Origin of the sequence: Marmoricola sp. URHB0036, assembly GCF_000426045.1 — a bacterium.
Classification (GTDB): domain Bacteria; phylum Actinomycetota; class Actinomycetes; order Propionibacteriales; family Nocardioidaceae; genus Marmoricola.
In genome coordinates, this window is sequence record NZ_AUEP01000012.1 from 132,976 (window position 1) to 189,676 (window position 56,701).

The following is a 56,701-nucleotide window of genomic DNA, read 5'->3' on the forward strand; positions in this document are numbered from 1 at the left end:
GTGAGCTCGTCCGCGTTGATGACTTCCTGCGCAACCTCGTTGATGAGCTGGAGCTGGTCGACGAACCACGGGTCGATGCCGGTGGCCTCGTGGATCTCCTCGGCCGTCGCCTCGGCGCGCAGCGCGTCCATCACCTCGCGCAGCCGGCCGTCGTGCGGCGTGCGGATCGTCTCGAGCAACGCGTCCTTGTCGAGCTCGACCACCTGGTGGCTCCAGTCGAAGACGGCCTTCTTGTCCTCGAGGGAACGCAGTGCCTTCTGCAGGGCCTCGGTGAAGTTGCGGCCGATCGCCATCGCCTCGCCGACCGACTTCATGTGCGTGGTCAGCGTCGGGTCGGCGGCCGGGAACTTCTCGAAGGCGAACCGCGGCACCTTCACCACGACGTAGTCGAGCGTCGGCTCGAAGCTGGCCGGCGTCTCCTTGGTGATGTCGTTGGGGATCTCGTCGAGGGTGTAGCCGATCGCCACCTTGGCCGCGATCTTCGCGATCGGGAAGCCGGTCGCCTTGGAGGCCAGCGCGCTGGACCGGGAGACCCGTGGGTTCATCTCGATCACGATCACCCGGCCGTCGTCGGGGTTCACCGCGAACTGGATGTTGCAGCCACCGGTGTCGACCCCGACCGAGCGGATGATGCCGATGGAGAGGTCGCGCAGGTGCTGGTACTCGCGGTCGGTCAGCGTCATCGCGGGCGCCACCGTGATCGAGTCGCCGGTGTGCACGCCCATCGGGTCGAGGTTCTCGATCGAGCACACGATCACCACGTTGTCGCGGGTGTCGCGCATGACCTCGAGCTCGTACTCCTTCCAGCCGATGATCGACTCCTCGAGGAGCACCTCGGTGGTCGGGCTGGCGGCGAGTCCGGCCCCGGCGATGCGACGCAGGTCCTCCTCGTCGTACGCCATCCCCGAGCCGGTGCCGCCCATCGTGAAGCTGGGGCGCACGACCATAGGCCAGCCGAGGTCCTTCGACGCCTCGAAGCAGTCCTCGAGGGTGTGGCAGATCGCCGACCGGGCCACCTCGCCGCCGAGCTCCTCGACGATCTTCTTGAACGACTCGCGGTTCTCGCCGCGGTTGATCGCCTCGATGCTGGCCCCGATCAGCTCCACGCCGTACTTCTCGAGCACACCGGCCGCGTCCAAAGCCATCGCCGTGTTCAGCGCGGTCTGGCCACCCAACGTCGCGAGCAACGCGTCGGGCCGCTCCTTCTCGATCACCTTCTCCACGAACTCGGCCGTGATCGGCTCGACGTACGTCGCGTCGGCGAACTCCGGGTCGGTCATGATCGTCGCCGGGTTGGAGTTGACCAGGATCACCCGCAGCCCCTCGGCCTTGAGCACCCGGCACGCCTGGGTGCCGGAGTAGTCGAACTCGCACGCCTGCCCGATGATGATCGGCCCCGAGCCGATGACCAGGACGCTCTCGATGTCAGTGCGCTTCGGCATCAGTTGGAACCTTCCGCGGAGTCGTCGGTGTCGGCGCCCGCACCCTGCGCGCGGCCGGAGGCGGAGGCGTCGTCCGGGCCGCCGGGGTGAGCGTGGATGGGACTGGCCCCCCGGAGCGAGGAACGAGCGGAGGGGTGGTTGCGATCCCCGGGGTGTCCGGACGACGCCGCAGGCGTAGGCCCCGAAGGGGCCGCGGGCGAGTCCCCCGTCATGAGGTCACAGAAGCGGTCGAACAGGTACGCCGCGTCGTGCGGGCCGGCCGCCGCCTCCGGGTGGTACTGCACCGAGAAGCTCAGCAGGTCCCCGGCCGGCGAGCGCAGCTCGAGCCCCTCCACGACATCGTCGTTGAGGCAGACATGGCTGACCGTGACCACGCCGTACGGCGTCTCGGTCGGTGCGTCGACAGGAGCATCGACCGCGAAGCCGTGGTTGTGGGCGGTGACCTCGACCTTGCCCGTCGTACGGTCCATCACCGGCTGGTTGATGCCGCGGTGGCCGTACTTGAGCTTGTAGGTGCCGAAGCCGAGGGCCCGGCCGAACAGCTGGTTGCCGAAGCAGATCCCGAAGTAGGGCAGCCCCTGCTGCAGCGCCGCCTGCAGCAGCGCGATCTGGGAGGTGGTGGCGGCCGGGTCACCGGGACCGTTGGAGAAGAACAGCCCGTCGGCGCCGGTCGCGAGCACGTCGTCGAGGGACGCGGTGGACGGCAGCACGTGCACCTCGATGCCTCGCTCGCTCATCATCCGCGGGGTGTTGGCCTTGATGCCGAGGTCGATGGCCGCGACCGTGAACCGCTTCTCCCCGGGTGGCATTCCCTGGGCCGGCACGACGTAGGCCTCGGCGGTGGAGACCTCGCCGGCGAGCTCGGCGCCGGTCATCTCCGCCGACTCCTTGACCCTGGCCAGCAGGGTGTCGGCGTCGGTGGCGTCGGAGGAGATCCCGACGCGCATGGCTCCGCGCTCGCGCAGGTGACGGGTGAGCGCGCGGGTGTCGATCCCGCTGATGCCGACGACGCCCTGGTCGCGCAGCTCGTCGTCCAGCGACCGGGCCGATCGCCAGTTGGACGGCACCCGGGAGGGGTCGCGGACGACGTACCCGCTCACCCAGATGCGCCGCGACTCGGGGTCCTCGTCGTTGATGCCGGTGTTGCCGACGTGCGGGCTGGTCATCACCACGACCTGCCGGTGGTACGACGGGTCGGTCAGCGTCTCCTGGTAACCGGTCATGCCGGTCGAGAACACCGCCTCGCCGAAGGTCTCGCCGAGGGCGCCGTAGGACTCCCCCCGGAACACCCGCCCGTCCTCGAGGACCAGGATCGCGTCGGTCATACCAGAGCTCCGTTCAGGACGGTCGGGGTGCCACGCAGCACGGTGGCCACCACGGCGCCGGTCAGCTTGCGTTCGTGCCAGGGGTTGTTGCGGGACAGTGAGGCCGACTCGGCCCGGTCGACCACGACGACGGCCGACGGGTCGACGAGGGTGAGGTTGGCCGGCTGGCCGACGGCCAGGGAACCGCCGTGGCCCTCGAGCCCGGCGATGCGCGCGGGCGCCTGCGACATCACCCGGGCGACGTCGGTCCACGTCATCGCGCCGGAGGTCACCATCACCTCGCTGACCACCGAGAGCGCCGTCTCCAGCCCGAGCATCCCGAAGGCAGCGTCGACGAAGGCGTGCTCCTTGTCGTGGCGGGCGTGCGGGGCGTGGTCAGTGGCCACCGCGTCGATGGCGCCGTCGGCGAGCGCGTCACGCAGGGCGGCGACGTCCTCGTCGGGGCGCAGCGGCGGGTTGACCTTGTAGACGGGGTCGTAGCCGCCGAGCAGGTCGGTGGTGAGCAGCAGGTGGTGCGGCGTCACCTCGGCCGTCACGTCGATCCCCTGCGCCTTGGCCCACCGGATCACCTCGACCGAGCCGGCGGTCGAGACGTGCGCGACGTGCACCCGGCTGTTGGTGTGCCGCGCCAGCATCACGTCACGGGCCACGATGGTCTCCTCGGCGATGCCGGGCCAGCCCGGGAGCCCGAGACGCCCGGACAGCTCCCCCTCGTGGCAGCAGGCCGTGGGCCCGGCCAGGTCGGGGTCCTGGGAGTGCTGGGAGATCACACCGCCGAAGGCCCGGACGTACTCCAGCGCCCGCCGCATCACCCGTGGGTCGTGCACGCACCTGCCGTCGTCGGAGAAGACCCGCACCTTCGCGTGCGACCGGGCCATCAGCCCGAGCTCGGCCAGCTCCTCGCCGGCCAGGCCGCGGGTCACCGCGCCGACTGGTTGCACGTCGACCAGGCCCGCCGCCCGGCCGAGGTCGAAGACCCGCTCGGCCGCCTCGGCCGTGTCGGTGACCGGCGAGGTGTTGGCCATCGCGAGGACAGCGGTGAAGCCACCCAGCGCGGCGGCGCGCGACCCGGTCAGGATCGTCTCGGCGTCCTCGCGGCCTGGCTCGCGCAGGTGGGTGTGCAGGTCGACCAGCCCGGGGAGCGCGACCAGTCCGTCGGCGTCGATCACCTCGGCCTTGGCCGGCTTCTCGTCGACGATCAGGCCGTCGGCGACGTACAGGTCCTGCGGCTTCTCGCCGAGCGGCGCGACTCCCTTGATGACGAGCTGGGTCACGGTGTCACTCACTGGGCGCTCCCTTCCCCGGCGAGCAGGTGGTAGAGGACCGACATCCGGATCGCGACCCCGGCGGAGACCTGGTCGAGCACGGCGGACTGCGCGGCGTCGGCCGCGTCGGCGGCGATCTCGAGGCCGCGGTTCATCGGGCCGGGGTGGCAGATCGGGGCGTCGGGCTTGAGCACGGCGAGGCGCTCGCGGGTCAGGCCGTAGCCCACGGTGTACTCCCGCGCGCTGGGGAAGTAGCCGCCCGTCATCCGCTCGCGCTGCACGCGCAGCATCATCACGGCGTCGGCCTCGGGCAGCACCTCGTCGAGGTCGTACGTCGTCGAGAAGCCAGCGTCCTTGGCCCAGGCAGTGACTCCCGCGGGCATCAGTGTCGGCGGCGCGACCACCGTGACGTGGGCGCCGAGCTTGGACAGCAGGAGCACGTTGCTGCGGAACACGCGGCTGTGCGTCAGGTCCCCGACGATCGCGACGTGCTTGTCCTCGAGTGACCCCATGCGGCGCTGGAGGGTGTAGGCGTCGAGCAGGGCCTGCGTCGGGTGCTCGTGGGTGCCGTCGCCGGCGTTGATGACGACCGCGTCGGTCCACTGGCTCACCTGGGCGGCGGCCCCGCTGGCCATGTGGCGGATGACGAGGCCGTCCACGCCCATCGCCGCGACGGTGAGCACGGTGTCGCGGAGGCTCTCGCCCTTGCTGACGCTGGAGCCCTTGGCGGAGACGTTGATGACGTCGGCCGAGAGCCACTTCCCGGCGATCTCGAAGGAGGAGCGGGTGCGGGTGGAGTCCTCGAAGAACAGGTTCACCACGGTGCGGCCGCGCAGCGCGGGAAGCTTCTTGACCGAGCGGTTCTGTACGTCGTGCATCTCAGCCGCCGTGTCGAACAGGGTCGTGACGTCGTCGACCCCGAGGTCGTCGATGGAGAGCAGGTGCTTCTTCATGCGGAAACTCCTGTCTCCGTGGTGACCGCGGTGGCGATCCGGACCTCGTCGTACCCGTCGTGCTCCTCGAGACGCACCATGACCCGTTCCCCGCGGGAGCTCGGGAGGTTCTTGCCGACGTGGTCGGCCCGGATGGGGAGCTCGCGGTGCCCGCGGTCCACGAGCACGGCGAGCCGGACCGTGTCGGGTCGGCCGAGGTCGTTCATCGCGTCCAGTGCGGCCCGGACCGTGCGGCCGGAGAACAGCACGTCGTCGACCAGGACCACGACCTTGCCGTCGACGCCGCCGGGCGGCATCACCGTGTGCTGGGGGCCCCGGGTCGGGTGCTGGCGCAGGTCGTCGCGGTACATCGTGATGTCCAGGGTCCCGAGCGGCACCTCGACGCCCTCGACCTTGGCGATCCGCTCGGCGACCCGCCGGGCGAGGTGCACGCCGCGGGTGGGGATGCCGAGGAGGACGAGCCCCTCGGGTCCCTTGTTGCGCTCGAGGATCTCGTGGGAGATGCGAGTGAGTGCCCGGGAGATGTCACGGGCGTCGAGGACGGTGCGGCCTTCTGGGCGGCCCTCGGGAAGGGGTGCTCGCTCGGGAGCAGGTGCGTCGGAGGCTGGGTGCGCAGGCACCATCAGATCCGGACCTCCTTCTCCGCCTCACAGGACGGCTCGTTAAAGGATGTCGATCGAGATGGACCCTAACAGCCACGACCCCGGCGCGTGCACCTCGGCTCACCCCTCGGCCCCCGGGATTCGAGCGAGTTCTGGTGCCATGGGTTTCCCCGGACGTCCGGGGAAACTGGGGGCTGGCAGCCAATACTTTGCCTGCCAGCCCGGAGGATCCCCGGACGTCCGGGGATTCCACGGCCCTAGGCTTGCGGCATGGCCACCGGGACCCACGACCACGCCGACGACCCCCGCAACGCGTCGATCCTGATCTGGGTCAACGGGGAGCTGCTCCCCCGCGACCGGGCGATGGTCTCGGTGTTCGACTCCGGCTTCGTCCTCGGTGACGGGGTCTGGGAGGGACTGCGGGTCTCCGGTGGTCACCCGGCCTTCCTGGAGATGCACCTCGACCGGCTCGAGGAGGGTGCGCGGGCGATCATGCTCGACCTCGGGATGAGCCGGGAGCAGCTGACCGAGGCGATCTACGCGACGCTGCGGGCCAACGAGATGGTCGACGGGGTGCACGTCCGGCTGATGGTGACCCGGGGCATCAAGTCGACGCCGTACCAGGACCCTCGCGTGACGATCGGCCCTGCGACGGTCGTGATCATCGCCGAGCACAAGGAGCCGATGCCGGCCACGGTGACCGACGGGATCACCCTGTTCACCACGCACGTACGCCGGGCCACGCCCGACACCCTCGACCCGAAGCTGAACGCGCACAGCAAGCTGAACGACATCCAGGCCTGCATCCAGGCCTACACGGCCGGCGCCGACGAGGCACTGATGCTCGACCCGCAGGGGTTCGTGGCCACCTGCAACAGCACCCACTTCTTCATCGTCACCAGGGACGGCGAGGTGTGGACCTCCGATGGCAGGTTCTGCCTGGCCGGGATCACCCGCGCCAACGTGCTCGAGGTGTGCCGCCGCGCCGGCATCCCGGCGCGCGAGACGACCTTCAGCCTGACCGACGTCTACAGCGCGGCCGAGGCGTTCGTGACCGGGACCTTCGCCGGGGTGGTGCCGGTGCGCACCGTCGACGGCCGCACGATCGGCTCCGGCGCGCGCGGCACGCTGACCCATCGGCTGCAGGAGCTCTACCAGCGCCACGTGGCCGAGGACGTGGGCGCGCGATGACGCTTCGACCGACCGTCCGAGTGGCGATGTGGTCCGGGCCGCGGAACATCTCGACGGCGATGATGCGGTCCTGGGAGAACCGACCCGACACCGACGTGGTCGACGAGCCGTTCTACGCGGCGTACCTCGCTTCGACCGGGCTCGACCACCCGGCCCGCGAGGAGGTGATCGCCTCGCAGCCGACCGACCCCGACGAGGTGGTCCGACGGCTTCGCGACGAGGGGTCCGCGCCGGTCCAGTACGCCAAGCACATGACCCACCACATCCTGCGCGACTGGCCGCTGGACTGGGTCACCGACTTCCGCAACATCCTGCTCATCCGCGACCCCGAGGAGGTGGTGGCGTCGTACGTCCGCTCCCGGGAGGCGTGCGAGCCCGAGGACATCGGGCTGCTCCAGCAGGTCCGCCTGCTCGACGCACTGCCCGAGGACCCCCCGATCATCGACGCCGGTGACTTCCTGCGCGACCCCGAGGGTCACCTGCGCTGGATGTGCGACTGGCTCGGCGTCGACTTCACCGACCGGATGCTGTCCTGGCCGGCCGGGCCGCGGCAGTCCGACGGCGTGTGGGCGCCCTACTGGTACGGCGCGGTCGTGCGTTCCACCGGCTTCGAACCGTGGCGGGCGCGGCAGGTCGAGCTGAACGAGCACGACGCCGCCGTCGCGCTCGCCTGTCGGCGGGCCTACGACACCCTCTGGTCGCGCCGGGTCGTGCTCTGATCCAGGCCTCGGCAGCCATGGGCTGCCGGCTGGTCTTCACCTGTACGCGCATCAGAAGCAGCTCACCCACGATCTGGCCTACAGTGCGTACTCACCACGCGTCTCGGTACCAGGAGGTCCGAGATGGGTGTGCTCGAGCTGCGTCGTGATCGTGGAGGATCGCGGGCACGGCGTACGGCCGTTGTCCTGAGCCTGGTGTGGGTGTGCCTGGCGTGCCCCGCCGGGTTGCCCAGCGCGTCGGCCGACGGTCCGACGACCTTCTCCCAGTCCGCGGCCTTGGCCATCCCAGCGACCGGGTCGGCGAACCAGACGGGACCGGCCGATCCCTATCCGTCCACTATCGCGGTGTCCGGCATGACGGGTGTCGTCTCTGGCGTGACCGTGACGTTCAACAACCTCACGCACAGTGCGGTCAACGACATCGACGCACTGCTGGTCGCGCCGTCCGGCGACAACCTTGTCGTGCTGTCCGACGTCGGTGACCCGAACACGCTGGCGTTCTCCAGCAACGCCACGCTCACCTTCGCCGACTCCGCCGCAGGCTCGGTGCCTGCCGGCAGCATCCCGAGCGGCAGCTACAAGCCGACGAACAACGGGAGCGGTGACGCGTTCCCGAGCCCTGCACCGGCTCCGTCGTCGGACACGACCTTGGTCAACGCCTTCACGGGGATCACCCCCAACGGAACCTGGCGGCTGTACGTCGTGGACGACAACACCGGGGACGTCGGGTCCATGGCCGGAGGTTGGAGCCTCGCGCTCACGACCGAAGCCATCGCGGCGCCGACCACCACGGCCGTGACCACCTCCGGCACTCCCTCGACCACCGGCAGCCCGGTGACGTTCACGGCCACCGTGAGAGCCGGCGCCGACCCCGTCACGAGCGGGACGGTCCAGTTCAGCGACGGCGTGGCCGATCTCGGCGCGCCTGTCGCCCTCAACGCCTCCGGACAGGCCTCGCTCACCACGTCGGTCCTCGCCCAGGACGCGCACCTGATCCGCGCTGTCTACAGCGGTTCCACCGGTTTCCTGACCAGCAACGGCAATCTCACGCAACAGGTCGACAACCCCACCGTGGTCGACGGCACGACCTTCTGCAACACCGGCTCGCTGTTGGTCCCCACCCTGGGGACCGCGACGCCATACCCCTCCCACATCACCGTGTCGGGGTTGGCCGGCAACGTCACCAAGGTCACCGCGACGCTGAAGGGGCTGTCGCACCAGGTGCCGGTCGACCTGGACGTGATGGTGGCTGCGCCCCAAGCGACCGCCAACGTGGCGCTGATGAGCGATGTCGGTGGTCAGTCGGCAGCCAGCGGGTTGGACGTCACCTTCGACGACGACGCGGCGAGCGGCGTCCCGGACCCGATCGTGAGCGGGACATTCAAGCCGACCGACGACGACTCCGATGGTGCCGACGCTTTTCCCGCACCGGCACCGAGCCCGAGCCCTGCCAGCGCCCTGTCGACCTTCGACGGGACCAGCCCGAACGGAACCTGGAGCCTGTGGGTGGTCGATGACGCATCCGGTGACTCCGGATCCATTGCTTCGGGCTGGTGCCTCACCGTCACCACGACAAGCCCGACCAGTACGGGGTTGTCCGCCAACCTGAACCCGTCGCTGGTAGGCGACAGCGTGACCTTCACCGCGACGGTCACGTCCGAAGGAAGCCCGGTGTCGTCCGGCTCGGTGCAGTTCAGCGACGGTGGTTCCCCACTTGGTGCGCCGGTTCCCGTCGCAGCGGACGGCACCGCCACGCTCGCCACTGCGTCACTGACCACCGGCTCCCACTCGATCCTGGCGGCGTACTCGGGCGGTGGTTTCGCAGACAGCTCGGCCGGGCTGGAGCAGGTCGTGAATCCCGTGACCGCGGCGACGCACCTGACGCTGGTGAAGAAGCTCGTCAACGACAGCGGCGGCCGGGCGCGTCCGACCGACTGGACGCTGTCGGCCAGGGGACCCTTGCGGATCTCCGGCGTCACCGGTTCGACCGCGGTCACGAATGCGGTCGTCGACCCCGGGTGGTACGCCCTGGCGGAGTCCGGGGGTCCCGACGGGTACGTCGCGTCCGCCTGGCGATGTGTCGGAGCAACGTACTACCAGGGCCTTCTCAGGCTGACGGCCGGTGCGTCCGCGGTCTGCACGATCATCAACAACGATAAGCCACGCGGACACCTGACGCTGGTGAAGAAGGTCGTCAACGACAACGGTGGCCGGGCGCATGCGACCGACTGGACGCTGTCGGCCCGAGGACCCTCGCGGATCTTCGGCGTCACCGGTTCGACCGGAGTCACCAAGGCCCTGGTGGTCTCCGGCTGGTACACGCTGGGCGAGTCCGGTGGCCCCACCGGCTACGCCGCCTCGAGCTGGCGCTGCACAGGTGCCAGAGTCAACGACGGCAAGGCGTACGTCGGCGCCGGCGCCTGGGTCGTCTGCACCATCACGAACAACGACCGACCCCGACGCTAGGAATGTGACGAGCGCTACGCTGACCGCGATGAGCCGGATCTTCAACGCCAGCGTGGCCTCCGTCTAGCCCCACTACGTGGCGAAGGTGGAGCGGAAGGGCCGTTCCGAGGAGGAGCTGCTCGAGGTGATCGAGTGGCTGACCGGCTTCGACGAGGCAGCGTTGCGGGACCAGCTGGAGGCGGGCACGACCTTCGAGGAGTTCTTCGCCGAGGCGCGCCTCAACCCGGACGTCGGGCTGATCACGGGAGTCGTGTGCGGCGTACGCGTCGAGGAGGTCGAGGACCCGCTGATGCAGAAGATCCGCTACCTCGACAAGCTGGTCGACGAGCTGGCCAAGGGCAAGGCGATGGACAAGATCCTCCGGTCGGCGCCGCGGACGGCCGACCAGACCCGAGGCTGACGCGGCCGCTCAGCGACGTCAGGCTGCGACCAGGCGCCCGAGCGCCAACCGCGCGACCGGCGCATAGCCGATGACCACCGGCCAGGGCCCGCGTATGCGGAGCCAGGTGGCCGACCCGGCCGGGTGCGCGGTGACGCCGTGCTCGAGGTGCAGCGTGAGCGGTCCGAGGTGCGCCTCCCAGGACCACTCGCGCGCGGCCTCGTCGACCGCGAGCACGCGGAAGGGAATCCCGAGCGTGGGACGGCTCAGGAGTCCCGCCCGGACCGTCCCGGTCATGCCCGGAGTGAGCCGGCTGAGGTCGGTGTCCACGCGCTGGATCTGCGGCGCCCAGGTGGACCAGAGCGCCGGGTCGGCGTACCGCTCCCAGGCCAGCGGCTCCGGAGCGAAGCCGTGGGAACGCAACGTCAGCGTGGCCATGGCGTCACCTGGTGGGTCGCCTGCGTCAGGCGAGGTTCGTGAGCGCGGCGGGGATCGCCCGGTGCAGGGTCGGGTAGGCGTAGATCATCGACTTGAGGGTCTCCGTCGGGACCTCGGCGTGCACCGCCGTGGTGAGCATGGCGAGGATCTCGCCACCGGCCGGCCCGACGACATTGGCGCCGACCAGGACGCCGCGGTCGGCGTCCTCGACGAGCTTGACGATGCCCTCGGCCTTCGCGATCCAGCCGCGGGTCGACGCGGCGAGGTCGGTGGTGCCGACGCGGACGTTCAGGCCGGCGTCCCTGGCCTGCTTCTCGGTCATCCCGACTCCGCCCACCTCGGGGTCGGTGAAGGTGACGTGGGGTACGGCGCGATAGTCGGCGGTCGGGCCGTCCTGGCCGAGAATGCTCGCGACGGCGATCGCGGACTGGTACATCGACATGTGCGTGAAGGCGCCGTGGCCGACGACGTCACCGATCGCCCACAGCCCGTCGGCGGCGATCATCCGCTCGTCGGTCGCGATGGTGCGCGCGGTCGGGTCGAGGCCGACCGTGTCGAGGCCGAGGTCGTCGAGGTTCGGGATGCGCCCGGCCGCGACGAGCAGCTTCTCGGCGGTGACGTCCTGGTCCCCCACGGAGATGGTGAACTGGCCGTCGTCGTACGAGACGCGGGAGATGGTGATCCCGGTCAGGACCTGGATGCCCTCGCGTCCGAAGACATCGGCCACCACGGCGGCTGCCTCCGGCTCGACCGGCCCGAGGATGTGTGGTCCGAGCTCGAGCACGGTGACCTGGACGCCGAAGCGGGCGACGGCCTGGGCCAGCTCAGCCCCGATCGGGCCACCACCGATGACCGCCAGCGACGAGGGCAGGGTGTCGGTACGCAGGATCTCGCGGTTGGTCCAGAACGGCGTGTCCGCCAGCCCCTCGATGGGCGGGGTCGCCGGACGGGTGCCGGGGTTGAGCACGACTCCCTTCGAGGCCTCGTAGGTCTCGCCGTTCACCTCGACGGTCCGCGGGCCCGCGAGCCGGGCATGGCCGCGGACGAAGCGCGCACCGGCGTCCTCGAGCCGCTTCACAGCGACGGTGTCGTCCCAGTCGTCGGTGGCCTCGTCGCGGATGCGGGCGTGCACCGGCGTCCAGTCGGCATGGACCTCGGCGGTACCGGCCAGGTCGCCGATGCGCCTCCCCTCGGCCAGGGCGTCGGCCGCACGGATGATCATCTTGCTGGGGATGCAGCCGTAGTAGGGACACTCGCCACCGACCAGGCGCTCGTCGATGCCGACGACGTCGAGTCCTGCCCTTGCCAGGTCGCCCGCGACCGCCTCACCTCCCGGTCCGAGCCCGATCACCACCACGTCGCACTGGTTCGTCGCCATGGCAGCAGTCAAGCACTCGTTGCCTCGACCGTCGTCACGATCGTGGTGACCGAAGGGGTCCGCGGGGTCGAGCCGAAGCCGAACCCGGGCTCGGGTGACACCGGCGCCAGCGACCCGAGGTCGGCGCCCTGCCAGGACCCGGTGAGCGAGGTGATCCGATGCACGTCGGTCGCGCCGTAGAACTCGCGGCGTCCGTTGCCGGCCGTGCCCCGTGTGCGTACGCCGCTGAGCACGGCCCGCGCCACCGGGTCGGTCGCTCGGGTCCACGTGGGCGAGGTGGCCAGCCGTGCCGGCACCAGCCGCAGCAGCCGTCCCAGCGGCGTGCGCGGCCCGGTCCCGAGCCGGAGAGCAAGGCCTGGCGCGGTGACCGACCAGTCCGACGTCGCGACGACGGGACCGATCTCGACCCGGTCGAAGCGGTAGGTGGACGAGACGAAGTCCGCGACCTGCTCGTCCGGCGCCAGCAGCACCCGGGTGCCGTCAGGCTCCGCGAGCATGACGTCGGCGAACGTGCCGAAGGGCGAGTCCTCCCAGCGCCCGACCACGACACGGACGCCGCTGCTGGAGCCGACACCCGCGATCGCACCGGAGAAACGGCGTCGGCTCACCGGTCGAGGTGTCGAGCCCACGCGAAGCAGAACAGGCCGTAGCAGATGATCCCCGCCGCGACAGCGATCAGGAGGAACGGACCGAACGGCTGCTGCAGCACCTTCTGCAGGGCGTCGTCCAGCCCGCCGCTCTCGCCCGGGTCGTGCGAGATGCCGGCGTACACGAACAGGGCGCCGACGATGGCAAAGGCGATGCCCTTGGCGATGTGACCCACCTTGCCGAGGATCAGGTACGCCGCTCCGGAGTACCCCAGCTTGCCCTCGGTCTGGAGGCCCTCCGCGAACTTCTCCTTCCAGCCTCGCCAGGCGACGCCCACGGCGTACCCGATGATCGCCAGACCGACTGCCACCACGATCCACTGGCCCGCCGGCAGGTCCATCACCTTCGCCGTGATCGTCTTCGACTTCTGGTCGGAGCTGCCCGAGCTCCCGGAACCGGCCGCGATCTTGTAGGCGGTGAACGCCAGGGCCGCGTAGATCACCGCCTTGCCCGCGGAGGTCAGGCGCGCCCTGACCCGGGCGCCGCCCTCCTTCTCGCGGTGGCCGAATCCGGCCTCGACCACGCGCCAGACCACCAACAGCGTCAGCCCGATCGCGACGGCCCAGACCAGCGCCTCCCCGAACGGCTGTTGAGACAGCTCGGACAGAGCTCCCTGGGGACTGGCGTTCTCGCTGTGGTCCCCCAGCGCCAGCTGGATGGCCAGCCAACCGACGAGCAGGTACACCACGCCGTAGGACACCAACCCGACCCGCGCCGCGCGGTCGAGCCAGTCACTCTGATCGGCCTGTCGTCCGAGCACTTCAGCGTCATTCACGCAGTGGACTCTGCCACCAACAGGCCGATCAGTCGCGTACCTCGAGCTCCTTGAACCAGGACTCGATCACGTAGTCGGTCTTCCAGCCCATCGAGTGGTAGAGCCCGTCAGCTCCTGTGGGCGAGTCGGCGTCGACCTCGAGTCCGACCCGGTCGCGGCCACGCCGTGCGGCGTCCGCGATCACGGTGTACAGCAGGGACTTGGCGACCCCACGACCACGGGCGTGCCTGTGCACGCCGATGTAGTCGATGTAGCTGCCCTCGTGGCCCTGGGCGTTCTCGGGGAGCACGGTGCTGACCACCGCTCCTGCGGCCAGGGGCTGACCCTCGTCACCCTGCACGAACGCCAGCCACCAGTGGTCCCAACGGTGGCCGGGGTCCTCGCGCAGCCGTTGCAGGAACTCCGGGAAGCTCTCGCGGTAGGAGTTGAAGTGGTCCTCGAAGGAGGACTCCAGCATCTCGTGGACCAGGTGCAGGTCGCCGGCGACCGGCAGCCCGTTGCCGTGGGTCTCGACGCGGCGGATGGTGACGCCCTCGCGCGGACCGGGCAGCGAGGTGGCCTCCTCGGGCTCGACCGGTCGGGTCATCTGCGGCCAGGTGCGGCGCTTGGTGTAGCCGGCGTCGGCGAGCCACTGCTGCTGCACCTTGTCCTCGGCGAACGGGCTGGCGTCGAGCCGGGTCTCGCTGACCTCGCGCAGCAGGGAGATCTCGCGGGCCTGCTCCTCGACCCAGGCGTAGAGCTCGCGGGCGATCACAGCCGCTTCGTCGATGGTGCGGTCGACGTACAGCATCACCATGGTGCGGCGGGCCGCACGGTCGTGCACCATGATCCAGGCCCGCGGCCGACCGGCGGGATCGATGGCCAGCAGCTGGCGGCGGGTCCAGGACGCCGGACCCGCGACCTCGGACTCGATCTGCTCGCGGTCGACCGACGAGGAGCCGGTGAAGGGGAGGCGGTCCTCGCCACGGAGCCTGACCAGCGCGGGAAGGTCGTCGAGCACCGGCACCCGCACGGTCCACCCGGGAGGCAGCCCCGACGGGAGCGGGACCTGCGAGGGCTCGTCGGCTCGGGAACTCACCCGACCATTTTGCCCGATCGGTGCGGTCACCCGGCGAGCGTCTCGCGGTCGCGCACGATGTTGCCGAGCACGCCGTTGACGAAGGCCGGCGACTCGTCGGTGGACAGGTCACGGACCAGGTTGAGGGCCTCGGAGACGGCCACGGCGTCGGGCACGTCGTCGACGTACAACACCTCGTAGGTGGCCATCCGGAGCACGTTGCGGTCGACGGCCGGCATCCGGTCGAGCGTCCAGCCCTGGACGTAGGAGGAGATCACCTCGTCGAGCCGGGCGCGGTGCTCGGTGACACCGCGGACCAGCTCGGCGGTGTACTCGTTGACCTGGGAGCCCTCGGCGTGCTCCTCCAGCGCCTCGAGCGCGGAGCGGTTGCGCATCTCGGAGGCGTAGATCAGGTCGAGAGCCCGTTTGCGGGCCTTGGAGCGTGCGCTCATGGGTGGATCAGCTGCTGACGCGGCCGAGGTACGACGAGTCGCGGGTGTCGACCTTGATCTTCTCGCCGGTGACGATGAACAGCGGCACCGAGACGGTGGCGCCGGTCTCGACGGTGGCGGGCTTGGTCCCGCCGGTGGAGCGGTCGCCCTGCAGGCCTGGCTCGGTGTAGGTGACCTCGAGCTCGACGGAGGCCGGCAGCTCGATGTAGAGCACCCGACCATCGTTGGTGGCGACGATCGCCTCCTGGTTCTCCAGCATGAAGTTCTTCATGTCGCCGACGATCTCCGGCGCGACCTCGAGCTGCTCGTAGGTGCCGGTGTCCATGAAGACGTAGGAGGTGCCGTCGTTGTAGAGGTACTGCATCGTCCGCTTGTCGACGTTGGCCACCTCGACCTTCACGTCGGCGTTGAAGGTCTTGTCGACGGTCTTGCCCGACTCGATGTTCTTCAGCTTGGTCCGCATGACCGCCCCACCCTTGCCGGGCTTGTGGTGCTGGAACCAGATGACCTGCCAGAGCTGGCCGTCGAGGTTGAGCACCATGCCGTTCTTCAGGTCGTTCGTCGTAGCCATGCGTCTGCTCGCGCCTTCACGTGTCGGGGATCTCGGGTGCCCATGGGCACAGCCGCCGAGTCTAGCCGTGATCAGGTGCGCTGCTAATTCGCCGACCGGGCAGTTCTGGTTGGCCGGAGTACGCCGAGCGGGCAGTTCTGGTTGGCCGGAGTACGCCGAGCGGGCAGTTCTGGTTGGCCGGAGTACGCCGACCGGCCAACCAATACCCCCAGTCAGCGCCGTACGGCCAACCAAAATCTCCCGGTCAGCGCAGTACGGCCAACCGAAAGTGCCCGGTCGGGAACTACTTGCTGAGGATGAGGCCGGAGGTGGGGACGCCGGTGCCGGCGGTGACGAGGACGTGCTCGGCGTCGGGGACCTGGTTGACGGAGGTGCCGCGGACCTGGCGGGCCGCCTCGGCGATGCCGTTCATGCCGTGGATGTAGGCCTCGCCGAGCTGGCCGCCGTGGGTGTTCAGGGGCAGCCGGCCGCCGATCTCGATGGCGCCGTCGGCGATGAAGCCCGGAGCCTCGCCGCGGCCGCAGAAGCCGAGCTCCTCCAGCTGCATCAGGACGTACGGCGTGAAGTGGTCGTAGAGCACCGCCATCGCGATGTCGTCCTGGGTGAGCCCGGACTGGCGCCACAGCTCGCGTCCGACCACGCCCATCTCGGGGACGCCGATGTCGTCGCGGTAGTACGACGTCATCACGTACTGGTCCGGAGCACTCCCCTGCGCCGCGGCTGCGATGGAGACAGCCGGCTGCTTCAAGGAGGCCGCGCGCGAGGGTGAGGTCACGACCAGGGCGACGGCACCGTCACTCTCCTGGCAGCAGTCCAGGAGTCGCAGCGGGTCGGCGATCATCCGCGACGACTGGTGGTCCTCGATGGTGATGGGCTTGCCGTAGAAGAAGGCGTCCGGGTTGTTCGCGGCGTGACGCCGGTCGGCCACGGCCACGGCACCGAAGTCGGCCGAGGTGGCGCCGTACTCGTGCATGTAGCGCCGCGCCTGCATCGCCACCGTCGCCGCCGGCGTGGAGAGGCCGTGCGGGTAGGTCATCGCGTTGTCGAGGCCGTTGGTGTTGACCTGTGCGGCCGCCCAGCTGGAGACCTGGCCGAACCGCTGACCCGATCGTTCGTTGAAGCCGCGGTAGCAGACCACGACCTCAGCGACACCGGTCGCGACCGCCATCGCCGCCTGCTGCACCGTCGCGCAGGCCGCCCCGCCGCCGTAGTTGATCCGGCTGAAGAACCGCAGGTCGCCCATGCCGAGCTCGCGCGCCAGCGCGATCTCCGAGCTGTTGTCCATCGTGAAGGTGGTCAGCCCGTCGACGTCAGCCGGCGTCAGTCCAGCGTCGGCCAGCGCGGCGAGGGTGGCCTCGGCCGAGAGCTGGAGCTCGGAGCGACCGGACTCCTTGGAGAACTCGGTCGCACCGATGCCGACGATCGCCGCCCGGCCGCTGAGACTCATCGGGTGATCGCCACCTTCGCGGTCACGTGGTCCCCGAGCGGCACTCGTCCGATCACGTCGATGGTGAGCATGCCGTCGGAGTCGTCGACGACCTCGCCCGAGAAGCTCAACGTGTCGTAGGGATGGGCCGGCGCGCCGAGCCGCAGCGCACAGGAGCGTACGACGAAGTCCGGACCCACCGCGTCACGAGCCCAGTCCCCGACGTACTTCTGCACCAGCCCGGTCGTGCTGAGGATGTTCACGAAGATGTCCTTCGAGCCGTGCGACTGCGCGAGGTCGCGGTCGTGGTGCACGTCCTGGTAGTCGCGTGTCGCGATCGCGGTCGAGGTGACGACCGTCGGCGTGATCGGCAGCTCCCACTGCGGGAGGACGGTCCCCTTCACCGGGCCAGCTCCCAGACAGGGAGGGTGAGCTCGTCGTCGACCTTGTCCCAGGCGACGACGACCGGGTCGCCGATCGCGAGGTCCTCCGGGTTGCCGCGTACGGCGGCCACCACCCGCACCCCCTCCTCGAGCTCCACCAGCGCGATCGTCAGCGGGAGCTCACGCCCGGGCATCTGTGGGGCGTGGTGCACGAGGAAGCTGAACACGGTGCCGCGACCGCTCGCGACGACGTACCCCCGGTCCATCGCGTGGCACGACGGGCAGACGGGTCCGGGCGGGTGGCGCAGCTCGCCACAGGCGTTGCACGTCTGCAGCCGAAGCTCGCCCTGCCGGGTGCCCTCCCAGAAGTACGCCGTGTCCTGGTTGACCACCGGACGGATGATCTCGGAACGATCGGGGCCCTGTGGTCTCGACTGATCGCTCGCTTCGCTCGCTGCTCGACCACCTTGTCCGGGCTTGAACTTGAGCACCCGGAACTGCATCGAGGCGACCTCTTCGTCGCCGACGCGCCAGACGTTGCGGGTGGTGACGAAGTAGCCCTCACCGACGCCGGTCTGCTTCGGTCCGGCGACGTCCACGAGCCGGGTCGTCACCGAGACCTGCTCGCCGACCTTCAGGTAGCGCTCGTAGACCTGGTCGCAGTTGGTGCCGAGCACCGAGGTGAAGCCGGCGGCGTCGAGCATCTCCATCGCCTGGGACAGCGGGTCGTCGGCGCCACGCGTGCCGCGCAGGCCGGGCATCGTCCAGACCTGCGCCATCGCCGGTGGTGCCAGCCCTTCGGTGAACCGCGGGTCGGTCTCGTCGATGGCGTCCAGCCAGGCGTTGATGATCGGCTGGCTCACCGGGTCGCGCGCCAGACGTGGCGCGGTCTCCCCGAGTGCCTTGATCCGTTCGGTCTCGCTGAGGATCCGCGCATGGGTGTCCGTCATCGCGGCACCTTCGGCAGGCCGAGGCCGAACATCGAGATCAGCTCGCTCTGCACCTCGTTGACACCACCGCCGAAGGTGAGCACGAGGTTCCGCTTCGAGGTCGCGTCGAGGTAGTGCATCAGCAGCGCGGTCTCCGGGTCGGCCGGGTCGCCGTACGCCGTGACCACACGCTCGAGGGCCAGCCCGAGCACCTGCACCTCGTCGGAGGCGAACACCTTCGAGGCCGATGCGTCCGCCACTGCCTCGCGCCCCGTCGCCCCGGTGCCCGCGACCTGCCAGTTGAGCAGCTCGTTGACCCGGAACGCCGCGGTCGTCCGGGCCAGGGTGTCGCGCACCCAGCCGATCTCCAGCAACGGGGTCCCGTCGGGGTCGGTGCGACCCTCGGCCCACTCCGCGACCAGGTCGCGCAGCCCCTCGAGCCGGCCGGCCGGTCCGAGCATCACCCGCTCGTGGTTGAGCTGGGTGGTGATCAGCCGCCAGCCCTCGTTCTCCTCGCCGACGAGCATGTCGACGGGCACGCGGACGTCGTTGTAGTACGTCGCGTTGACGTGGTGCGAGCCGTCGGAGGTGATGATCGGCGTCCAGGAGTAGCCGGGGTCCTTGGTGTCCACGATCAGCACCGAGATGCCCTTGTGCTTGGGAGCGTCGGGATCGGTGCGTACTGCCAGCCAGATGTAGTCGGCGGCGTGCCCGCCCGTGGTCCACATCTTCTGGCCGTTGACGACGTAGTGGTCGCCGTCCCGCTTGGCCGTCGTGCGGAGCGAGGCCAGGTCGGTGCCGGCGTCGGCCTCGGAGTAGCCGATCGCGAAGTGCACGTCGCCGGCCAGGATGCGTTCGAGGAACAGGTCCTTCTGCTTCTCGGTCCCGAAGGCCTGCAGCGTCGGGCCGACGGTCTGCAGCGTCACGGCCGGAAGGTGTACGTCGCCCCGGGCCGCCTCGTTGGCGAAGATCTGCTGCTCGATGCCGCCGAGTCCCTTACCGCCGTACTCGACCGGCCAGCCGACGCCCATCCACTTGTCCTCGCCCATCTGCCGGATGATCCGGTGGTAGGCCTCGCCGTGGCGGTCGCTCATCATCTCCAGCCGGTCCTCGGGACCGACCAGGCCGGAGAAGTAGCTGCGCACCTCGTCCTTGAACGCCTGTTGCTCGGCGGTGAGCTCGAGGTTCTTGGCCTCCTCGGACTCGCGGGCCGGTACGGCGGCGAGGGTCGCCTCGACACCTCCCAGGAGCCGGGCGACGTCCTTGACCCGGGCGAAGTAGCGGTGCAAGGGGTACGTCTCGTCGACGCCCATCCCACCGTGCAGGTGCTGGCAGGTCTGCAGCGCGGTCGGTGCCCGGTCGCAGAACCAGTAGGAGCCGATGGCGAGGTCGTCGCCGGCGGGCTGCTGCTCCCCGACACGGCGGACCGCTTCCTCGGCGGCCAGGGTGACCATCCGTGAGGCGACGTACACCTCCGCCATCTGGATCGCCACGCCCTGGAACTCCGCGAGCCGGCGGCCGAACTGGGTGCGCTCCTTGATGTAGCCGGCCGTGAGGTCCCGGGCGCCGGCCACCAGTCCGTCGCCCTGCGCCAGCAGCCCGGCGATCGCGTGCTCACGCAGCACGTCGGCGGCTCCCTCGGCGAGGACGCCCAGGACGGGGGCGCCGTCGAACTGGTAGGTCGCCTCGACCTCCCTGCCGCGTGAGCTCGGCGTGGTCGTGCGCGAGACACCCTCGCTCTGCGGGTCGAGGAGTACGACGACCGGCGTGCCCCCTGCGTCGGTGGCCGAGACGATCAACAGGGACGGGACTCCGGACAGCTCGGCGAACGTCGGGACCGCGACCTTGCGACCGGTCAGGCGATCACCGTCGAGCCGGGTCGACGGCCGCTGCGGCAGGGCTCGGCCGGGCTCGTTGAGGGCCGGTGCGACGAGCAGCTTGCCGGCGGCGATCTGGGGCAGGAACGTCTCCTGCTGCTCCGGCGTACCGCTCCGGACCAGGGTCAGCAGCCCGCAGCACAGCGTCTCCCGGACGGGCAGGTCGCCGGCGCGGGCGCCGACCTCGCGCACCAGCACGCTGACCTCGGCGACACCGAGTCCCTCGCCACCGTGTGACTCCGGGACGGCCAGACCGAGCAGTCCCGCCTCGGCGCACGCCGCCCAGCTGGCCTCGATCTCCTCGGGGCCCTTGTCGAGGACGTCGGTGAGCACCGAGCGGATCTCGACCGACACGTCGTCGCTCATGCGGGGCCCCTTCACGGCAGAAACTGTAACCTGTTCTAGTCTAGGGATCCGCCAGACAACCGCAACCGGAGGCTCCTGTGATGAAGGTGATGTCGGTGCTGTCGAGGGTCGGGAGCTGTCTCGGGACCGCGGTGCGCAAGCAGCTGGACCCGTACGTCGCGCTCCCCGACGTCGAGATCCCCCAGGGTCGCTGGCTGCAGCTGCCCCGGCGCGGACGCACCTGGCTCACCGAGCTGCCCGGCCCGCCGGGTGCCCCGACGATCGTGCTCCTGCACGCCGTCGGCTGCACCGGGATGCTCACCTGGTTCCCGGTCGTGCACCGCCTCGCCGAGCGCTACCGCGTCGTGGTCTTCGACCAGCGCTGGCACGGCCGCGGCATCATCTCGGAGAGCTTCTCGCTGCACGACTGCGCCGACGACGTCGCGGCGGTGATCACCGAGCTGGGCCTCGAGGATCCGATCATTGCTGGCTACTCGATGGGGTCGGTGATCGCCCAACGGGTCTGGCGCCAGCACCCCGACCTCGTCGGCGGGCTGGTCCTCGCGGCCACCACCGACCACTTCCGCTCCAACCGCAGCGAGTCGGTCTTCCACTCAGGCATGGAGATCAGCATGGGCGCGCTGCGGACGCTCTCGAAGTCCCGGACCGTACGCCGCGCCACCCGGTCGACCGCCGAGGCCCTGAACGTGCCCGACCTCGACCTGGCTCAGTGGGCCCTCGAGGAGTGGCGCAGCACCAGCCCCTGGGCGGTGGCCCAGGCCGTCGCGGCGCTCGGCCGCCACCACTCGACCCCCTGGCTCGCCCGGATCGACGTACCGACCGCCGTGGTGATCCCGAGCAAGGACAAGGCGATCCCACCCGCCCGTCAACGCCGCCTGGCCGCGCGGATCCCCGGCGCGACGGTCCACGAGGCACCGTGCGGCCACGCCGGCTGCGTCGTACAGTCCGACCGCTTCACCCCGACGTTCCTCGAGGCCGTGAACGTCACCGCCGCCCGGATCCGCGATCGGCAACGGCTGAATGCGTAGAGCCGGATAGTCCAGATCGCCCGACCGGTCAGCCGAGCGTCCTGAGCGGCTTTTCGTTCTGGACTATCCGGTCTTCTTGGCCGACTTCCTCTTCGCGGCGGGCTTCCTCTTGCTCGTGGCGGCCCGGTGCAGGGCGTCGAGCTCGTCGGGGAACTTCTCGGTCAGCTTCCAGGGCTCGGGCACCAGCTCGCGACAGGCGATCGCGCCGACGTGCACCTTGCCGTCGCTCGACATCACCGTGATGTTCAGACCGGCTCCGTGGAAGACCGGGCCGAGGGGGTAGAGGCCCTCGATCTTCGCGCCGATGAAGTACAGCGGCACCGGCGGGCCCGGGACGTTGGAGATCACCAGGTTGTGGATCACCGGACCGGTGTCGGCCAGCCGCAGCGAGGACACCATCCGTACGGCGAGACCGAAGGTGCGCGGGGCCGCGAACTCGGCCCAGTCCTGGAGGGTGTCGGCCGGGATCGCCTTGTGGTGCTCCTTGGCGTTGGTGTTGCCCTCGGAGACCTGCGCCAGCCGCTCGAGCGGGTCCGCGACGTCGGTGCCGAGCCGGGAGAAGATAGTGGAGACCTTGTTGCTCCCGCTCTCCTTCTTCGACTTGCCGCGGACCGACACGGGGACCGAGGCGACCAATGAGCTCGACGGCAGCTCGTCGCGCTCGTCGAGATAGCGCCGCAGTGCCCCGCCGCACAGCGTGATCACGACGTCGTTGACGGTGGCACCCGGGACGGCGTTCTTGATCGCCTTGATCTTGTCCAGCGACAGGTCGGCCAGCGCGACGGTCCGGTGGCCGGTGATGGTGCCGTTGAACGACGTCCGCGGCGCGCGCAGTGGAGCCGCCATCGCCGTACCGCTGCGGGCGCGGCCGATCGTCTTGGTGAGGACACCCGCAGTCGGACCGACCAGCTTGGCCACCGCCACTGGCTTGCCCAGGTTGGTCATCAGTCCGCGGGCGAGCAGCTCGGTGTCGCTCGGCGTACGCGCCACTGCAGCGCCTCCGGGAGCCGACTCCAGCGGCGGGGCGTCGGGCTCGAGGCTGCAGAGGAACGAGATCGCGTTGGCGCCAGAGACCCCGTCGACCGTGCAGTGGTGCATCTTGGTGAAGATCGCGACCTTGCCCGACTCGAGGCCCTCGATGACCACGAACTCCCACAACGGACGCGACCGGTCGAGCGGGATCCCGGCCATGTGTCCGCACAGGTCGGCCAGCTCGCGCTCGCCGCCCGGCGAGGGCAGTGCCATCCGGTGCACATGCCGGTCGATGTCGAAGTCGTCGTCGTTCACCCAGACCGGGTGGTCGATGCCGAGCGGCACCTGCTTGAGCTTGCGGTGGAACATCGGCACGCCGTCGATCCGGCGTTCGAGCTCGTCCTTGAACCCACTGAAGTCGTAGCCGCCCGGGATCGTCGCGGGGTCGAGGACGATCACCCCACAGACGTGCAGCAGCTGCGCCGAGCTCTCCAGGTAGAGGAAGCTCGCGTCGAGTCCACTGAGGCGGTCCATGGGCGGATTCTAGACTGCACCTTGGAACACGTTCTAGTTTTCTGGAGGTCACCCTTCTCACACCGAAAGGGGCGTACGGAGCCGTAACCTTGCCGACCATGGGATACCTCCGTCGCCAGCTCGTGACCGCAGCCCTGACGGCCAACGCCGTCCGTCCGCTCGGCGGTCGGTATGCCTCGGTCCCCGCCTTCTTCGCCGGCTGGCTGGCCAGCGAGCTGGCCCCGCAGCTGCTGGCCGCGAGCGCTCTGGACACGGCCGCCGAGCTGACCGTACGACGCCGCAAGCCGGGTCATCCCGACCGCACCGGACTCCTGCTCGCCGGTGCCGCGACGGCCGGCCTGGGCTACCTGATCATCAACGCCACCCGCTCCGCGACCCACGTCGAGACGACCCTGCGTGACGGCCTGGGCGCCGACTACCTCGACGAGCTCGAGGAGCCGCCGGGACCCGAGGACCTGAAGACTCCCCTGCGCGAGATCGCGCGACCGTTCAAGCTGACCAAGCCCGACGTCGAGGTCATCCGCGACATCAACTACACCGCGGGCGGCAAGCGGGCGCGGCTGGACATCTACCGGCCCAAGGGTGTCGACCTCGAGAACGCGCCCGTGCTCGTGCAGGTCCACGGCGGCGGCTGGACCATCGGCACCAAGGAGCAACAGGGCCTGCTGCTGATGAACCGGATGGCCGAGCGCGGCTGGGTCTGCGTGGCGATGAACTACCGGCTCGCCCCCAAGCACCCCTTCCCAGCGCAGATCGTCGACGTGAAGAAGGCGATCGCCTGGACGCGCGCCAACATCGCGTCGTACGGCGGCGACCCGGCGTACCTCGTCATCACCGGAGGTTCTGCCGGGGGCCACCTCGCAGCGCTGGCCGCCCTCACCCCGGGCGAGGCGGAGTACCAGCCCGGCTTCGAGAGTGCGGACACCAGCGTCGCCGGGTGCGTGCCGTTCTACGGCGTCTACGACCTGGCCGGGATCACCGGCGACAAGGCGGCGACTGACCTGCGCGACTACTTCCTCGGCCCGCGGGTGTTCAAGAAGGACCCGCGCACCCACCTCGACGACTTCGTGAAGGCATCCCCGCTCGCCCACGTCTCGCCCGACGCGCCCGACTTCTTCGTGCTGCACGGCGCCAACGACTCGCTGGTCCACGTCGCCCAGGCGCGCGCGTTCGTCGACGCCCTCAAGCGCGAGTCGAAAGCGACCGTGACCTACGCCGAGTTCCCCGGCACCCAGCACGCGTTCGAGGTCTTCGGCTCGATCCGCAGCCACCACGTCATCAAGGCGGTCGAGCGCTGGCTGCTGCACCACCACACGCGCTGGGTCGGCGCCCAGCGCGAGCAGGACGCTTCCTGAGTGCTCAGTAGACCTTCCACGTGGAAGGTCTACCGAGTCATCCGCGAGGCAGTCCCAGGATCCGTTCGCCCGCGACGTTGCGCAGCACCTGCGTGGTGCCACCCGCGATCGACAGGCACCGCGTCATCAGCTGCTCGTGCAGCGCCTCGCGAGCCAGGTCGTCGTCGGTGAAGATGCGCGGCCCGAGCAGCTCGACGACGAGCTCGGCGGAGTCCTGCCGGCTGCGTACGCCGACCAGCTTGGCCACGCTCGACTCCGGGCCCGGACCCTGGCCGGCCAGCGACCGGAGGGTCGACCGGGTGGCCAGCAGGCGCACCACCGTCGCCCAGGCCACGGCCGTACCGACTGCGGCGCGCTGCTCGGCGACCTCGCCCGCCACCAGCAGGCGGACTGCCCGCTCGGGTGAGTCGCCAAGGTGTGACCCGGCCATGGCGACGCGCTCGTTGGACAGCGTGGTGCGGGCCAGCTTCCAGCCGCCGTCCACCTCGCCGACGACGCACTCGTCGGGCACGAAGACGCCGTCGAGGAAGACCTCGTTGAACATCGCCTCGCCGGTGAGCTCGCGGAGCGGACGGACCTCGAGGCCCTCGCTCTTCATGTCGACGAGGAAGTAGGTGATGCCGGCGTGCTGCTTGGCCTCGGGATTGGTGCGGGCCAGGCAGATGCCCCAGTCGGCGGCGTGGGCCAGCGAGGTCCACACCTTCTGTCCGGTGAGACGCCACCCACTCTGCCCATCCGGGTTGGCATCCCGCACCGCCTTGGTCCGGAGTGAAGCGAGGTCAGAGCCGGCGCCGGGTTCGCTGAACAGCTGGCACCACTCGATCTCGCCGCGCAGGGTCGGCCCGACGAAGCGGTCGCGCTGCTCGTCGTTGCCGTGGGCGATGATCGTGGGCGCGGCCCAGGCGCCGATCTTCAGGTCGGGTCGCTGTACGCCGGCGCGGTCGAGCTCCTCGTCGATGACGAGCTGGTGCACGGGGTCGGCCCCGAGTCCATGCGGCTGGGGCCAGTGCGGGGTCAGGAAGCCCGACTCGGCCAGGGCAGCACGTCGCTCCTCCTCCGGAAGGGCGCCGATCCGCTCGGCCTCGGCACGGACCTCGGCGCGCGCCTCATCCTCGGCCTCGTCGAGGTCGATGTGCACGTGTCGGCGTACGCCGTCGGCAGCGAGGCCGGCCAGCCGGGCGGCGTACGAGCTCGAGGAGCCGACCAGCGCGCGCAGGGCGATCGCACGGCGCAGGTAGAGCTGTGCGTCGTGCTCGAAGGTGAAGCCGATGCCGCCGAGCACCTGGATGCAGTCCTTGGCGGCCGAGACGGCGCCGTCGAAGCAGATCACCCCGGCCACGAGGGTGGCGAACTCCTGCTGGGCGGACTCCTCGGAGACGGCCGAGGCCGCGTCCCAGGCTGCTGCGGTGACCGACTCGGTGGTCTCGAGCATCTGCGCGCACAGGTGCTTGATCGCCTGGAAGGCACCGATCTTCTTGCCGAACTGCTCGCGGACACCGGCGTACTCCACTGCCGTGTCCAGGCACCACCGGGCGACTCCCGACGCCTCGGCGGCGGCCAGCGTGACGACCAGCGACCGGAGTCGCGCCGCCGAGAGGTCGGGTACGACGGTGCCGTCGCCCGCGGACAGCTCGCCGAGAGAGGTACGACGGGTCAGGTCGGGGCCAGCGCCGGGCGTGAGCTCGACCCCCTCGAGCGGCACGAGTCGCACCTCGTCGTCCGCCACGACCAGCGCATGGGTCGAGCCCGGCGCGTCATGGACGACGGAGCCGTCGAGGCACAGGGCAACCGGGCCGGGGAGCTCGGGGAGGACGGCGGAGGCGACAGCGGAACCGAGGAGCGGCCCCGGCAGCAGCGCCGTGGCGCACGCCTCGACGGCGACCGCGAGGTCGACCAGCGAACCGCCGTCGGCGGTGATGGCCAGCAGCCCCATCTCGTCGACCGCAGCGGTGATCTCGGAGAAGGTGGCGGCGGGGTCCTCCTCGGCGGCCCGCGCAGCCTCGATGCCGCCGAGTGAAGCCGCCCACTTCCCGAAGGCGCCAGCCAGCTCGACGTGGTCGTCGCTGATCCCGATCGGCACGGTGCATCCTCTCGCCCAAAACTAGAACGTGTTCCAATCATGCCATGGCTACGCTTCCGCGCGTGAGTGAGATCGACGACGCCCTGCTCGAGCACGCCCGTGCCGCGAAGGGGTTCATGCCCGAGGAGGAGGGCGCCTTCCTGCACGCGACCGCGACCGCCCATCTGGGCGACGGACCGGCCCTGGAGATCGGTACCTACTGCGGCAAGTCGGCCATCTGGCTCGGGGCCGCGGCACGCACGACGAGCAGCACCGTGTTCACCCTCGACCACCACCGCGGGTCCGAGGAGAACCAGGCCGGCTGGGAGCACCACGACCAGACCCTCGTCGACGACGAGACCGGCCTGATGGACACGCTGCCCGTGTTCCGTCGCACGATCGCCCGGGCCGGCCTCGAGGACGTGGTGGTCGCGGTCGTGGGCCGTTCCACCACCGTCGCCGCCTACTGGCGTACGCCGCTCGCGCTGCTGTTCATCGACGGCGGGCACGCCGAGGAGCATGCCCAGAACGACTACACGGGGTTCGCCCGCTGGGTGCAGCCGGACGGGGTGCTGGTCATCCACGACGTCTTCGAGCGGCCCGAGGACGGCGGCCAGGCGCCCTTCCACGTCTGGCAGCGGGCCGTCGCGAGTGGCGCGTTCACACCCGGTGAGACGGTCGGGTCGATGCGGGTGCTGGCCCGGACCTCAGGCGCGGCCGGAGACGACGTCGGCTGACGCGTCGTCGAGGCAACCGCACTCGAGCGCGATCTCGCGGAAGTGCTCCGAGAGCGTCTCGCCGCGCATGATCCCGGAGGCCGGGGTCGTCCGGGAGAGCTCGTCGGCGGCGAGGATCACGGCCGCGGCGGTGTAGGTGGTCTGCTCATGGGGCCAGAACACCTCCTCCGGGTGCACCGACCCGGTCCAGTAGCTGCCGTTGTCGTGGCGCAGGTGCTGCATGTCGGCGTACAGCTCGAGAGCGCGCTCGCGGTCGTCGAGGCAGTCCAGCGCCATCACCAGCTCGCAGGTCTCGGCGCCGGTCACCCACGGGTTGGTGTCGACGCAGCGGATGCCGAGGCCGGGTTCGACGAACTCCTCCCAGCGGGAGGCGATGAGGTCGATCCCGGCCTGACCGCGCACGGCGCCGCCGAGCACCGGGTAGTACCAGTCCATCGAGAAGGTCGACTTGTCCAGGAACAGGTCGCGGTGCTCGCGCAGGGCGTGACCGAGCCGACCACCCGCGAGCTCCCACTCCGGCTGCGGCTCGTCCATCAGGTCGGCGAGCGCGACGCCGGCACGCAGTGACTGGTAGATGCTCGACGACCCGGCCAGGAGCGCGTCCCCGTTCACCGTGGCCGGCCCGTGCTCGTCCCACTCCTGCGACCATGCGATGCCGCCGAACGGCAGCTGCATCCCGACCACGAAGTCCAGCCCGCGACGTACGACGGGCCACATGCGCTCCACGAAGGCGAAGTCACGCCGCAGCATCCAGTGGTGCCACACCCCCACGGCGAGGTACGCCGACATGTTGGTCTCGCCGCTGGCGTCCTCGACCTCGCCGGCGACGACCTTCATCGGCCACGAACCGTCGTGACGCTGCCGTCGCAGGCACCACTCGTAGGCCGCCTCGGCCGCCGTGACCTCCCCGGCCACCATCAGGGCCATCGCGGCCTCGACGTGGTTCCAGACGTCGACGTGCTCCCCCACCGTCCACGGCACGGCGCCGTCGGACTCCTGCATCGCGACGATCGTCGCCGCGGTCTCGGCGACCTGGGCACTCGACAGCACCCCGGGCACCGACGGGATCGGGTGGGAGCCGGTCACTCTGCCGACGACTCCACCGTCGCGGAGGCGGGCGCCTCGGGCTTGCGGAGGTAGAGCACCATGCTCTTGCCGATCAGCGGGTTCAGCGCCTTCTCGGCGCCGCGGGTCAGCGTGCTCCAGCCGCGGGTACGCATGATGTCCCACACCAGCACCTGGTGGTAGGCCTTCACCAGCGGGTTGCCGTCGTTGGTCACCCCGACGGCGCACTTGATCCACCAGTACGGCGCGTGCAGTCCGTGTGCGTGGTCCTTGCCCTCGAAGACCATCCCGGCGTTGACCAGCTTGCCGATCAGCTCCTTGTCGGAGTAGATCCGGATGTGGCCGCCCGGCACGTTGTGGTAGTCGTCGGACAGCTTCCAGCAGACCAGCTCGGGCAACCAGCGCGGCACCGTGACGGCCATCGTGCCGCCCGGGCGGAGCACGCGGACCAGCTCCTCGATGGCCTGGATGTCGGCCGGGATGTGCTCGAGCACCTCGGAGGCCACGACCCGGTCGAACTCGCCGTCCGCGAACGGCAACGACAGCGCGTCGCCCTCCTTGATGTCCGCCTCGGCACCGGCCGGGACCTCGCCGGCCTCCTTCATCGCACCGAACAGCTCGAGCACACCGGCCAGCTCGTCGGCGTCCTGGTCGAAGGCGATGACGTCGGCACCGCGGCGATACATCTCGAAGGCATGCCGCCCGGCGCCACAACCCATGTCGATGACGCGGTCACCGGGTTGGAGACCCAGCCGGTCGAAGTCAACGGTCAGCATGCTTCTCCTCCGGTGGTCGAGCTTGCGCCCTTGGTGGTCGAGCTTGTCGAGACTTCCTGGTACGCCGCCGCCGTGGCCAGTGCCACCGCGTGCCAGCTGAAGCGTTCCAAGACGCGGGTTCGCCCGGCCTTGCCCATCCGCGCGCGACGCTCGGGATCGTCGAGCAGCGCTGCGATCGCCTTCTCGAGCTCGCCCACGTCGCCCGGGGTGACCAGGTCGGCGCACTGGCCGTCCGGACCGACGACCTCGGGGATGGCGCCGGCCCGGCTCACCACCAGCGGCGTCTCGCAGGCCATCAGCTCGGCGGTGGGCAGCGAGAAGCCCTCGTAGAGCGACGGCACGCAGGCCACCTCGGCCGAGCCCATCACCTCGACCAGCTCGCTGTCGCTGATCCCGTTGACGAACTTCACGTGCTCGGTGATGCCGAGCTGGTCGATCAGCCGCTCGGTCCGACCGCCCGGCGTCGGGCGGGTGACGAGCACCAGCTCGAGGTCACGCTCGGTGCGCAGCTTGGCGAAGGACTCCAGCAGGGTGGCGATCCCCTTCATGGGGGCGTCCGCGCTCGCCATCGCCACGATCCGGCCGGGCACCCGTGGCTTGGTCGGAGGCACGAACACCTCGTCGTTCACGCCCAGCGGGATCACCTCGATGTCAGGGTCGGCGACGCCGAAGTCACTCACGATGCCCTGGCGGCTCGACTCCGAGACGGTGAGCACCTTGCCGACCTTGCGGGCGACCTTCTGCTGCATCCGGAGGAAGCCGTACCAGCGGCGCAGGGTCAGCTTCTTGCGGAACGTGGGTGCCGTCGCGAGGTCGATGCGCCGGTCGTAGGTGATCGGGTGGTGGATCGTCGTGACCAGGGGCAGGCCCATCTGGGCGATGTCGAGCATCCCGTAGCCGAGCACCTGGTTGTCGTGGACGACGTCGAAGTCGTCCCGGCGTACCTTCAACAGCCGCGCGACCCGTTTGCTGAACGTCTTCGGCTCGGGGAACCCGGCCGTGCACATGGTCAGGAACTCCTCGACGTCGATGAGGTCGCGGAACTCCCGGGGCTTGGGCACCCGGAACGGGTCCGGCTCGCGGTAGAGGTCGAGGCTCGGGACCTTGGTCAGCCGCACGCCCTCGTCGAGCTCGGGGTAGGGCTGTCCGGAGAAGACCTCGACGATGTGCCCGAGTGCCACGAGTTCACGGCTGAGATGACGGATGTAGACGCCCTGGCCGCCGCAGTGTGGCTTGCTTCGGTAGGACAGGAGTGCGATGCGCAAGTGGCGCCTTTCCTCGGGCCCGTCCGGTATGTCCTCGACAGGACCGGCGTGGGACCGCCATGTGCGTAACTGGAACGTGTTTCTATTATGCCGGACCTGACTGCTAACCTCGGAGCGGGTCCGCAGACACAGTCTGCGGGGGAGGCTCAACAGAAATCACGTCCGGGAGGTTGAGATCTTGGCCACCGTGAGCTCCTTGACCCACGACGACCTGGGTTCGGCAGCCCAGCGCGACCGACGCCGGCGCATCCTGGACGCCACCGTCTCGCTGGCGTCCAAGGGCGGGTTCGACGCCGTGCAGATGCGCGCCGTCGCGGAGCAGGCCGACGTCGCCCTCGGCACCCTCTACCGCTACTTCCCGTCCAAGATCCACCTGCTCGTCTCCGCCCTCGCGCGGCAGTTCGAGGACATCGAGGCGACGCTGAGCCGACGCGTCATCCCCGGCGACAGCCCGGCCGACCGCGTCGAGCAGGTCCTCACCCGCGCCACCCGCGGCCTCCAGCGCGACCCCCAGCTCACCGAGGCGCTCACCCGCGCGTTCATGTTCGCCGACTCCAGCGTGGCCAGCGAGATCCACGTCGTCGGCCTGAAGCTGACCTCGATGCTCAACCGGGCGCTGCAGGGCGACGAGTACGTCGAGGGCTCCGAACCCACCGACGAGGACATCGCCGTCGCCCGCGTGATCAGCGACGTCTGGCTGGCCGCCCTGGTCTCCTGGGTCACCGGCCGCCTCTCCGCCGACGAGGTCAACGAACACCTCGCCACCGCAGTCCGCCTCATCCTCCGCTGATCTTCTTGCCAGTGATCGTCTGACGTCGCTTCGACTGATCCGCGGCCGCTTCTCGGCTCGCGGGCGCTCGGAGTTGCGCCGAGTCACCCACCAAAGGCGTGGGTCGCGGTCGCTCCTCCGTCGATGGCGAGCTCGGCGCCGGTGACGAAGCTGGACTCGTCGCTGGCGAGGTAGACGTAGGCCGGGGCGATGTCGACCGGGTGGCCGACTCGCTTGAGGGCGACCTTGGTGGCGCCGTACTCCATCGCCGCGTCGCCGCCGTGGATCCGCGTCATGCCGGTGTCGATCATGCCGGGGTGCACCGAGTTGACCCGGATGCCCTTGGGACCGAGCTCCATCGCGGCGGCCTTGGTCATGCCGCGGATGGCGAACTTGGTGGCGGAGTACGCCGTGCACATCGCCATGCCGCCGAGGCCCTCGATCGAGGAGGCGTTCACGATCGAGCCGCCGCCGTTCTTGCGCATCGTGCGGGCCACCGACTTCATGCCGAGGAAGCAGCCGAGCTGGTTGACGCTGACCATCAGCATGTACTCCTCGACCTCCATCCGCTCGACCTCGGCGAAGCGCAGGATGCCGGCGTTGTTGACGAGCACGTTGACCGGGCCGAAGCGCTCGTTGGCCTCCTCGACCATCGCCTGCCAGGAAGCCTCGTCGCTGACGTCGTGGCGGCGGAAGTACGCCGAGCCGGGGTGCTTCTCGTTGAGCTCAGCGGCGAGCGCTTCACCGGCCTCCTCGGCGATGTCGGCGATGACGACCTGGGCGCCCTCCTCGACGAAGGCCCGGGCGATGGCCTCCCCCTGTCCCTGTGCGGCGCCGGTGACGATGGCGCGCTTGCCTGCGAGTCGGTTGGTCATGACCTGTCCTTCGAGGTGGAGCCCTGGGGCTGGAGCTGCATCACCGCGTCGGCGGCGAAACCGACCGCGGGGTCGCGGTCGGCGAAGTAGGTCCCGAGGTGCTGGTCGAGCGAGCCGAGGTCCCAGAGGTCGCCATCGACGTCGAAGCGCTGCTCGACGACCGGTGCGGCGAGCAGGGCGACCATCCCGCCGTACACCACGAAGACCTGGCCCGAGATGCGCCTGGCGGCGGGCGAGGCCAGGTAGACGACGAGCGGGGCGACGTGGTCGGGCGAGTACGGATCGACGGCCTGGCCGGACTCGTCCTCTCCGAAGACCTCGGCGGTCATCGCCGTGCGCGCCCGCGGGCAGATCACGTTGGCGCGGACACCGATGCGGGAGAGCCCGCGCGCCGTGGACAGCGTGAGCGCAGTGATGCCGGCCTTGGCCGCTGCGTAGTTGGGCTGGCCGGGCGAGCCTCCGAGGAACGCCTCGGAGGCGGTGTTGACGACCGCGGCGTCGACCGGCTCGCCGGTCTCCTTGTAGCGACCCCGCCAGTACGCCGCAGCGTTGCGCGAGAGCAGGAAGTGCCCGCGCAGGTGCACCTTGAGGACGAAGTCGAAGTCCTCGTCGGTCATGTTGAACAGCATCTTGTCGCGGGTGATGCCGGCGTTGTTCACCACGATGTCGAGGCCGCCGAGCTTCCCGGTGGCGGCCTGGAGCATGGCGTCCGCAGTGGACCGCTCCCCCACGTCACCGGCCACGACGACGGCTTCGACCCCGTGCGAGCGCACCTCCTCGGCTGCCTCCTCAGCAGCACCGGGCAGGTCGTTGAGCACGACGCTGGCTCCTGCGCGCGCCAGCGCCAGCGCCTCGGCGCGACCGAGGCCGGCACCGGCACCGGTGACGACGGCCACCCGCCCTTCGAGAGAGGTGGGATCAGGGTTTTCGGGCATGGGTGACGGTGCTCCTGGCTCGTGGCGAACGGACGGGTGAGGTGTGTCAGGTCAGGCGTCGACGATGCTCAGCGCGGACTTGGGGCACGAGGCGACGGCCTGCTCCACGACGGCCAGGTCCTCGTCGGTGACGTTCTCGTCGAGCACCTGCAGGTAGTCGTCGTCATCGATCTGGAAATGACTCGGAGCGAGCGCCTCGCACATGGCGTTGGACTCGCACAGGTCGAAGTCGACCTTGATCTTCTTCATGCTTCCTCCGTCTTGTTGCTGCCGGGAGGACCAGCCATCTTGTGGTGGTCCCAGCTGGCGACCTTGATGGGTTCGACCACGATGCCGACCCGCTTGCGTGCCTGCTTCTCGACGATCTCGTCGCCGAATTCCCCCAGGTCGACGTCGCCTGCCATCCGCTTGGCCACCCGGGCGCCGAGTGCGCGGATGTCGTCGTACTCCTCGACGAGACGGGCCTTGCCCTGGATGGTCACCCCGCGCAGCTCGAAGTAGTCCTCGCCGTCCTCGATCAGGCAGGTGATCCGGGGGTCACGGCGCAGGTTGACGACCTTCTGGGAGCGGCCGTAGGTCCAGAAGGCGACCATGCCGTCCTCGAGGACGTAGAACAGCGTGGTCAGGTGGGGGGTGCCGTCGGGACCGATGGTCGCGATCTGCACCTTCATGTTGTCGGTGAGGAACTGCTCGATCTCGCCGTCGCTCATGGTGACGGCGTTGCGTCCGGATGCCATACGGGTCAGGATCCTTCGCTCGAGTGGCCGGGGAACACGTGGGCGTCGGGGTCGACCACGACGGCGGCGTTGTTCACGGCAGTCGCGACCTCGCCGAAGCCGACGGCGATGAGCCGCACCTTGCCGTCGTACTCGGTGATGTCGCCGGCGGCGAAGATGCGCGGGACGTTGGTCTTCATCGCCGGGTCGACCTTGATGTGTCGCTTCTCGAACTCCAGGCCCCACTCCTGCATCGCGCTGAGGTCGGCGACGAAGCCGAGGGCCGCGACCACGGCCTGGGCCGGGCGGGTGAGCACGTCACCGTCGGTGGTGGTGATCTCGACGCTCTCGACGTGGTGCTCGCCGTTGAGTGCGGTGACCTGGGCCTGGGTGATCACCTCGGTGCGGCCGGCGAGGACCGCGTCGACGGTGGCCTGGTGGGCACGGAACTTGTCGCGGCGGTGCACCAGCGTCACCGACTTCGCGATCGGTTCGAGGCTGTGCGCCCAGTCGAACGCGCTGTCGCCGCCGCCCACGATGACGACGTCGCGGCCGGCGTACTCCGCGAAGGACGGCACGAAGAACACCAGCCCGCGGTCCTCCCAGCCGTCGCCGGCCGGCAGCGGTCGCGGCGTGAACTTGCCGATCCCGGCCGTGATGATGACGACCTTGGAGTTGACGACGGTGCCGTCGTCGAGCTCCATCCGGACGCCCGTGTCGTGGGACTTCAGCGCGGCGGCGGTGCGGTCGAGGAGGTACGTCGGCCTGGCGCTCGCCGCCTGCTTGACCAGCTCCTCGACCAGCTCACGGCCCTTGATGCTGGGAAAGCCGGCGACGTCGAGGATCAGCTTCTCCGGATAGAGGGCCGACACCTGGCCGCCCAGCTCCGGCAGCGAGTCGACGACCGCGACGCTCATGCCGCGGAAGCCGGCGTAGTAGGCACCGAACAGTCCGGCCGGGCCCGCCCCGACGATGAGAAGATCCGTCTCGACTTCGGCCACCACTGATCCTCTCAGGAACTAGAACACGTTCTAATCTATCAGAGCTGCTTGAGACTCGAGATGCGCCAGTCCCCACCAGCCGGGGTCAACGTCACGAGCAGTCTGCTGGTGGTGACGTGCTGGCCGCCAGTCTTTCCGGTGGCGAGCACGTTCAGGAACACCAGCGCGACCACCTTCTCCTCGCTCGCCGACACGATGGAGCTCGCACTCGCCTGGGCGGTCTGCTTGACCTGGTTGGCGACAGCGGTGGCCCGCGTCTTGGCGATGGTCGAGGCGTACTCCTTGCGGAAGCTGGCCCCCAGCACCTTCTCCGAGGAGGTGGCGTCCTGGTCGAAGGTCTTCCAGTCGTAGCTGAAGATCTTCTGGGTCAACCTGGTCGCTGCCTGCAGACCAGCGTCACGGGCGGTGGTCGACGTGATCGCGTCCGTGTTTTTGCCGGCGTCGGCGGGGTGCTGGTTGCCGTACCAGGCGAACGCGGTCACGGCCGTCAGGACCAGGCACAGCACCAGCAGGCCGATCATCAGCCGGAAGCTGGCCAGCACCGGGGGTCGTCCGGGCTCGTCCTCGTCGACGTGGTCTACCCGGTCGACCTCGTCGACCTGGTCGGCAGCGGGCGGTGGCGGTGCCTCCTCGTCCGCAACCTCGGGAGCGGGAGACGGCATCGGCTCGGCGACCGTGGTCAGGTCGCTCTGGCAGTAGCGGCACTTGATCGCGGCCCGCTTGATCGTCTCGGCGCAGAAGGGGCACTCCTTCTCGTCGGGCGCGAGGTCGGTGGCGGGCGTCTGGTCGGCCATCCCTCAGCTCACGAACTGCAGGTCGGACATGAGCCACTGACCGCCCTTGCGCGTCATGGTCAGCTTCAGCCGGTAGTAACGCGGCTCCGACTTGCCCTTGGTCGACTTGTTCTTCACCTGCGAGTCGGCCGCGACGAAGACCACGGCGTTGCTGTCGTCGATGTCGGCGATCCCGGTGCTGAGCACCTTCCCGCTCGAGACGGCCTGGGCGGTCTGGGCCGAGGCCTTCAGGTTGGTCTTCGCTCCGTCGTACTGCGACTTGAACGGTCCGGTGGCACCGGCGAGCACCTTCTCGATCAGCGGGTCCATGTCGGTGTAGTCGACGGTGAGGAAGGCGACCGTCTCGGCCTCGGCCGCCTTGGTGACCGCGCGGTACTCCCGGGAGAGCGCGGCTTCCTTCTCGTCGGCCGGACTGGCGTTGGCGCTGTCGATGAAGAAGAACGCCGAGGCGGCGACCAGCAGGAGCGCCAGGATCACGAGCATGACGTTGACGAAGCGCCATGACGTGCTCGAGGGTCCTGCGCCGACGGCAGGATCAGTCACCGGCGGCCTCCGGGCCCATCAGCATCCACTTCCATCCGTCCGCGCCGAACACGCTCTGCAGCCCTCCTCCGTTCTCGACGACCAGCGGCTGTCCGCTGCCGGTGTCGACCACACCCGTCCTCGCATCGTACGGCGCCACGCGATAGCTGCGGCCGGTTGCCCCGGAGGTGCCGGACTGAGGTGCGTTCCTGAACCCGCGCATCTCCTTGGGGTCCCCGGACTGGCACTGGGCCGGGTAGATCGGGGCGTCGGTGGTGTCGGTGGCCGGACGCCACTGGGACGGCGGCTTGTAGCCCTTGGTGCACGGTCCCACGGAGTTGTTGAACTGGAGGTTGATGTGGCCGTAGCCGTCACCCGGCGTTCCGGTGAACCCGGCGGCGATCACGTGCGGGAAGACGACGAGCATCTGCTCGAGCGCGGGGAGGTTCGCGGTCAGCACCTGGTTGGTGGTCACCAGGTTGGACAGGAAGACCGGCAGGGTCGGCTCCAGTCCCTTCAGCAGCGAGTTGACCTCGCGCACCGCGGGCGGTCCGCCCTGAAGCACGGTGCGGATGTCCTTGTCGGAGGTGCGCAAGGTGCCGGTGAGGTCGGCCAGGTCGCGGGCGAAGGCCTGGATGTCCTGCTCGTGCCTGGCCTGCGTCTTCAGCACCGTCTGCCCGGTGTTCAGCAGGGCGATGGTGGCGTCCTGGTTGGCGGCGGCCTCGTCGACGAAGTGGGAGCCCGAGTCGACCATCCGCTGCAGCGGGTTCGCCGTACCGCGGAACATGGTGCCGGCCTCGCCGATCACCGTCGACAGGTCGTTGCTGTCGACCGAGCTGACCAGTGAGTTCATCTGGGTCAGCAGCGTCTCCTCGCTCATCGGGAGGCTGGACTTGTCGCCGGCGATGGTGTCCCCCGCCTTGGCGTACGGCGGCTTGTCGTCGGGCGGCTCGAAGTCGAGGTACTGCTCGCCGACCGCCGAGAGGTTGTGCACGTGCATCTTGGTGTCGAGGGGAATCTTGGTGCCGTCCTCGAGGTTGAGGGTGAGCAGCAGACCCTTGCGGGTCACGTGCATGCCGGACACCTTGCCGACCTTGACGCCGCGGTAGGTGACCTCGCTCCCGGTGTACAGCCCGCCCGAGTCGGGCAGGGTCGCCTTGATGTGCAGCCCACGCCCGAGCAGCCGGTCGGTGAGGCCGAGGAAGCTGCTCGCCACGTAGACGATGCCCACCGCGCTGAGCACCAGGAAGGCGATCAGGCGCACTCTCACTCCGTGTGACACCTCAGCCACCTCCCCCGAGGCCGAGGAGACCACCGAGTCCGCCGCCACCGGACGAGCCTCCGCTGGAGGAGCCGCTCCCGCCCGACTTGTTGCCCAGGCCCAGGTCGGGGAGCGGGATCGGGTTCTTCTGCGAGGCGGCGCTGCCGGGCGGGCACAGCAGGTCGATGACAGCCTGCGGGGCGACCGCGCAGACGCTCGCCTTGAGGACCGGCGAGAGCGCGTCACACGCGGGCGCCAACGGCAGCGAGCTGCACAGGTTGATGACGTTGGGCAGCACCTCACCGGGCGACTTGATGACCTTGTTGAGGTCGATGTCCATGTGGAACAGCGCGTTGGCGTAGTCCCCGCGGACGATGTTGGCCGCCTCCTTCGGGAACGGGAAGCTGGCCAGCATGGACAGCCCGGGCGCCAATGCGTCGCCGGCGTCGCCGAGTCGGGTGAGGGTGGGCTGCAGGTGACGGAGCGAAGCCACGATGTTCTCGCGGCTGGCCTTGATGACCCGTGTGCCGACGACGCCGAGGGAGTCGAGCTGGCGCAGCATCGTCATCAGCGCCCGGTGCTGGCGGTTGAGCACCTTCAGCGCCGGTCCCATGCTGTCGATGGCCTCGCCGATGACGTCCTTCTCCTTGACCAGGGTCGAGGAGAGCTTGTCGATGGAGTCCATCGCGGCGATGATGTCGCTCTTCTGCTGGTCGAGCCCGCCGATCATCCGGTCGAGGTTGCCCAGCACGTGCCGGGCCTGGTCCTGACGGCCGTTCATCATGTTGTTCAGCTCGTGGCTGATCGTCTTCAGCTGGCCGATGCCACCGCCGCTGAGCACCATCGACAAGGCACCCAGGACCTCTTCGACCTCCGGGTTTCGGCTGGTGCGCGAGAGGGGGATGAAGTCGCCGTTGGAGAGCCGCTTGCTGCTCGCCGTACCGGGTGCGGGCTCGACGAGGGCGATGTACTTCTCACCCAGCAAGCTGGTCTGGCGTACGTCGACCTCGACGTTCTCCGGCAGGTCGATGTCCTTGCGCACTAGGAAGGTGACCCGGGCGTGCCAGCCGACCCGCTCGACGTCGCTGACCTGTCCGACCACCACGTCGTTGGCGTAGACGGCCGTGCGGGGCACCACGTTGAGGGCGTCGGCGAAGTCGGCGGTGACCTTGTAGGCGTCGCCGGCGCTGACCTTGTTGCCGGGCAGCGGGAGGTCGTAGGCGCCGTCGAACTTGCAGCCCGAGGCCACCAGGACGGTGACCAGGAGGAGCACCAGGGCCGCGATCGGCCTGGGTGCGCGCCTGCGGATGACGTGGGTCATGACTTGTTCCCCGCCTTCAGCGCGTTCAGCAGGCCGGCCAGCGAGGTGACAGGGGCGGAGCCGCCGAGCTTCAGCTGGGCCGGCGCGCTGTGGTTCTCCGACGGGTCGGCCCCGATCTGGTCGGCGAAGGGAGCGACGATCGTCCGGAGCAGGTCGCACGTGTTCTTGCTCGAGTCGCCGGGGAACTTCCCGGAGTTGACGATGATGTCGCACAGCATGTTGCCGAGGTTGGCGCCGTTCTCACCGACGTTGATCCGGGAGCCGATCGAGCGGGACTTGTTGTCGTAGGCGATGGTCAGGTTGTCCAGACCCAGTGCGCCGATCCGGGCCAGGGTGTTGAGGTCGTCCTTGTGGCGGGCGGTGACGCCCAGGAGCCGCGTCAGCTCCTTGACGTCCTTCTCCACCATGCCCTTGTTGTCGTGGACGAAGGTGCGCACCGTGCCGACCGCGTTGGCGAGCGCTGCCAGTGCCTTCGCGAGGTTGCCGCGGTCGGCCGCCAGCTGGCTGGACACCGAGGTCAGGTCGGACATGAAGCCGTCCACGAACCGGTCGTTGGCGGCCAGGGTGTCGGTCAGCTGCGACATGTTCTGCACCGAGTTGAACAACGGCCCGCTGCTGTCGCCGAAGGTCTGCACCGCGGCCGAGAGGTTGAGCAGGGTCTCGTTGCCGAGCTTGCCGTTGCCGCGCAGTGCCTTCGCGCCGGCAGTCAGCAGCGTGTCCAGGGCACCGTTCTTGTTGGCACCGTTGGGGCCGAGGGCCTGGGTCAGGTCGGAAAGGCTCTGGTAGATCCGGTCGAGCTCCACCGGGGTGCCGGTGTCCGGCAGCGCGATCTTGGCGTTGTCCTGCATGACCGGTCCCCCGGTGTACGCCGGAGCGATCTGCACGAACCGGTCGGCTGTCAGGGTCGGCGTGACGATTGCGGCCTTCGCGTCGGCGGGGAGCTTGTACTCGCCGTCGTACGTCATGGACACGCGCACGCGGTCGCCCTCGGGCACGACGGCGTCGACCGTGCCGATGTTGACGCCCATCACCCGCACCTCGGAGCCCTTGTAGATGCTCACGGTGCGGTCGAAGTACGCCGTGACGTGGCGACTGTCGGCCCCGCCGCTGCGCAGGCTGACGAAGCCCGCGACGAGCAGGAGCAGCACCACGACGGCGCCCAGGACCTTTCCGGAAAGACGGTTCATCACTTCGGACGCTCCCCGGGTGTGAACTCGGGAGTCCCGATGCTGGCCAGGTTGGGCACGAACGCGTCGAACCAGGGACCGGTGCCGATGATGTTGATCAGGATCGAGGCGTAGGGGCCGAGGTTGGTCAGCGTGGTGTCGATCTGCTTCTCCCGGCCGCGGAGGAAGGTCAGCGTCGTGTCGAGCTGCTTGAGCGCGTCGTTGATCTGGGCCCGGTTGTCGGTGGCCACCCCGCGCAGCTCGACGGCCAATCGCTGCGCGTTGACCAGCAGGGCGTGGATGGCGTCGCGGCGGGCGATCAGCTCCTTGAAGACCAGCTCACCGCTCTTCATCAGCGTGACCAGGTCACCGCGGCGCTGTGAGAGCAGCTTGGTGACGCGGTCGGCCCGGCCGAGCAGCGTCTGGATGCCCTCGTCACGGCTGGCGATCGCCTGCGAGATGCGGGACAGCCCGTTGAACGTGGACTTGATGTGCGGGCTGGCGGCGTTGATGGTGTCGCCGAGGGTGGTCAGCGCCTGGGAGAGCTGCGGGATCTTGATCGACTCGGTGGTGGTGGTCAGCTCGCTCAGGGTGGAGACGATGTCGTAGCTGCCGTTGGTGCGACTGACGGGGATGGTGTCGCCGCCGTGCATGGTGCCGCTGCCCTTCGGGGTCAGCTCGAGGTACTTCTCACCGAGGAGGTTCAGCACCTGTACGGACGCCTGGGTCTTCTCCCCCATCTCGGCGCCCTTGACGTTGATGTCGGCGGTGACGTGGTCGCCGCTGATCTTGATGTCGTCCACGCGCCCGACCCGGATGCCGGCGATCTGCACCATGTTGCCCTTGTGCAGGCCGCTCGCGTCGCGCAGCTGCACGTGGTAGCTGGTGCCCCGGAAGCCGGGGAACTTCTGGAGGTTGAAGGCCGCCGCCCCCACGATGAGGAGCACGACCAGGCTCACGGCGCCCAGACGCCGGATCGATCCTTCGCTGTGCCGCGCCATCAGGGATCACACCTCTTGGCGGTGCTGTAGAAGGACAGGTGGTCCAGCTTGTCCTGGATCGGCTTGACGATCTGGTTCAGCTCCGGCCCGAGGTCGGGCAGGATGATGCGGCCGCTGAAGTCGCAGAGGTAGTACTGGTACCAGGAGCCGTAGGTGCCGGTGCGGGTCTGGCGCTGGAGCATCACCGGGAGCCGGTTGAGCACCTCGTCGAGGGCAGCCTGGTTGCTCGGCTTGTTCAGCTGCTTCATCACCCGTCGCAGCTGGGCCACGTCGCTCTTGATGAACGGCCGGCCCTGGGTGAGCAGGCTGGCCACCTGCGCGGTGAGGCCGGAGAGGTTGCTGACCGAGGCACCGATCGCCTTGCGGTCGTGCGACAGGTTGCCCATCCAGTCCTTGAGCTGTACGACGAGCTCGCTGAGCTGGTTGTGCCGGTCGTCGACGGTCTTGAGCATCGCGGAGAGGTTGTCGATGACCTGCCCGATCAGCTGGTCCCGGTTGGCGAGCGCGTTGGTCAGCGACGCCGTGTGGTTCATCAGGCTGCCGATGGTGCCGCCCTCGCCCTGGAGCACCTTGACAAGGTTCAGCGAGAGCTGGTTGACCTCGGTCGGGGTGAGCGCCTGGAAGAGCGGCTGGAAGCCGTTGAACAGCTCGGTCAGGTTCAGGGCCGGGGTGGTGTGCGACGCGGGGATGCTGCCGCCGTCGGACAGCTTCCTGGCTCCGGGCTGCCCCTCCTCCAGCGCCAGGTAGCGGTCGCCGACCAGGTTGAGGAACCGGATCGAGGCCCGGGTCTGGGTGGTGACCGGCACGTCCTTCTTGACCTTGAAGGTGACCTCGGCGGCGTCACGGTCCTTGATCTCGACCTTCTTCACCGACCCGACGGTGACGCCGGCGATGCGGACGTCGTCACCCTTCTGGATCAGGCTGGCCGAGCTGAAGTCGGCCTTGTACTCGGTCTCCCCGCCGAACGCGAAGGATCCCATGATGGCGGTCAGCGTGCCGGTGACGATGATGCTGACGAGCACGAAGATGCCGAGCTTGATGGCGGCCAGCGTCGTCTTGACGTTGCGGGACTGGGTCATTCGAGGCCCCCGCGGGATCGTGTCCAGCGCGAGCGCAGCGAGCCCCTGCTCGCCCTGCGGTCGGTGTTTGGCGTGGGGTGAATCATTCGGGGTTGCCCCCGGTCGTGGAGTCGAGCTCGGTGCCGTTCTTGAAGTTGACCGGCGGCTCGAGCGGCACCTTCGGGTAGGGCAGGCCGTAGCACTTGGGACCGGCCCCGTGCTCGCCGTACGACGGGATGTCGCGCTTGTCGTAGGGCCGTCGCTGGGTGGCGGCCAGCGTCATGCTCTGTGACACCTTGGCGTCACGGAAGATCTGGTTGAGGCGGCCCGCGTAGCGTGCCGCACCCTTGAGCAGGCACGGGAGCTCGGGCGAGTAGGTGTCGAGCAGGCCCAAGAGCGGTCGCGAGACCGCGGGCGCCCGCACGATGTTGGCCTCGTTGGCGGTGAGCACACGCGTCGAGGTCTTGCCGAGGCCTGTCACGTCGGTGAAGAAGGTCTGCAGCTGCGCCTGCTTGTCGGTCACGGTGTGGGCCGTCGTGGTGGCGTTGCGAAGCAGGCGCACCAGGTCGGGGGCGGCGATCGAGTAGGACTTGCTGACGCGGGCGAGCAGCACGAGGTCCTGCTGGAGCGTGGGCAGGTGCACGTTCATGGTGGTCAGGTAGTCGTCGAGCTTGACGAAGGTCTCGCCCAGCTCGTTGCCGCGGCCGCGCAGCGCGGTGGCCAGCGCGTAGAGGGTGGAGCTCAGGTCGGCGGGCCGGATCGAGCGGAGCAACGGGAACAGGTCGGCGAGGATCTTCTGCAGCTCGACGTTGGTGCGCACGCGCGAGGACGGGATGACGTCGCCGTTGCTCAGCGCCTTCGCGGACGGGTCCTCCGGGTCCACGATCGAGATGTACTTCTGGCCGAACAGGGTCGTCGGCAGGATCTCGACGCTGACGTTCTCGGGGATGTCCTTCGCCGCCGAGGGCACCAGCGCGACCTTGATGACCGCCTGCTTGCCGTCGTTGCTGATCTCGCGCACGTTGCCGACCAGGGCACCGTGGCGTCGTACGTCACCGAAGCGGGCGAGCTGGAGCCCGGCGCTCTGCGCCTTGATGGTCACCATCGTCGGGTGGGAGAACGCCTTGTCGTAGATCGCGATCGACAGGCCGACGAGGACTGCGATCACGGTGAGGAAGGCGACGCCTGCGGTGAACAGCCGGGCGTGCTCGGCCCTGGTGTCGTGGGTGATGTTCACGAACATCGGATCACCCCGTGATCCGCACGGTCGTGGTCGAGCCCCAGATGGCGAAGCTCAAGAAGAAGTCGGCCACCACGATGGTGACGATCGAGCTGCGGATCGCGCGACCCACAGCAGTGCCGACACCGGCCGGGCCGCCGGAGGCGGTGTAGCCGTAGTAGCAGTGGATCAGGATGACGGCGACGGCCAGGAACATCAGCTTGACGAAGGAGTAGAACATGTCGATCGGCGGCAGGAACTGCAGGAAGTAGTGGTCGTAGGTGCCGGCCGACTGCCCGTAGATCAGCGTCGTGATCAGCCGCGGCGAGAGGTACGACGCCGCCAGCGCGACGATGTAGAGCGGGATGACGGCGATGAACGCGGCGATCATCCGGGTCGTGACCAGGAACGGGAGCGACGGCACCGCCATCACCTCGAGGGCGTCGATCTCCTCGGAGATGCGCATGGCCCCGAGGCGTGCGGTGTAGCCGCAGCCCACGGTCGCGGCCAGCGCGATCGAGGACACCAGCGGTGCCACCTCGCGGGTGTTGAAGTACGCCGAGATGAAGGCGGTGAACTTCGCGACCCCGATCTGGCTCAGCGACGCGTAACCCTGGATGCCGACCTCGGTGCCCGCGAAGAAGGCCATGAACGCGATCACGCCGACCGTCCCCGCGATCAGGGACAGGCCGCCGACACCGAAGGCCACCTCGGCCAGGGTGTTGGAGATCTCGCGCTTGTAGCGACGGATCGCGCGGGGGGTCCAGGCCAGCGCCTTGACGTAGAAGAGGAGCTGGTCGCCGCGCTCCTCGATCTTGAGGCGCTGCTCGCGGCCCAGCTCACGGCCGATCTCGGTGAGGGTCGCCATCGCTACAAGCCGTTCTGCGGGACGACTTGGAAGTAGATGGCCGTGATGATCGAGTTCAGCGCGAACAGGACCATGAAGGCGATGATCACGGCCTCGTTGACCGCCCGACCCACCCCGCTGGGCCCGCCGCCGGCCTTGAGGCCCTTGTAGGCACCCACGACGGCGGCCATGTAGCCGAACAGGACCGCCTTGATCATCGAGATGTAGAGGTCGGGCAGGCTGGCCAGAGCCGTGAAGCTGGAGAGGAACGCACCCGCGTTGCCGCCCTGCACGATCACGGTGAAGAAGTAGCCGCCCCCGATACCGGTGGCGATCACGATGCCGTTGATCATCAGCGCGACGAACACCGTGGCCAGGACGCGCGGCACCACCAGACGTTCGATCGGGTCGATGCCGAGGACCTCCATGGCATCGATCTCCTCGCGGATCTTGCGAGCCCCCATGTCGGAGCAGATCGCCGAGCCGGCCGCGCCGGCGATGATCATCGCGGCGGCGATGGGCGCGGCCTCGCGCACCACCGCGAGGACGGCGCTGGCCCCGGCGAAGGACTGGGCTCCCAGCTGACCGGTCAGGTTGCCGACCTGGAGGGAGATGACGGCGCCGAAGGGGATCGAGACCAGGATGGTCGGCATCAGCGTGACGCTGCAGATGAACCAGGCCTGCTCGATGAACTCACGGGTCTGGAACTTCGTGGTGAACACGGCCTTGGTGACGTCGCTGACCATGGCCGCGATCTCGCCGGGCCCGCGCAGGATCGACGCAGCACTGACGCCCATCGCTACCTCCCTGGCCGACCACAGCTCCGAGCAGTTCCCGGCGGACCGCCCCCGCGGCCGCCCAAACTTAGAACGTGTTCTCGTTTTGCGCAACCGTCCGAGCACGGGCTCTCAGCACTGAAGAACGAGTCGCCGGGTCGGAAGTCACGCGGTCAAGGTACGCACCTACACTCCGGGACGTGACGGAAACCACACGAACTGGGACGCCGTCTCACAGGCTGGTGATGCACCCCTCGGCACTGCTCCTGATGGCCCAGCTGCTGGCGATCGTGGCCTATCCCTTCCTCGACAGCTCGCGGGTCGGCTCGGCGGCTCTCGGGGTGATCTCCATGGTCGCGGTCGCCCTGGCCCTGTGGGTGGTGCGGAGCACTCCGGCCCTGACCGTCATCGCCGTCGTGCTCGGGGCACCGGCGGTGCTGATGACCGTGCTCGAGGCGGTCCTGGTCGACGAGGACTGGGTGACGCTCACCAGCGCCCTGCTGCATGCGCCGTTCTACTTCTACGTCTCCTACAGCCTGATCAGGTACCTCTTCCACGACGACCGGGTGACCACCGACGAGCTCTACGGCATCGGTGCCGCGTTCACCGTGGTCGCCTGGGGGTTCGCTTACGTGTACCTCGCGGTAGTGATCCTGGCGCCGGGCTCGATCGGGCCGCTTGGGGACGGCACCGAGCGATTCTTCGAGCTGCTGTTCTTCTCCTTCACCAACCTCACCAGCGTCGGCCTCTCCGACATCGTGCCGACGGCCGACCACGCCCGGTCGTGGGTGATCCTCGAGCAGGTGGCGGGAGTGCTGTACGTCGCGATGGTGATCTCCCGCCTCGTCGCGCTGACCGTGCGCCGCCACGACTGACGACCGGCCAGCACGACTGACCAGCACGACTGACCAGCACCCGCCACGACGGTGTGGCCACTGGCCCCCGCGCAGGAGTCGTGCGACGCTCCAAGTCAGCACTCGTCATTGCCGGCGTCCTGTCGGCGTCTCCGACACGAAGGACCGACCGTCATGCGCACCTCGCTCGTTCTCGCGGCCCTCGCCCTGTCCCTCGGCTCACTCACCGCGTGTGGCTCCGACGAGAACAGCGCGGACAGCTCCTACTGCAAGGACCTGAAGGCCGACAAGGCCTACTTCGACAGCTTCAACGGCAGCAGCCCCGACGTCAGCAAGCTCGACGAGGCCTTCGACCGGATGCACTCCCTGGCCGATGAGGCTCCTGACGCGGTCAAGGACGACTGGAAGGTGCTCGACGGTGCGCTGACCACCATCACCGACGCGTTCAAGGACGCCGGCATCAAGCTCTCCGACCTCGACAAGCTGCAGCAGGGTCAGATCCCCAAGGGAGCCGACCCGCAGAAGCTGGCGGCGCTGGCCCCCAAGCTGCAGGAGATGAGCAGCGGCAAGGTGGAGACGGCCTCCAAGAACATCTCCAAGCACGCCAAGAGCACCTGCAAGGTGACGCTCGGCTCCAGCTGACCACCGATCGGCCGCTCAGTGGCGGTCGATCACCTGCGCGAGCTCGGCGTCCTCGGCCTGCTGCCGCAGGATGAGGGCACGCGTGCGCACCCGGTAGCGCCAGATCTGCACCAGTCCGACGGCCCAGAGCAGGTACTGCACGCTCATGGCCCAGCGGAAGGCAGAGGCCGGGTAGTCGGTGCCGCTGCCCGGTGTACGCCAGTCGAGCACCAGCCCGATGGCCACCACGAGGAAGAGGCTGGCGTAGAAGCCACCCTGGTTGATGATCCCGGTGGCCGCGCCCAGCCGGTGTGCGGGGTTGGAGGTGCGGCCGACGTCGAAGCCGATGATCGACGCCGGTCCCCCGAGCCCGGCGAAGACGACCAGCGCCACCAGGAGCCAGAGCGGCGCGTTGCCCGGCCAGAGGAGTACGGCGGTCCAGGCGGCGACGAGCGCGCCGACGATGCTCAGCACCATCGTGGACCGGTGCCAGGGGTGCGCCCCGACGAGCCAGCCGAGCACCGGCCCCGAGGCCATGATGGCGACCACGATCAGGGTGAGCAGCAGCCCGGCCGTGGCCGGGGAGCGGCCCTCGCCGCGCACGAAGAAGGGGTACCCCCAGAGCAGGCTCATCGTGGTGGCGCTGAACTGTGAGGTGAAGTGCATCCAGAAGCCGAGCCGGGTCCCGGGCTGGGCCCAGGAGTCGCCGAGGTTCTGCCGGACCGACGACAGCGAGAGCTGGGGACCGTGCACGTGTCGCTTGCCCGGTGCGTCCCCGAGCAGGAACAGGAGGGCCACGATGAGCAGCACCCCCACGGAGGCCGCGGCCAGGTACGCCGGCGTCCAGCCGAGGTGACCCAGAGCCCAGGTCATCGGGATCGCTGCGACGACCGCACCGAGCTGGCCCAGGGTGCCGGTCAGCTGGGTGACCAGCGGGATCCGGCGTACCGGGAACCAGCTGCTGACCAGCCGCAGCACGCAGATGAAGGTCATCGCGTCGCCGATCCCGACGAAGGCACGCGCCACCAGGGCCACCGGATAGCTCTCGGCGAAGGCGAACGCTGCCTGCGCCACCGTCAACATCACCAGTCCGGTGAGCAGCACGCTGCGCGGCCCGAACCGGTCGATGACCAGGCCCACCGGCACCTGCATGCCGGCGTACACCAGGAGCTGGAGCATGGTGAAGGTCGCGAGCTGGGTCGCGGAGATGTGGAAGCGCTCGGTGGCCACCAGCCCGGCCACGCCCAGCGAGGAGCGGTGGAAGACGGCCAGGACGTAGATCAGCATCCCGACGATCCAGACGACCCATGCCTCGCGCGGAGTCGATCGCGAGGGTGCCGTCACTGGCGCAATTCTACGCGCGCCGCCGACTCCTCCTGACCACGAGCGGTGTGGCCTCGGTCATCAGTCGAGGCAGAACTCGTTGCCCTCCGGGTCGCCCATGATGATGTGCCCCGCGCTCACACCGCCGGGCTCGTGGCGCTCCAGGCGGGTGGCTCCCAGCCCGGTCAGTCGCTCGGCCTCCGCCTCGAGGGCGGCCATCCGGTCGTCACCCTGCAGGCCTGGCGCGGCGCGGACGTCAAGGTGCACGCGGTTCTTCACGGTCTTGCCCTCGGGCACCTTCTGGAAGAACAACCGCGGCCCCACCTTGTCGGGGTCGCTGACCGCGCTGTAGTCGTTGCGCTGCTCCTCGGGGATGCCCCAGGCGTCGAGCGCCTCCTCCCAGGAGGCGAACGGCGCGGGCGGTGCTTCGGGCGGATATCCGAGCACCTCACCCCAGAAGGCACTGAGCCGCGCTGGGTCGGCGCAGTCGAAGGTCACCTGGACCTGCTTGATCGTGCTCATGAGCGTCGTCCGGTGCGTGCGATGGCAAGGCGGAGGAGGGAAGGCGGGCTTGAAGCGAAGCGCCCGTCGACCGACGACAACGCCGCCAGCGTGCGTGTCCGGGCGGCGCTCATCGGGTCGCCTCCATCATCTGGCGGAGCTCTTTCTTGAGGTCGGAGATCTCGTCGCGCAACCGGGCTGCCAGCTCGAACTGGAGCTCACCGGCCGCGGCGTGCATCTGCTCGGAGAGCTGTTGCACGAGCTCGGCGAGGTCGCTGGACGGGATGCCAGCGGTGTCGGGCAGCCGCTCGTGCATCCGCTCGACCTTGTCGGCTCCCATCCGGGACAGCCCCGGCACGGGGGCCTTCTTGCTGCGGTCGCCGCGGGCACCGGTGCCCTGCCAGGTCTGGAGCAGCTCCTGGGTGGTCTCGTCCTCACGGGCGAGCATGTCGGTGATGTCGGCGATCTTCTTGCGCAACGGCTGGGGATCCACACCGTGGGCCACGTTGTAGGCGACCTGCTTGGCGCGACGGCGGTTGGTCTCGTCGATGGCCATCTCCATCGAGGGCGTCATCCGGTCGGCGTACATGACCACCTGGCCGGAGACGTTGCGCGCGGCGCGACCGATCGTCTGGATCAGGGACTTGTCGGAGCGCAGGAAGCCCTCCTTGTCGGCGTCGAGGATGGCGACCAGCGACACCTCGGGGAGGTCGAGCCCCTCGCGGAGCAGGTTGATGCCGACGAGCACGTCGTACTCCCCCAGCCGCAGGTCACGCAGCAGCTCGATGCGCTTGAGGGTGTCGACCTCGGAGTGGAGGTAGCGGGTGCGGATGCCGTTCTCGAGGAGGTAGTCGGTGAGGTCCTCGGACATCTTCTTGGTCAACGTCGTGACGAGGACCCGCTCGTTCTTCTCCACGCGTGCATTGATCTCGCCCATGAGGTCGTCGATCTGGCCCTTGGTCGGCTTGACGATCACCTCGGGGTCGACGAGGCCGGTGGGCCGGATGATCTGCTCGACGACGTTGTCGATGCCCCCGCCCTTGCTGATCTCGTAGTTGCCCGGGGTCGCGGAGAGGTAGACGGTCTGGCCGATCCGGTCGAGGAACTCCTCCCAGCGCAGCGGGCGGTTGTCCATCGCGCTCGGCAGCCGGAAGCCGTGGTCGACCAGGTTGCGCTTACGGGACATGTCGCCTTCGTACATCCCCCCGATCTGGGGCACTGCGACGTGGGACTCGTCGACGACGAGCACGAAGTCTTCCGGGAAGTAGTCGAGCAGGCAGTTGGGGGCGCTGCCACGGGAGCGGCCGTCGATGTGCATCGAGTAGTTCTCGATGCCGGAGCAGGAGCCGACCTGGCGCATCATCTCCACGTCGTAGGTCGTGCGCATCCGGAGCCGCTGGGCCTCGAGGAGCTTGCCCTGCTTCTCGAAGGAGGCCACCTGCTCCTCGAGCTCGGCCTCGATGCCGTTGATCGCCCGCTCCATCCGGGCCGGACCGGCGACGTAGTGGGTGGCCGGGAAGACGTAGACCTCGTTGTCGTCGGTGAGGATCTCGCCGGTGACCGGGTGCAAGGTCATCAGCCGCTCGATCTCGTCGCCGAAGAACTCCACCCGCACGGCGTGCTCCTCGTAGACCGGGAAGATCTCCAGGGTGTCACCGCGCACGCGGAAGGTGCCTCGGGTGAAGGAGAGGTCGTTGCGGGTGTACTGGATCTCGACGAGCCGGCGGAGGACGTCGTCGCGGTCCATCTCGTTGCCGACCTTGAGCCGGAGCATGCGGTCGACGTACTCCTGCGGGGTGCCGAGGCCGTAGATGCAGGACACCGTCGAGACCACGATGACGTCGCGCCGGGTCAGCAGCGAGTTGGTCGCCGAGTGGCGAAGCCGCTCGACCTCCTCGTTGATCGAGGAGTCCTTCTCGATGTAGGTGTCGGTCTGCGGGACGTAGGCCTCGGGTTGGTAGTAGTCGTAGTAGGAGACGAAGTACTCGATCGCGTTGTCGGGGAACAGCTGGCGCAGCTCGTTGGCGAACTGGGCGGCCAGCGTCTTGTTGGGCTGCATCACCAGGATCGGTCGCTGGAGCTGCTCGGCCACCCAGGCGACGGTCGCGGTCTTGCCGGTGCCGGTGGCACCGAGCAGCACGACGTCCTTCTCCCCGCCCTGGATGCGCTTCACGATCTCCGCGATCGCGGTCGGCTGGTCGCCGGAGGGGGTGTACTCCGACTTCACCTCGAACGGCGCCACCCGGCGCTCGAGATCGGTCACTGGACGCATGCATCCAGCCTACGGGCGACCACTGACGCTTCTCGAAAACCCGGTGTCAGGCCCGGCTCCCCAGCCACTCGAAGCAGTGCTCGGGCCGCCCCGTCGAGCCGTAGCGCAGGGTGAGCTGGACACGGCCGTCGCGGGCGAGGTCGGAGAGGTAGCGCTGGGCCGTGGCACGCGAAACGCCCGTGGCGTCCGCGACCTCGACCGCGGTGAGGGCGTCCTCGGCCGCGCGCAAGACCTCCACGATCGCCTCGGAGGTCACCGGCGAGCGTCCCTTGGGAGAGCGCGCGACCGGGGTGTCGGCCGTCCGCAACGCCTGGAGTGCGCGGTCGACGCCGGTCTGGTCGAGCTCGGCGCCGCTCTCCAGCACCTGCCAGAAGCGACGGAACGCGGCCAGCCGCTCGACCAGCACGCCGGGCGGGAACGGCTTGAGCACGTAGTTGAGGGCACCGGCCGCGATCGCACGTCGTACGACGGTCGGGTCCTCGGCGGCGCTGACCATCATCACCGCGGCACCGAACCGCCCGATCGCGGCGGAGCCGCTGCCGTCGGGCAGGTACTCGTCGAGCAGCACCAGGTCGGGCGGCGTCCGCTCGGCCTGCTCGAGGGCCTCCGCGATCGTCCGGGCGACGGCTACGACCTCGAAGCCCTCCGCCTGTCCGACGTACGACGCATGCAGCTGGACCACCCGGAAGTCGTCGTCGACCACCAGCACCCTGATCGGTGGCCGGCTCACCGCACGCTCTCTTCCTGGGTACGACGGTCGGCAGGTCGCGTCGCGAGCACTCCAGCGAGCACCGCCTCGAACGCAGCTCCGTGATCGGCTCCGCCGCCGTCGACGAGAGTGACATCGCCACCGTGAGCCCGGGCGGTGTGACGGGCGAGGGCCAGACCGATCCCGTGGCCCGCGGCGCTCGAGTCACGCGTGGTGAACCCGTGGTCGTAGAGCTGGCCGGCCAGCTCCGGCGGCACCCCGTCGCCACTGTCGGCGACGTGCACCACGAGGTCGGCGCCGTCGGACACGAGCGTCACCTCGACCCAGCGCGGGTCACGTGCGCCCTCCTCGGCCGCGCGGATACCGTTGTCGATCAGATTGCCGACGACGGTCACCACGTCGAGGGGATGGACGACCCGCGCGTCCAGCCAGGTCGCCTCCGACACGACCAGCGACACCCCGGCCTCGGAGGCAGCGGCGGCCTTGGCGGCGAGCAGGCCCGCCAGGTAGGGGTCGTCCACGCCGGTCACCCAGGTGGTCTGGGCATTCAGCTCCTCGACGTACCCACGAGCAGCGTCGAGGTCGCCGTGGTGGAGCATCCCGGTCAGCGTGTGCAGGCGGTTGCGGTGCTCGTGGGACTGTGCGCGCAGCGCGTCGGTCAGCGCCCGGGTGGCTTCGAGCTCGCGCGCGAGGTGATCGAGGTCCGACCGGTCGCGCAGGATCAGCACCTGGCCGAGGTCACGGCCGTCACGCTGCACCACCAGCCGCGTGGCCACGACGACCCGGCCGCCCACGACGCGGAGCACGCCGTCCGGCGCCGGCTCCTGCTGGAACAGGTCCACCAGCTCGGGCCCGGCGCCTGAGTCCTCGATCGTGGTGCCGCGCCGTAGGCCCCGCCCGGCCGACGGGCCGACGAGCCGGTCGGCCTCCGGGTTGCTCACGGTGACGCGGCCGTCCGTGTCGACGGCCACGACCGCGTCGCGTACGCCGCCGAGTACCGCTGCGTGCTCCCGGAGCAGGTCGGCCATCTCCTCGGGCTCGAGACCCAGCGTCGTACGACGGAGTCGGCGCACCAGCGTGACCGCGCCGACCACCCCGACCGCGAGTGGTGCGAGCGCGACCAGCGCGAGGAGGAGCACCAGCTTGCGGGTCTCGTGGGAGATCTCCGAAGTGGCGATGCCGACGCTCACCTCACCCACCACCTGGCCGTCGGCGTTGCGCAGCGGGACCTTGCCTCGCGCCGAGTAGCCCAGGGTGCCCTTCTCGATGGTGACGACCTCGCGCCCTCTGAGCGCCTCGTCGGGACTGGTGCTGACCATCTTGCCGACGTTGGAGGGGGTCGGGTGGCTGAAGCGGATGCCGTGGTCGTCGGTGACGACGACGTACAGCGCCTGGGTCTCCCGACGTATCCGCTCGGCCTGTTGCTGGAGCGGGCCGGCGGGATCCGGCCGGTCCGTGGTCACCCTTTGGGCGACGGTCGGGTCCGAGGCCAGGCTCCGCGCGATGGCGAGCGCGCGCTGCTCGTACTGCTGCTCGAGGTCGCGCCGCAGCACGTACGTCGACGCCGCGAGCGACACCAGCACGACCACCACCAGGAGCAGCAGCAAGGCCACCGCGGCCTGGGTGCCCAGGGCGAGGCGACGACGTGTCCCCCGGCGGCGGGGCACCGGCGGTGAGGAGCGCGGCACCGACTCACTGTACGACCGCACGACCCCATGAGCAGAACGCGCAGAACGCAGTTTGTGCGGGCTTCGTCGTCAACCTGCACAAGGATGGTGACAGCCGTCACAGGCTCCTACGGTCCTGCCCCATGACCCAGAACACCACCACCGCCGGCTCACCGGCCATCGCGTTGCGAGACGCGACGAAGCGGTTCCCGACCAAGGACGGCGGCACCTTCACCGCGATCCGCGACGTGACCCTGGACATCGCCGCTGGCGAGTTCGTGGCCGTCGTCGGACCCACCGGTTGTGGCAAGTCGACCACTCTCTCGCTCGTGTCCGGGCTCGAGCCCGCGTCGAGGGGAACGGTCCGCGTGCACGACGCACCGGTCACCGGGATCCCCGACGGCGTCGGGTACATGTTCCAGGCCGACGCCGTGCTGCCGTGGAAGAACGTCCTCGACAACGTCGCGCTCGGCCCGCGCTACCGGGGTATGCCGAAGCGGGACGCCGAGGCCAAGGCGCGCGACTGGATCGAGCGCGTCGGACTGACCGGTTTCGAGGACCGCTACCCCCACCAGCTCTCCGGCGGGATGCGCAAGCGCGTCGCGATGGCGCAGACCCTGATCACCGAGCCGTCGCTGCTGCTCCTCGACGAGCCCTTCGGCGCGCTCGACGTGCAGACCCGGGAGCTGATGCAGGACGAGCTGCTCGAGCTGTGGTCCGGCACCGGGGCGGCCGTCGTGTTCGTCACCCACGACCTCACCGAGGCGATCAGCCTCGCCGACCGGGTCGTCGTGATGACCGCCGGCCCGGCCACCATCAAGGACGTCGTCGACATCGACCTGCCGCGTCCACGCCGGGTCGAGGAGATCCGGCTCACCCCGGAGTTCATCGAGATCTACAAGCGCGTGTGGGACTCCCTGCGCGAAGAGGTCGAGATCACCCGAGCCAGAGGAGCCTCCCGTGTCGCTTGAGACCCAGCACCCCGACAGCACCGTGACCGCATCGTCTGCCTCGACCGCATCGACCGCATCGACCGCCGATGGGGAGACCGCACCCAGGAAGCGGCGTACAAGGGACTGGAGGGTCGTCACCGGCGTCCGCATCCTGCTCGTCGTCGTGTGGCTGGCCTCGTGGGAGATCGCGGCCCGCACGATCATCGACCCGTTCTTCTACTCCAGCCCCTCGGCGATCTGGCAGAAGCTGGTCACCTGGTTCACCGAGGGCACCTCGCAGGGCTCGATCTGGTCCAACATCCTGATCACCCTCGAGGAGGCCGTGCTCGGGTTCATCATCGGCACCATCGCCGGCGTCGTGCTCGGTGTGCTGCTCGGCCGCAGCCGCTTCCTGGCCGACGTGCTCGCCCCGTTCATCAAGGGCGCCAACGCGATCCCGCGCATCGTGCTGGCGTCGCTGTTCGTCATCTGGTTCGGCCTCGGACTGTCCTCGAAGGTCGCCACCGCGTTCGTGCTCGTCTTCTTCGCGGTGTTCTTCAACGCCTTCCAGGGCGCCCGCGAGGTCGACCGGGTGCTGGTTGACAACGCCCGCATCCTCGGCGCGAACCGGCGCGACCTGCTGCGCACGATCATCCTGCCCAGCGCGACGTCCTGGATCCTCGCGTCGATGCACGTGGCCTTCGGCTTCGCCCTGATCGGCGCTGTGGTCGGCGAGTTCACCGGCGCCGACAAGGGCATGGGGCTGCTGATCAACAAGTCCCAGGGCAACTTCGACGCCCCCGGCATCTACGCCGGGATGCTCGTCATCACCGTGATCGCCCTCGTGGCCGAGTGGCTCATCACCCGACTGGAACGACGGCTCACGTCGTGGCGACCACCGTCCACGAGCCAGGCCGCCGGCATCTGACTCCCCCACCATCACAAGGAGAACTCACATGAAGAACAGCACCCGGCGCATCGCCGCCACCCTCACCGCGGCCGCGCTGGCCGCCTCCACCGCAGCCTGCGGACGTACGTCGTCCACCGGTTCCGACAACGGCGACGACGCCTCCGGCACGCCCAAGGTGAGCATCATGGTCGGCGGCATCGACAAGGTGATCTACCTGCCCGCGATGCTCACCGACCGGCTCGGCTACTTCAAGGACGCCGGGGTCGATGTCTCCCTGAAGACCGAGCCGTCGGGCGCCACGGCTGAGAACGTGCTCGTCGCCGGCAAGGTGCAGGGCGTGGTCGGGTTCTACGACCACACCGTCACGTTGCAGGCCCAGGGCAAGTGCATCGAGAGCGTCGTACAGCTCGCGAAGGTGCCGGGCGAGGCCGAGGTCGTCTCGACGAAGTCGGCCGGGTCCGTCGCGGGCGCCGACGACTTCTCCGGCAAGAAGCTCGGGGTCACCTCACCGGGGTCGTCGACCGACTACCTGACGCAGTACCTCGCCAAGAAGAACGGCATCGACAGCGAGAAGTACACGACCGTGACCGCTGGCGCGGGCTCGACCTTCATCGCTGCGCTGCAGAACGGCGGGATCGACGCCGGCATGACCACCGACCCGACGATCGCCTCGGCGGTCGACAAGGGCCTCGGCAAGGTGATGATCGACATGCGCACCGAGGAAGGGACCCAGAAGGCGCTCGGCGGTCTCTACCCGGCGGCGTCCATGTACATGGACTGCAGCTACGTGAAGGAGAACCCGAAGACCGTGCAGAAGCTGGTCAACGCGTTCGTTCGGACGATGAAGTGGATCCACACCCACAGCGCCGCGGAGATCGCGGCCAAGATGCCGAAGGACTACAACGGCGGCGACCCGGCGCTCTACGAGAAGTCCATCAAGGACTCCTCGACGATGTTCACCCCCGACGGCGTGATGCCCGACGGTGGACCGGAGACCGTGCTCGACGTGCTCGGCACCTTCAGCGACGTGGTCAAGGAGAAGAAGGACGACATCGACCTCTCCAAGACCTACACCACGAAGTTCGCGGAGGCCGCCCAGGGGAATGCCGGGTAGTCACAGCAGCCCCACAGGACGCAGGTTTCCCCGGGCGCCCGGGGAAACCTGCGTCGTGTCACACCAGGGCCGCCGTACGCCGCTGTGATGTCTCGGGTTCGTCCGGACAGTGTTGGTGTCTCAGGTCAGTGTGGACACTTCGCTCGGGTTGGGTCGAGGGGCTTGGTCCCCCAGGACTCCGTAGTAGTGCTTTCCGGGGGTGAGGTGCTGGCTTCGGATCAGGGTGCCGTGGGGGTCGAAGATGCTGACGGTGTCGCCGTTTCGGACGACGGTGACCTTGGTCCGGGCGTGCTTGCGGCTGAGGTTGACTGAGATGCGGTGGAAGTGGACGCGGCCGGCGAAGTCGGTCTTGTAGGTCTTCGCGCTGACCGGCATCGATCTGGGTGTCGCGGGCGGCAATGGTGGGATCGGCTCCAACGCTGTAGGCCCGTCGCTGAGTGCCTGGGCAGGGGTGCGCATTGCGAGTGCCTGATGGGGCCGTTCGTGGTTGTAGGCATGGTCGAAGTAGTCGATCTGGGCGCGCAGCTCGCTGATGCTTTGCGCTCCTGGCTGGGCTCGCAGCCAGCGTTGGGTGGTGGCATGGACCCGTTCGTCCTTGCCCTGGGTCTGGGGGTGTCCAGGCTTGCCCGTGATCGCTCTGCATCCCAGCGCTTGGAGGTGTTCGACCAACTGGGAGCGTCGACCCATCCGGGTCTGGTTGAACGCGGTGCCGTTGTCGCTGAGCAGCCGGTGTGGCACCTGGAACGCTGCGATGCCTTTGCCCAGAACGGTGAGTGCGCCACTGGTGGTCTCGCCGATCTCGACATGGCTGGCGACGATGAACCGCGACTTGTCGTCGAGGAGCTGGTAGACGTTGGCGATCGACCCCACCGCATCGGCCAGTGGCCACTGGAAGGTGTCCAGCTGCCAGCACACATGCGCCAGCGGGGCCTCGAACCTTCGATAGCTGGACCGGGGCCGCTTCTGCGGCTGAGGAACCACCATTCCCCGGCGGGCAAAAACCCGCGCCAGCGTCGAGGCCGCGGGCGCTGCGATACCCATCTGCTGGAGCCGATACCGCACGCTAATCGGCCCGTGGTCCCAACCCGCGTCCGCCAGCTCCTT

The 56,701-nt window shown here is 69.2% G+C and carries 54 protein-coding genes and 1 pseudogene (2 of these 55 running past the window's edge); 13 read left to right on the forward strand and 42 right to left on the reverse strand.

Annotation, left to right across the window (positions count from 1 at the left end; genetic code table 11):
- The 5 genes and pseudogenes from carB to pyrR form a co-directional block, all read right to left on the reverse strand.
- A protein-coding gene (gene carB / locus H976_RS0114910; protein ID WP_027862200.1) for a carbamoyl-phosphate synthase large subunit crosses the window boundary here: on the reverse strand, positions 1 to 1,442 show its beginning. It extends 1,897 nt beyond the left edge of the window; the window shows 1,442 of its 3,339 coding nt (coding positions 1-1,442); its start codon is at positions 1,440 to 1,442; its stop codon lies off the left edge, out of view.
- A 200-nt stretch (positions 1,443 to 1,642) separates the two neighbouring features.
- Positions 1,643 to 2,767: pseudogene (gene carA, locus H976_RS26510) on the reverse strand (glutamine-hydrolyzing carbamoyl-phosphate synthase small subunit); the annotation flags it as partial.
- Entirely contained in the window at positions 2,764 to 4,041 is a 1,278-nt protein-coding gene (locus H976_RS0114920; RefSeq protein WP_027862201.1) for a dihydroorotase, read from the reverse strand. The pseudogene carA and the gene H976_RS0114920, both read right to left, overlap by 4 nt.
- Before the next feature lie 8 nt (positions 4,042 to 4,049).
- Complete coding sequence (locus H976_RS0114925) at positions 4,050 to 4,985, reverse strand: aspartate carbamoyltransferase catalytic subunit (RefSeq protein WP_027862202.1); 936 nt, start codon at positions 4,983 to 4,985, stop codon at positions 4,050 to 4,052.
- The gene (gene pyrR / locus H976_RS0114930; RefSeq protein WP_081682928.1) at positions 4,982 to 5,608 is read right to left on the reverse strand and encodes a bifunctional pyr operon transcriptional regulator/uracil phosphoribosyltransferase PyrR; all 627 of its coding nucleotides are present in this window, start codon (positions 5,606 to 5,608) and stop codon (positions 4,982 to 4,984) included. Before pyrR ends, H976_RS0114925 begins: the two co-directional genes overlap by 4 nt.
- Before the next feature lie 249 nt (positions 5,609 to 5,857).
- Between pyrR and H976_RS0114935 the strand changes: the two genes are divergently transcribed.
- The 4 genes from H976_RS0114935 (at position 5,858) to H976_RS26520 (ending at position 10,363) form a co-directional block, all read left to right on the forward strand.
- A complete protein-coding gene (locus H976_RS0114935) occupies positions 5,858 to 6,778 on the forward strand; it encodes an aminotransferase class IV (RefSeq protein WP_027862204.1) in 921 nt (306 codons plus the stop codon).
- Positions 6,775 to 7,497 (forward strand): hypothetical protein, encoded by a 723-nt coding sequence (locus H976_RS26515; protein ID WP_036226630.1) that lies wholly within the window; start codon positions 6,775 to 6,777, stop codon positions 7,495 to 7,497. Before H976_RS0114935 ends, H976_RS26515 begins: the two co-directional genes overlap by 4 nt.
- Positions 7,498 to 7,620: 123 nt before the next feature.
- Positions 7,621 to 9,963 (forward strand): Ig-like domain repeat protein, encoded by a 2,343-nt coding sequence (locus H976_RS0114945; protein ID WP_027862205.1) that lies wholly within the window; start codon positions 7,621 to 7,623, stop codon positions 9,961 to 9,963.
- A 76-nt stretch (positions 9,964 to 10,039) separates the two neighbouring features.
- Positions 10,040 to 10,363: a DUF2200 domain-containing protein gene (locus tag H976_RS26520; RefSeq protein WP_231388948.1), complete on the forward strand. Its 324-nt coding sequence runs from the start codon at positions 10,040 to 10,042 to the stop codon at positions 10,361 to 10,363.
- An 18-nt stretch (positions 10,364 to 10,381) separates the two neighbouring features.
- On the opposite strand, the gene H976_RS0114955 is transcribed toward H976_RS26520, so the two are convergent.
- The 11 genes from H976_RS0114955 to H976_RS0115005 all read right to left on the reverse strand — a co-directional run bounded on the left by H976_RS0114955 (position 10,382) and on the right by H976_RS0115005 (position 20,642).
- Positions 10,382 to 10,780 carry an SRPBCC family protein gene (locus H976_RS0114955; protein ID WP_027862206.1) on the reverse strand — a complete coding sequence of 133 codons (399 nt, stop codon included), beginning with the start codon at positions 10,778 to 10,780 and terminating at the stop codon, positions 10,382 to 10,384.
- A 25-nt stretch (positions 10,781 to 10,805) separates the two neighbouring features.
- The gene (locus H976_RS0114960) at positions 10,806 to 12,158 is read right to left on the reverse strand and encodes an NAD(P)/FAD-dependent oxidoreductase (protein ID WP_027862207.1); all 1,353 of its coding nucleotides are present in this window, start codon (positions 12,156 to 12,158) and stop codon (positions 10,806 to 10,808) included.
- Positions 12,159 to 12,166: 8 nt separating this feature from the next.
- On the reverse strand, positions 12,167 to 12,766 hold the full coding sequence (locus H976_RS0114965) for a hypothetical protein (RefSeq protein WP_027862208.1): 600 nt from the start codon (positions 12,764 to 12,766) through the stop codon (positions 12,167 to 12,169).
- A complete protein-coding gene (locus H976_RS0114970) occupies positions 12,763 to 13,581 on the reverse strand; it encodes a DUF1206 domain-containing protein (RefSeq protein ID WP_081682929.1) in 819 nt (272 codons plus the stop codon). Before H976_RS0114970 ends, H976_RS0114965 begins: the two co-directional genes overlap by 4 nt.
- A 28-nt stretch (positions 13,582 to 13,609) precedes the next feature.
- Positions 13,610 to 14,659: a GNAT family N-acetyltransferase gene (locus tag H976_RS0114975; protein WP_081682930.1), complete on the reverse strand. Its 1,050-nt coding sequence runs from the start codon at positions 14,657 to 14,659 to the stop codon at positions 13,610 to 13,612.
- 26 nt (positions 14,660 to 14,685) lie between these two features.
- On the reverse strand, positions 14,686 to 15,090 hold the full coding sequence (nusB, locus tag H976_RS0114980; protein WP_027862211.1) for a transcription antitermination factor NusB: 405 nt from the start codon (positions 15,088 to 15,090) through the stop codon (positions 14,686 to 14,688).
- A 7-nt stretch (positions 15,091 to 15,097) separates the two neighbouring features.
- Entirely contained in the window at positions 15,098 to 15,661 is a 564-nt protein-coding gene (gene efp / locus H976_RS0114985; protein WP_027862212.1) for an elongation factor P, read from the reverse strand.
- A 283-nt stretch (positions 15,662 to 15,944) separates the two neighbouring features.
- Positions 15,945 to 17,108, reverse strand: a complete 1,164-nt coding sequence (locus tag H976_RS0114990) for a lipid-transfer protein (RefSeq protein WP_027862213.1) — start codon at positions 17,106 to 17,108, stop codon at positions 15,945 to 15,947.
- Positions 17,105 to 17,491 carry a MaoC/PaaZ C-terminal domain-containing protein gene (locus H976_RS0114995; protein ID WP_155918285.1) on the reverse strand — a complete coding sequence of 129 codons (387 nt, stop codon included), beginning with the start codon at positions 17,489 to 17,491 and terminating at the stop codon, positions 17,105 to 17,107. The genes H976_RS0114990 and H976_RS0114995 overlap by 4 nt, the downstream gene beginning before the upstream one ends.
- Entirely contained in the window at positions 17,488 to 18,420 is a 933-nt protein-coding gene (locus H976_RS0115000; protein ID WP_027862215.1) for a bifunctional MaoC family dehydratase N-terminal/OB-fold nucleic acid binding domain-containing protein, read from the reverse strand. The genes H976_RS0114995 and H976_RS0115000 overlap by 4 nt, the downstream gene beginning before the upstream one ends.
- A complete protein-coding gene (locus H976_RS0115005; RefSeq protein WP_027862216.1) occupies positions 18,417 to 20,642 on the reverse strand; it encodes an acyl-CoA dehydrogenase in 2,226 nt (741 codons plus the stop codon). The genes H976_RS0115000 and H976_RS0115005 overlap by 4 nt, the downstream gene beginning before the upstream one ends.
- A gap of 80 nt (positions 20,643 to 20,722) precedes the next feature.
- On the opposite strand from H976_RS0115005, the gene H976_RS0115010 reads away from it, so the two are divergent.
- Positions 20,723 to 21,670: an alpha/beta fold hydrolase gene (locus tag H976_RS0115010; RefSeq protein WP_155918287.1), complete on the forward strand. Its 948-nt coding sequence runs from the start codon at positions 20,723 to 20,725 to the stop codon at positions 21,668 to 21,670.
- Between the two features lie 63 nt (positions 21,671 to 21,733).
- Here the strand turns inward: H976_RS0115010 and H976_RS0115015 are convergent, their stop codons facing one another.
- Positions 21,734 to 23,176 carry a wax ester/triacylglycerol synthase family O-acyltransferase gene (locus tag H976_RS0115015; protein WP_027862218.1) on the reverse strand — a complete coding sequence of 481 codons (1,443 nt, stop codon included), beginning with the start codon at positions 23,174 to 23,176 and terminating at the stop codon, positions 21,734 to 21,736.
- A gap of 98 nt (positions 23,177 to 23,274) precedes the next feature.
- On the opposite strand from H976_RS0115015, the gene H976_RS26525 reads away from it, so the two are divergent.
- Entirely contained in the window at positions 23,275 to 24,531 is a 1,257-nt protein-coding gene (locus H976_RS26525; RefSeq protein ID WP_036226634.1) for an alpha/beta hydrolase, read from the forward strand.
- A 37-nt stretch (positions 24,532 to 24,568) separates the two neighbouring features.
- Here the strand turns inward: H976_RS26525 and H976_RS0115025 are convergent, their stop codons facing one another.
- Positions 24,569 to 26,611 (reverse strand): acyl-CoA dehydrogenase family protein, encoded by a 2,043-nt coding sequence (locus H976_RS0115025; RefSeq protein WP_027862219.1) that lies wholly within the window; start codon positions 26,609 to 26,611, stop codon positions 24,569 to 24,571.
- A gap of 62 nt (positions 26,612 to 26,673) precedes the next feature.
- Here H976_RS0115025 and H976_RS0115030 point away from each other — a divergent pair, with 62 nt between their 5' ends.
- Positions 26,674 to 27,327, forward strand: coding sequence for a class I SAM-dependent methyltransferase (locus H976_RS0115030; protein ID WP_231388949.1), 654 nt, complete (start codon positions 26,674 to 26,676; stop codon positions 27,325 to 27,327).
- Here the strand turns inward: H976_RS0115030 and H976_RS0115035 are convergent.
- From H976_RS0115035 to H976_RS0115045, 3 genes are read right to left on the reverse strand one after another with little or no spacing between them, the layout of a single operon-like run.
- Complete coding sequence (locus H976_RS0115035) at positions 27,298 to 28,413, reverse strand: prenyltransferase (protein WP_027862221.1); 1,116 nt, start codon at positions 28,411 to 28,413, stop codon at positions 27,298 to 27,300. The genes H976_RS0115030 and H976_RS0115035 overlap by 30 nt on opposite strands.
- Positions 28,410 to 29,168: a class I SAM-dependent methyltransferase gene (locus H976_RS0115040; protein ID WP_027862222.1), complete on the reverse strand. Its 759-nt coding sequence runs from the start codon at positions 29,166 to 29,168 to the stop codon at positions 28,410 to 28,412. Before H976_RS0115040 ends, H976_RS0115035 begins: the two co-directional genes overlap by 4 nt.
- Positions 29,162 to 30,433, reverse strand: a complete 1,272-nt coding sequence (locus H976_RS0115045) for a glycosyltransferase family 4 protein (RefSeq protein ID WP_027862223.1) — start codon at positions 30,431 to 30,433, stop codon at positions 29,162 to 29,164. Before H976_RS0115045 ends, H976_RS0115040 begins: the two co-directional genes overlap by 7 nt.
- A gap of 187 nt (positions 30,434 to 30,620) precedes the next feature.
- On the opposite strand from H976_RS0115045, the gene H976_RS0115050 reads away from it, so the two are divergent.
- A complete protein-coding gene (locus H976_RS0115050) occupies positions 30,621 to 31,223 on the forward strand; it encodes a TetR family transcriptional regulator (protein WP_231388950.1) in 603 nt (200 codons plus the stop codon).
- An 83-nt stretch (positions 31,224 to 31,306) separates the two neighbouring features.
- On the opposite strand, the gene H976_RS0115055 is transcribed toward H976_RS0115050, so the two are convergent.
- The 15 genes from H976_RS0115055 to H976_RS0115125 form a co-directional block, all read right to left on the reverse strand.
- Entirely contained in the window at positions 31,307 to 32,077 is a 771-nt protein-coding gene (locus H976_RS0115055; protein ID WP_027862225.1) for an SDR family NAD(P)-dependent oxidoreductase, read from the reverse strand.
- Positions 32,074 to 33,012: a 3-oxoacyl-ACP reductase gene (locus H976_RS0115060; RefSeq protein WP_027862226.1), complete on the reverse strand. Its 939-nt coding sequence runs from the start codon at positions 33,010 to 33,012 to the stop codon at positions 32,074 to 32,076. Before H976_RS0115060 ends, H976_RS0115055 begins: the two co-directional genes overlap by 4 nt.
- A gap of 51 nt (positions 33,013 to 33,063) precedes the next feature.
- Entirely contained in the window at positions 33,064 to 33,261 is a 198-nt protein-coding gene (locus H976_RS0115065) for a ferredoxin (protein ID WP_027862227.1), read from the reverse strand.
- Positions 33,258 to 33,749, reverse strand: a complete 492-nt coding sequence (locus tag H976_RS0115070; RefSeq protein WP_027862228.1) for a pyridoxamine 5'-phosphate oxidase family protein — start codon at positions 33,747 to 33,749, stop codon at positions 33,258 to 33,260. Before H976_RS0115070 ends, H976_RS0115065 begins: the two co-directional genes overlap by 4 nt.
- Positions 33,750 to 33,754: 5 nt before the next feature.
- A complete protein-coding gene (locus H976_RS0115075) occupies positions 33,755 to 34,729 on the reverse strand; it encodes an NAD(P)/FAD-dependent oxidoreductase (protein ID WP_231388951.1) in 975 nt (324 codons plus the stop codon).
- Between the two features lie 38 nt (positions 34,730 to 34,767).
- Entirely contained in the window at positions 34,768 to 35,523 is a 756-nt protein-coding gene (locus H976_RS0115080) for a hypothetical protein (RefSeq protein WP_027862230.1), read from the reverse strand.
- A 3-nt stretch (positions 35,524 to 35,526) separates the two neighbouring features.
- A complete protein-coding gene (locus H976_RS26530; RefSeq protein WP_155918289.1) occupies positions 35,527 to 36,066 on the reverse strand; it encodes a hypothetical protein in 540 nt (179 codons plus the stop codon).
- The gene (locus H976_RS0115090; protein WP_036226725.1) at positions 36,059 to 37,327 is read right to left on the reverse strand and encodes an MCE family protein; all 1,269 of its coding nucleotides are present in this window, start codon (positions 37,325 to 37,327) and stop codon (positions 36,059 to 36,061) included. The genes H976_RS26530 and H976_RS0115090 overlap by 8 nt, the downstream gene beginning before the upstream one ends.
- Position 37,328: 1 nt before the next feature.
- On the reverse strand, positions 37,329 to 38,627 hold the full coding sequence (locus H976_RS26535; protein WP_051276867.1) for an MCE family protein: 1,299 nt from the start codon (positions 38,625 to 38,627) through the stop codon (positions 37,329 to 37,331).
- Positions 38,624 to 39,814 (reverse strand): MCE family protein, encoded by a 1,191-nt coding sequence (locus tag H976_RS26540; protein ID WP_051276868.1) that lies wholly within the window; start codon positions 39,812 to 39,814, stop codon positions 38,624 to 38,626. The genes H976_RS26535 and H976_RS26540 overlap by 4 nt, the downstream gene beginning before the upstream one ends.
- On the reverse strand, positions 39,814 to 40,794 hold the full coding sequence (locus tag H976_RS0115105) for an MCE family protein (protein WP_027862232.1): 981 nt from the start codon (positions 40,792 to 40,794) through the stop codon (positions 39,814 to 39,816). The genes H976_RS26540 and H976_RS0115105 overlap by 1 nt, the downstream gene beginning before the upstream one ends.
- The gene (locus H976_RS0115110; protein WP_027862233.1) at positions 40,794 to 41,873 is read right to left on the reverse strand and encodes an MCE family protein; all 1,080 of its coding nucleotides are present in this window, start codon (positions 41,871 to 41,873) and stop codon (positions 40,794 to 40,796) included. Before H976_RS0115110 ends, H976_RS0115105 begins: the two co-directional genes overlap by 1 nt.
- Before the next feature lie 82 nt (positions 41,874 to 41,955).
- Positions 41,956 to 43,095, reverse strand: a complete 1,140-nt coding sequence (locus tag H976_RS26545) for an MCE family protein (RefSeq protein WP_051276869.1) — start codon at positions 43,093 to 43,095, stop codon at positions 41,956 to 41,958.
- Between the two features lie 4 nt (positions 43,096 to 43,099).
- Entirely contained in the window at positions 43,100 to 43,939 is an 840-nt protein-coding gene (locus H976_RS0115120; protein ID WP_027862234.1) for an ABC transporter permease, read from the reverse strand.
- Between the two features lie 2 nt (positions 43,940 to 43,941).
- Entirely contained in the window at positions 43,942 to 44,715 is a 774-nt protein-coding gene (locus tag H976_RS0115125; protein WP_027862235.1) for an ABC transporter permease, read from the reverse strand.
- A gap of 179 nt (positions 44,716 to 44,894) precedes the next feature.
- Between H976_RS0115125 and H976_RS0115130 the strand changes: the two genes are divergently transcribed.
- Both H976_RS0115130 and H976_RS0115135 read left to right on the forward strand, forming a co-directional pair.
- Positions 44,895 to 45,569 (forward strand): ion channel, encoded by a 675-nt coding sequence (locus H976_RS0115130; protein WP_231388952.1) that lies wholly within the window; start codon positions 44,895 to 44,897, stop codon positions 45,567 to 45,569.
- A 153-nt stretch (positions 45,570 to 45,722) separates the two neighbouring features.
- Positions 45,723 to 46,190: a hypothetical protein gene (locus H976_RS0115135; protein ID WP_027862237.1), complete on the forward strand. Its 468-nt coding sequence runs from the start codon at positions 45,723 to 45,725 to the stop codon at positions 46,188 to 46,190.
- Between the two features lie 15 nt (positions 46,191 to 46,205).
- Here H976_RS0115135 and H976_RS0115140 read toward each other — a convergent pair whose 3' ends face one another.
- From H976_RS0115140 to H976_RS0115160, 5 genes are all read right to left on the reverse strand, one after another.
- On the reverse strand, positions 46,206 to 47,513 hold the full coding sequence (locus H976_RS0115140; RefSeq protein WP_051276870.1) for a nitrate/nitrite transporter: 1,308 nt from the start codon (positions 47,511 to 47,513) through the stop codon (positions 46,206 to 46,208).
- Positions 47,514 to 47,573: 60 nt separating this feature from the next.
- Positions 47,574 to 48,014, reverse strand: coding sequence for a VOC family protein (locus tag H976_RS0115145; protein ID WP_027862239.1), 441 nt, complete (start codon positions 48,012 to 48,014; stop codon positions 47,574 to 47,576).
- A 109-nt stretch (positions 48,015 to 48,123) separates the two neighbouring features.
- Positions 48,124 to 50,265 carry an excinuclease ABC subunit UvrB gene (gene uvrB, locus H976_RS0115150; protein ID WP_027862240.1) on the reverse strand — a complete coding sequence of 714 codons (2,142 nt, stop codon included), beginning with the start codon at positions 50,263 to 50,265 and terminating at the stop codon, positions 48,124 to 48,126.
- A 46-nt stretch (positions 50,266 to 50,311) separates the two neighbouring features.
- Positions 50,312 to 50,995: a response regulator gene (locus tag H976_RS0115155; RefSeq protein WP_196804096.1), complete on the reverse strand. Its 684-nt coding sequence runs from the start codon at positions 50,993 to 50,995 to the stop codon at positions 50,312 to 50,314.
- Positions 50,992 to 52,662 (reverse strand): sensor histidine kinase, encoded by a 1,671-nt coding sequence (locus H976_RS0115160; protein WP_155918291.1) that lies wholly within the window; start codon positions 52,660 to 52,662, stop codon positions 50,992 to 50,994. The genes H976_RS0115155 and H976_RS0115160 overlap by 4 nt, the downstream gene beginning before the upstream one ends.
- A gap of 122 nt (positions 52,663 to 52,784) precedes the next feature.
- On the opposite strand from H976_RS0115160, the gene H976_RS0115165 reads away from it, so the two are divergent.
- From H976_RS0115165 to H976_RS0115175, 3 genes are read left to right on the forward strand one after another with little or no spacing between them, the layout of a single operon-like run.
- Positions 52,785 to 53,612 (forward strand): ABC transporter ATP-binding protein, encoded by an 828-nt coding sequence (locus H976_RS0115165; protein ID WP_027862243.1) that lies wholly within the window; start codon positions 52,785 to 52,787, stop codon positions 53,610 to 53,612.
- Entirely contained in the window at positions 53,602 to 54,501 is a 900-nt protein-coding gene (locus H976_RS0115170) for an ABC transporter permease (protein WP_231388953.1), read from the forward strand. Before H976_RS0115165 ends, H976_RS0115170 begins: the two co-directional genes overlap by 11 nt.
- 28 nt (positions 54,502 to 54,529) lie before the next feature.
- A complete protein-coding gene (locus tag H976_RS0115175; protein ID WP_036226659.1) occupies positions 54,530 to 55,597 on the forward strand; it encodes an ABC transporter substrate-binding protein in 1,068 nt (355 codons plus the stop codon).
- A 120-nt stretch (positions 55,598 to 55,717) separates the two neighbouring features.
- On the opposite strand, the gene H976_RS29595 is transcribed toward H976_RS0115175, so the two are convergent.
- On the reverse strand, positions 55,718 to 56,701 hold the 3' portion of the coding sequence (locus H976_RS29595; RefSeq protein WP_196804097.1) for an integrase core domain-containing protein. 150 nt of this gene lie beyond the right edge of the window; only the last 984 of its 1,134 coding nucleotides appear in the window; the start codon falls outside the window, past its right edge; the stop codon is at positions 55,718 to 55,720.

What these genes read in the sequence shown, in the direction of transcription:
- H976_RS0114925 (WP_027862202.1), bottom strand. Translation starts at nt 4,985, where the DNA reads ATGAAGAAGCACCTGCTCTCCATCGACGACCTCGGGGTCGACGACGTC.
- pyrR (WP_081682928.1), bottom strand. Translation starts at nt 5,608, where the DNA reads ATGGTGCCTGCGCACCCAGCCTCCGACGCACCTGCTCCCGAGCGAGCA.
- H976_RS0114935 (WP_027862204.1), top strand. Translation starts at nt 5,858, where the DNA reads ATGGCCACCGGGACCCACGACCACGCCGACGACCCCCGCAACGCGTCG.
- H976_RS26515 (WP_036226630.1), top strand. Translation starts at nt 6,775, where the DNA reads ATGACGCTTCGACCGACCGTCCGAGTGGCGATGTGGTCCGGGCCGCGG.
- H976_RS0114945 (WP_027862205.1), top strand. Translation starts at nt 7,621, where the DNA reads ATGGGTGTGCTCGAGCTGCGTCGTGATCGTGGAGGATCGCGGGCACGG.
- H976_RS0114955 (WP_027862206.1), bottom strand. Translation starts at nt 10,780, where the DNA reads ATGGCCACGCTGACGTTGCGTTCCCACGGCTTCGCTCCGGAGCCGCTG.
- H976_RS0114960 (WP_027862207.1), bottom strand. Translation starts at nt 12,158, where the DNA reads ATGGCGACGAACCAGTGCGACGTGGTGGTGATCGGGCTCGGACCGGGA.
- nusB (WP_027862211.1), bottom strand. Translation starts at nt 15,090, where the DNA reads ATGAGCGCACGCTCCAAGGCCCGCAAACGGGCTCTCGACCTGATCTAC.
- efp (WP_027862212.1), bottom strand. Translation starts at nt 15,661, where the DNA reads ATGGCTACGACGAACGACCTGAAGAACGGCATGGTGCTCAACCTCGAC.
- H976_RS0114990 (WP_027862213.1), bottom strand. Translation starts at nt 17,108, where the DNA reads ATGAGTCTCAGCGGCCGGGCGGCGATCGTCGGCATCGGTGCGACCGAG.
- H976_RS0115000 (WP_027862215.1), bottom strand. Translation starts at nt 18,420, where the DNA reads ATGACGGACACCCATGCGCGGATCCTCAGCGAGACCGAACGGATCAAG.
- H976_RS0115005 (WP_027862216.1), bottom strand. Translation starts at nt 20,642, where the DNA reads ATGAGCGACGACGTGTCGGTCGAGATCCGCTCGGTGCTCACCGACGTC.
- H976_RS0115010 (WP_155918287.1), top strand. Translation starts at nt 20,723, where the DNA reads ATGAAGGTGATGTCGGTGCTGTCGAGGGTCGGGAGCTGTCTCGGGACC.
- H976_RS0115015 (WP_027862218.1), bottom strand. Translation starts at nt 23,176, where the DNA reads ATGGACCGCCTCAGTGGACTCGACGCGAGCTTCCTCTACCTGGAGAGC.
- H976_RS26525 (WP_036226634.1), top strand. Translation starts at nt 23,275, where the DNA reads ATGGGATACCTCCGTCGCCAGCTCGTGACCGCAGCCCTGACGGCCAAC.
- H976_RS0115040 (WP_027862222.1), bottom strand. Translation starts at nt 29,168, where the DNA reads ATGCTGACCGTTGACTTCGACCGGCTGGGTCTCCAACCCGGTGACCGC.
- H976_RS0115055 (WP_027862225.1), bottom strand. Translation starts at nt 32,077, where the DNA reads ATGACCAACCGACTCGCAGGCAAGCGCGCCATCGTCACCGGCGCCGCA.
- H976_RS0115060 (WP_027862226.1), bottom strand. Translation starts at nt 33,012, where the DNA reads ATGCCCGAAAACCCTGATCCCACCTCTCTCGAAGGGCGGGTGGCCGTC.
- H976_RS0115065 (WP_027862227.1), bottom strand. Translation starts at nt 33,261, where the DNA reads ATGAAGAAGATCAAGGTCGACTTCGACCTGTGCGAGTCCAACGCCATG.
- H976_RS0115070 (WP_027862228.1), bottom strand. Translation starts at nt 33,749, where the DNA reads ATGGCATCCGGACGCAACGCCGTCACCATGAGCGACGGCGAGATCGAG.
- H976_RS0115080 (WP_027862230.1), bottom strand. Translation starts at nt 35,523, where the DNA reads ATGGCCGACCAGACGCCCGCCACCGACCTCGCGCCCGACGAGAAGGAG.
- H976_RS26535 (WP_051276867.1), bottom strand. Translation starts at nt 38,627, where the DNA reads ATGACCCACGTCATCCGCAGGCGCGCACCCAGGCCGATCGCGGCCCTG.
- H976_RS26540 (WP_051276868.1), bottom strand. Translation starts at nt 39,814, where the DNA reads ATGAACCGTCTTTCCGGAAAGGTCCTGGGCGCCGTCGTGGTGCTGCTC.
- H976_RS0115105 (WP_027862232.1), bottom strand. Translation starts at nt 40,794, where the DNA reads ATGGCGCGGCACAGCGAAGGATCGATCCGGCGTCTGGGCGCCGTGAGC.
- H976_RS0115110 (WP_027862233.1), bottom strand. Translation starts at nt 41,873, where the DNA reads ATGACCCAGTCCCGCAACGTCAAGACGACGCTGGCCGCCATCAAGCTC.
- H976_RS26545 (WP_051276869.1), bottom strand. Translation starts at nt 43,095, where the DNA reads ATGTTCGTGAACATCACCCACGACACCAGGGCCGAGCACGCCCGGCTG.
- H976_RS0115120 (WP_027862234.1), bottom strand. Translation starts at nt 43,939, where the DNA reads ATGGCGACCCTCACCGAGATCGGCCGTGAGCTGGGCCGCGAGCAGCGC.
- H976_RS0115125 (WP_027862235.1), bottom strand. Translation starts at nt 44,715, where the DNA reads ATGGGCGTCAGTGCTGCGTCGATCCTGCGCGGGCCCGGCGAGATCGCG.
- H976_RS0115135 (WP_027862237.1), top strand. Translation starts at nt 45,723, where the DNA reads ATGCGCACCTCGCTCGTTCTCGCGGCCCTCGCCCTGTCCCTCGGCTCA.
- H976_RS0115145 (WP_027862239.1), bottom strand. Translation starts at nt 48,014, where the DNA reads ATGAGCACGATCAAGCAGGTCCAGGTGACCTTCGACTGCGCCGACCCA.
- uvrB (WP_027862240.1), bottom strand. Translation starts at nt 50,265, where the DNA reads ATGCGTCCAGTGACCGATCTCGAGCGCCGGGTGGCGCCGTTCGAGGTG.
- H976_RS0115165 (WP_027862243.1), top strand. Translation starts at nt 52,785, where the DNA reads ATGACCCAGAACACCACCACCGCCGGCTCACCGGCCATCGCGTTGCGA.
- H976_RS0115175 (WP_036226659.1), top strand. Translation starts at nt 54,530, where the DNA reads ATGAAGAACAGCACCCGGCGCATCGCCGCCACCCTCACCGCGGCCGCG.